This window comes from Facklamia sp. P12932 (assembly GCF_050409545.1).
Taxonomy (GTDB): domain Bacteria; phylum Bacillota; class Bacilli; order Lactobacillales; family Aerococcaceae; genus Facklamia.
This window is the reverse complement of sequence record NZ_JBNUPG010000004.1, coordinates 115,344-172,634: the sequence shown is the minus strand read 5'-3', so window position 1 is coordinate 172,634 and position 57,291 is coordinate 115,344. Positions and strand designations below refer to the sequence as shown.

Below are 57,291 nucleotides of genomic sequence, written 5' to 3'. Positions count from 1 at the left end.
ACAGAAGCTCCCTATTTTTATTTGTTTTATGTCACATATGTATTATCGTCTAACATTTATGACTAGTCTTAGTGATTTTTCTATATAATTTTCTTTTTTGCCCTTATTCTTTTAAAAAATAACTACAAACTTAATTTATTTATCTTTGGTAGTGGTTTTTCTACTAGTCGTTTTATCTTTTGTTGTTACTTTTTAGCGCTTTTTTCCTTTTCATAAATATTTGAGGGATTATCTAAATCAATATTTTGTTTATCTTGATTACCTTCTTGAGCAGCCTTAATAAGAGTATAAGTTGACATCTTATAAGCATCACTTGCAATATTTGTTTTATTGGTACTATCACAAGCAGCTAATACAAGAATGGTAATAAGAAATAAACTTACTCTTAAAAATGGGCTTTTTAATTTTCTAAGTTTTCCTTTCTAATTGCTTGTCTTATAACTAGTTAAATCTTAGTCAACCCTTGTGCGATTGTCTAGTCAATCCCCTTATTCTAGCTAGTCTAATTTAAAATAAAAAACAGCCAATCTGGCTGAACTCTCTAAAAAGTATTTTTTAAAAAAATATGAGATTTTTTGCTAAAAATCTTTAGCTTTATTACAAATACCGCCGGAGGGAATCGAACCCCCATCGAAAGAACCGGAATCTTCCGTGATATCCATTACACTACGGCGGCCTAACGATTACCTATTATACCAAACTCAAATTGCTAAAAGCAAGAAATAAGCCAATAAAAAAGGACTAACAATTAATGATGCTAGTCCTATTATAAAAATAAGATTGTAAAAATTATCCACTATTGGTCCATGATTGAACCTTGTCTAGACCTAAGGTAAATTATTGGTGTGGTTGTGCCATCTGGATGAAGACGCTCAATTAAAATCAAACCTGCGTCATTGGCATAATAGATACGGATTGTATCTCCGTTATTCTTTGCCATCTCTTCAACAAGCAAAACATCAGTATAAATTTCTTGACCAATTGTTAGCGAGTCCACCCTACCAATTACTTTTTTCTTAATTTCTTCTTGATAGCCTGATTTAAAAATTGTTCCTTCACTTATATCTACAGGTAGAATGAGTGAAACATTGTCATCTGAAGCATCAGCGGAATACCTCAGGTCTTCCACTACCGTATAATTATCAAAGTAAGCGAGTTCATATAGACCATCGGGCTTAATTTGATAAACGTAGGCTACGGCTTTTGTATCTGTAAACTCTGCGACTTGAAAAACTCCATTTGCATCAGGCATGAATTCCATGATGATATCTTTAGTAAAGTATTCACTTCCATCTCCCACGTATTGATAATTTAAATAATGCACATAAGGAATGAGTTGCTTAAATAGACCGACATCAGGTAGAGGGTCAAAAACAGCTTCATTACTTGTTTCAAAAATTTCTTGACTAGACGGCTCGTCAGTTTGCTCTATCCCTACTTGCTCTTCTGTCGTTTCCTCTTGGCCGTGAACTATTGCTAAAGGATTTAAATTAAAAACCAGGAAAATGCCTAAAAGAGTTAAGAGCAGGTACATTTTTTGAAATTTACTTTTATTCAAATTCATTCTACCTCCCATGTAATTGTTATTATATCTATAATATATCCTTCTTCAACATAACTATTATATCATAGCTAGTTTAAAGGAGGCTTGAGTTAAAATGGAATATTTAATGAAATTAAGCCTGTAACACGCTAATCTTATGAATTTTTTATGAAGACTCATTTTAAGATGTTATTAATAGCGTTTTCTAAAATCCTTATGATATGCTATAGAGACAAGACGTAAGTTAAAGGAGAGAGAAAAATGACAAATTGTATTTTTTGTAAGATTATCAACGGAGAGGTTCCTAGCGCTAAGGTCTATGAAGATGATGAGGTCTTTGCCTTTTTAGATATCACTCAAGTTACCAAAGGACATACTTTAGTCATACCAAAGAAACATGTTAAAGATATTTTTGAGTATGATCCAGAGTTAGCAAGTACCGTTTTTAGTCGAATTCCGAAAATTGCCGACGCCATTAAAAAAAGCATACCAGGTGTTAAGGGCATGAATATTCTCAATAACAATGGAGAAGTCGCCTATCAATCTGTTTTCCATTCACACATTCACCTGATTCCACGTTATCATAAAGAAGAAGGATTTAAATTACATTTTGAAGACCATTCAGATGGTTACACTCAGGATGAATTTCAGCAATTGGCAGCATCAATTAAACAAACAATAGAAAGTGGCGATTAGTATGAAAAATTTCCCACAAGGTTTTCTAACTGGCTTAGCTCTTGGAGTACTAGCGGGGTTAATGAATGCTAAACAATCTGGTGAGAAAACAAGACATCAACTAAAAAAGACTTATAAAGATTTTAAAGTTGATTTCCAACAAGTTGATCAAGACTATGCCCGTTTTCATTCAGCTATTCAGTCATTGACTGCAGAAGCTAAGCAAACTATGGACTTTATTTCTCATTTAACCAATCAAACTAAACAAAAAGTCATGGATGAAACAGAACCTAGAATAAGAAGAATTAAAGAAAATGTTAAGCAATTAAATGAAGATATTGAGGGAATGTCTTCAGCTAATTTAAACTCATATAAGAATTAAATTCAGGTTTTAATTTATAAAAATTATGATGTTTTTTAGAATTTCTAGCTTATATTATCTTTTCTAATCATTAAGTGTTAAGATATATTTATGCTTATGTTATAGCAAATTATAGTAGAACTATAGGAGTGAAAATTAATATGAAAAAATCAATCCGTACTTGGATTTTAACAGCAGCAAGTGTCGCACTTGTTGCATTGCCGAATTTAACAAGCGTTTCAGCTCAAGAGGGTGTAATTGCCACTATTGGAGAGACAACTATCACTGCTGAAGATTTTTATCAAGATATGAAAGAACAATTTGGCTCTACTGCTCTACGCTCAAAAATTATTGAAGCTGTTTTAATTGAAAATGTAGAAGACGCTGAAGGAGCTAAAACAAGAGCTGCTGAAGAAGTTCAGTCACAAATTCAAGAATTAGGTGGAGAAGAGGTATTCCAACAATTCTTATCTTACCAACAATTAGGTAGCGCTGAACAATATGAATACCAATTATATATCCGTAATCTTTTACAAGAAATTGTTGAAGGTCGCATCGATATGTCAGATGAAGCCATTCAAAATTTCTATGATAATGATTACCAACCAATGATGGAAGCACAGCATATTCTAGTTGATACGGAAGAAGAAGCTTTAAATGCTATTGAACGCATCAATAATGGCGAAGAATTCGATACCGTTGCTCAAGAATTATCTAAAGATGGTTCTGCAGAAAATGGTGGATTATTAGCCCCTTTCTCGCCAGGACAAATGGTTCCAGAATTTGAAGAAGCAGTTAAGTCTTTAGCTAATGGAGAAATGACGAGCGAACCTGTTCAATCTGAATTTGGCTACCACGTTATTAAAACAATCAACAATGGTGAAAAGAAACCATTAGAAGAGAGTAAAGAAGAAGTAGTTGAAGCATATAAACAAAGTAAGTATGCTGACTCTAACTTTACCTATGGAATTGTCGGAGAGCTTATTAAAAACTCTGACTTAAAGATTGAAGATCCTGAATTAAAAAATGCAGTAGATGATTTAATCAATTTAGCTGACCAACCAGAGGATGCTTCTGCTGAGGAAGTACCTGCTGCTGAAGAGGCTCCTGCTGAAGAAGCGCCAGCCGAATAGAAACTATTTTAAATATAAAAAGGTTGAGGAAAATCCTCAACCTTTTTTGTTTTACTGTATTAAAATATTAAAGCGTTTCACGTGATTTTTGCTCTTTAATTAAGTTATTAACTTCTGCCATCAATGCTTTCGGCAAGTCTTTAGTATCCATTAATTCATTATGAACAATAAAGTGTTCAAGTTCATAAAGATTTATAATCCATGGAGCTACATCCTCAGCATTGGCTTCTTCTCTATCAGCAAACCAATATTCAAAAGTAAAGAGCGTAGTATCTTTTTCTCCAGGATCAATTGTTAGAACCATATCGTCATTTTTCCATAAATAGGCCAATAAATGTCCTTCTTCAACATCTGTTAACATCAAATGATGCGCTTGTCCATTTCTTGTTACTTTAAATGACCCACCTGGTTTGCAGTCAATCATCCTCATATCTGACTTCCACTTAGATAAGTATTCATTATCAGTCAAATGGTTCCATACTGCTTCCGGAGTTGCATTAATTTCTCCTTCAAAGAATAGAGAAAAACCAAGATCAGTTTGAGGGTTTTCTACTTGTTCATGGTGACAACCACATCCATGATGGTAGTTATGTTCTGCATGATGATGGCATCCACATAAGTGCTCAGAGTTCGATTTAGAATGATTAACTTGGCATTGACTCTCATGATTAGACGCATGATTTTTGCAATTACATTTCTTTGGATTGCTATTATCTGTCATTTATTTGCCTACTTTCTGAAATTTGGTTTATAAAAACTACGACGATCCAATGGGAAAATTTGAGCACTTTCTTGACCTTCTTGTGTCTTATCTAAAACAGACAAAATCATATTAACAGTAGCATCTAAATTATCAATATGGTGAAGAATTTCTGCTTCAAGAATACGCGGTTGAACAGGACTACCATATTCCAATTTACCATGATGTGCTAGTACAACGTGCTTTAATAAAACAACGGCTTCTTTATTAGGATCAATACCAATTTGTTGACATACTTGTTCAATCATTTCTGACATAATGACGATATGACCTAACATTTTACCTTTAAAAGTATATTCGGTTGAGATAGCTCCAGATAGTTCAATTGTTTTGCCGATATCGTGAAGTATCAGTCCACCAATAAGTAGGCTAGAATTTATTTGCGGATAGATAGCCAAAAGTGCTCTAGCAATTTTCAACATAGAAACAGTATGATAACTTAAACCGCCTGCCATTGCATGATGGTTTCTTTTAGCAGCTGGATAGCTGTAAAAAGCTTCTTCATGTTCACTCAAAATTTTTCGCACAATTCGATTAATATTCGGTTCTTGAATGAGAAATAAAGCGTCATTAATCTGTTCTTTTATATCATCAATTTTCATAGAAATTCGTTCAACATAAAGTGTTGGATCGTTGGGTTCTCCTTCTTCAGCTAAACGAAGTGCTTTAATTTTTACTTGAGGACTTCCTTGATAAGTATCCCGATTAGCTCTCAGAAAAACAACCTTACCGACTTGGAATTTGTTAATTTCTTCTTCAGTAGCAGACCAATACATACCATCCATAGATCCAGAACGGTCTTGAAAACGGAAGGCAATAAATGGTTTGCCATTTCTAGCGGTTCTCACATCTGCTGCTTTAATAAGAACATAAATTCCAAATTCGTCTCCTTCATTAATCTCATATAATAAACTCATTTAGCTCTCCTCCTGGGTTGAATTCGTTTCTATTAGCTCGTCTAAGTTAATCATCGAATCAATCGCTAATGTATCCGCAGCCATTTGATCAAAAGTAAAGAATAAAACTTGATGATTTTGACTGATGGTCTCTAAAACTTTATACATGCTTGCTTTACGTATTTCGTCGAAGTTCACAAAAGCATCGTCGATTATGATAGGCATTGATACCATTGAAGAGGCATTCACTATAAAAGCTAAACGTAGAGCGACATATAATTGCTCCAAGGTTCCTTGCGAAAGTTCATGAGGTGAAAACAGCACATCTGAAAACTGTTTAACTTTGATTCCAGTTTTATTCAATTTAATTTGATCATAACGCCCATAGGTTAATTTAGAAAAAATTTCATTAGCCATTTTATTCATTTCAGGAATCGGATTATCCATTCCTTGTCTTAATGTTTGATAGATTAAATCGACAGCAATTTTTTTCTTACTCCACTCTTGAACATATTTAATGATTTCTGCTTTCTTATCTTCCAGTTTTTGTTGTAAGACTTGATAACTTCCATCTTGCTCAAGCTGATTTAAAGCCACTTCAATATTTGCACGCTGATATTGATGAGGTTGTACACGACTTTTATTAAGCGTTAATTCATTTTGAACCTTATTATATTGATTGATTAATGACTGTTTACTTTCGATAGCTGACATCTCATTTTCATAACCTCTAATCTGCTCACTATACAAGTGACGTTTTTCTTTGAGTTGCTGAATTTGATTATTGGCTTGAACTTTTTGTCTAAAGTCAACTTGGTCAAAGGAGTTTGTTGATTGATAAATTGATTCAATGATTTCTTGCTGCTCTTGTAGATGTTTTTTCTCTTGAGCAATGATATCTTGAGCATTTCTTATACGTTCCTCCATCGCTTTACCACGTTCCACTTGACGGGCGATTGAAACTTCAGTTTCTTCAACGTGGTGTATAAGAACCTTGATACTTTGATCTCCCAAAGGAAAACGCTCAAGTAGTGGAGCGATTTGTTTGCGCCATTTGGCAATCTCGACATTGAGGTCATTTCGCTCTTCTTCATATTGTTGACGAATTGTTTCAGCTTGAAAGTACTCTTTAACCGGATTCGATTTAAGAACAATTTCTGCATCTGCAGTTGGATAAAAGCCTAAGGCAACTAACCATCGTTGCTGCTCTTGTCTTTTTCTGACTAAGTTTTCTTCAACCGATCGAAGATTGGCTTCTCGTTGATTGATGTCTTGACCTAGTTCTTGACTTCTATCTTGATAATGGCGCTCTTTTCTTTGTAATTCAGCCATTTTCTCAATTGCTGGAGAGGAATGAAATTTCTTTTTATATTTTAGATGCTCAAAGAAGACATAAGCGGTTGAAAGTATACCTAATCCGATTAAAATCAAAGCAATCCAACGGAAATTCGCCCCTGTCTGATTAAGTAAATGATAAATACCCATTGCTAGTCCTAAAATGATTGAAAGAGCCCCTATAAGATAATGCCTAATATTTGTAGCTTGTTGTAATTGAGCTCTTTCATTCATACGCATACTTTCTAGTTTTGCGTGCTGCTGTCTAACTGTGACAGAGTAGGTTTGCAATTCTTTTCGCTGATCTAGGAAAACTTTTCTCTCTGCTTGAATAGAATCTTTTTGTCCTTCAAAATCATCTATGGCCGCTTGAATTTCGTAACCTTGCTCGATTTCACGGTCAAACTCTGAGGACTTCTTTACTTTTTCAGGATAAAACTGTCCTTCACGAGCCAGTCGAGCCATAGTATTGGTTTGTTCTTGAATTCTTTCTAAAACGTGTTCTAAACGTAAATCCACCTTTTTAATATGGGCGGTATCACTTGACCATTGTCTCCTTTGGTCTTCGTGGTTTTTTCCCCAATTTAGACGGGTTAGGGTACTCATTTCATTGTTTAAATTGTGAATACGCTCTTGCATTTGTTGTATAGTCTTTTGACTATCATTTTTGGTCCGAACAGCCTCTTCTAATTTTTCTGGCATATCCTTATCCATTTTAGTAAAAACTAATTGCTCTAACTCTCTTTGAGCGACGAGGTCTTTTTGATAAATATCAAACCTTGTCATCAACTGATCCAATTGTCTTTGCTTTTCTTCTAAATCATGAATAGACTGATTAAGACCTTCAATTTGATCTATTTCAGCTTGCTGTTGGTCGAACAGGTCATCATACTTCGCCATATTTTGCTTCATTTTCTCAATGGATTGACTAAGTTCTTCAAATTCCAATAACGCTTGATTAAGTTTAGGATTTTTCCCCTTTAATTTATAAAGTTGCCCCAGATCTTTTTCGAAATATTTAGCCACAGAAAGAAATTTATCTGATCCAACCGTTCCGATTGATAGGAAATAATCACCCAATTTTTCTGCATCAACATTTGACAGTTCCTGCAAATTTTGCAGTGAAAAGGCATAAAAGGAGTCAAAGAGGTTTTCATCTAATCCACTTAAGATTTGATCTAACACTAGTTGTTCAAGCTCATGCCCTTTTGTATCTGTTAAAGTTAGACCTCTATTAGTTCTTTCCACCCAAATATCTCCATGGCTAGTTTCTTTTAAAAGAATTCTGCCCCCATATACTTCACTAAGTTTGGGTTCATAGCGATTAATTTGATTGACCCGTCGATGTTTAGAAGGAAATCCGAAAAGAATACTTCGAATAAAAGATTGGAGTGTTGATTTCCCAGCTTCGTTCTGACCAAAAATCAACTGTAATTGATCATCTAAATCAAAGCGTTGATTAACCCATTTACCGTATCCATAGATATCAAGGGTGCTAATCTTCACTATCAATCGCCTCCTTAAATTCAAATCCGATTGCTTGAATCATTAACTCTTGTGCTGATCGAATAGATTCCTTCTTCAATTCTTCATCCAATGATAAATCTGACATCCTTTGCTTAATAATTGGGTGGTCAAATAATTCTGCTAGACTTTCATGATATGCTTTACCTTCTTGCATATCTTGACAAGCCGCTTGGAAGCTAGTTTTTAATGTTTTATCATATTCGAAGGCATCTAATACCATTTGACGCTCAAGCTTTACCCTAACAATAATCGCGAATTTTTCGATCGACTGGGGTTCAGTGAGTATCGATTCAACCTCACCTTTTTCAATTTGTTCTTGTATATCGATTGGCAAACGTTGTGCATTTTTTAAAGTTAAAGAAATAATCTTCGAAGGTAGGCCCTTATCAACCTCATCTTTAAAGTTATTGACTAAGGATTCTATCGCCCATAACAAATCATTAACTTGCCAGTTTTCCTGACACTCTATGATTTCATCTCTCCATTCAATTTCAGCTAAATGAATAAATTCAGATTTTACCTTTTGATCGACTTCTAAGGTGACTAAATAGGCTCCCTTGTCGCCAATCTCCAGGCGATTTCTACCTTGAGGACTACCAGCATATTGAATAAGCGGGAATGTGGATAAAGTATTTGCCTGATGGATATGTCCAAGAGCCCAGTAATCATAATTTTTTGAGATTAGTTGCTCCAATGTAAAAGGAGCATAATTTCCCTTTTGCGTCGTACTTAACAATTCCCCGTGATATAAACCTACGGTAAAGTCCGTTTCATTGTTTTTTGCAGGGAATTCTTGGGCCTTGGACTCATGAATCCAACGTTTATTATAAGAAAAACCATAGAAGCGACAAGTTTGATTATCATTTGTCTTTATATCGATATGGTCAATCGACTCATCTTTAAAGACGTAAACATTTTCAGGATATTGCATCAGTAAGCGTTGGTTATTAAGAAAGTCATGATTCCCATGACAAATAACCACTGGGATTTCTGCTGCTTTCAGTCGTTCTAATTCTTTTAAAAAAGCATGTTGAGCATAAATTGTTTGTTTTTGAGTATCATAAATATCTCCTACAATAACAACAGCGTCTACATCTTCTTTAATAGCGTATGAAACGCCTCGATGGAATGCCTTATATGGAGCTTGGATTAGAACTTCTTGTAAGCTAGGGTATTGTTTTTGCATTCCAGCAAAGGGGCTATCTAAATGTAGGTCAGCAAAATGCATGAAACGCATCTCGGTCTCCTCTCTCCAAAATAATTGGTTGATAAAAGCAACTGAAAGAACCTCGAAAGATAATTGTTCGATGGCTTCCAGTTGCCAAATTCAAATTTATTCAGTTGGCGCTTGATATAAGTCTTGTAGTGGCTTGGTAATAATTTGATTGATTTCTTCCATTAGAAATCCGAGTTGTTGTTCGTTTTCCATTAACTTCTTAATTGAAGGGTTTTCCATTACTTTTGCATACAAGTTTTGAACTTCTGTGATTTTCTCTTCACTCGGCTGTTCAGTCATTGTCTGAAGTGACTGTGAGACCTGACGAAACTCTTCAAACAACTGATTGCTTTCAGGATCTTTCTTTATTTCTTCGAGTGCCGATTTTACATTCAAATAAGCTGGCAACTGTCGTAATTCGCGTTCTAAAGTGTTAGCTGTATCATAAATATTAATGTTCATAATAACCTCATTTCTATATGATAATAGTATCAATTTTTAGTCTTTTTTTCAATCAAACTGAGGTGAAAGCACCCATTTTTATTGGGCGTTTTTTAAATAGGTAGGTCTAAGTTTTCGATCCAATTGATAACCTCTTGTGTTTTTTCACTACTAAAAGATTTAACCTTTTCCCAAAGATTACTTCCGTTCTCTTTAAGTGTTGAAAAAAGTTCTCCGTCAAAGTTGAAATCAACATTTTCCAACCAATCACCACCCATTTTACCATTGGTATCTGCTTCTATTTGCGAAGCGTAGCTGACATCAAATGGTGTTTGTGGCGAGTATGCCATCATGTAAGAAGTTTGACTATTAAATAATCTCCCCATGCCAGTTGGCATAATTTCATCCAAATTAGCACTTTCTACGTCATCCAGACCAATCCATGTCGCTATCGCAAAATCTGGGGTATAACCAACCATCCAACGGTCTCGCGTTTGGGTTGAACCGTCTGATACTTCAGTTGTTCCTGTTTTACCAGCAATCAAACCTGTATTAGGGCCTGCGCCATATCCAGTACCATTGCCACCATATGTATCTAACATCATGCTGGTCATATCTGCGGCAATCGTTTTGGTCATGATTAAGTGACGTTTAGGTTTTTCGTTATCATATACAACTTTCCCAGAAATATCTTCAATTCGTCGAATAAAGTAAGATTCATTTCTTATTCCCTTATTAGCAAAAGTCGCATAAGCTGAGGCTAATTGCACAGGGCTTACTCCTGTCGAAAAAGCCCCTAAGGCCAAGGTCAACTGCTGGTCTTGTTGGGGAACTTCAATACCAAATTGATGCAGTTTATCGACTGCGGTTTGAATTCCTAATTTATCTAGTAAATAAACAGCGGATGTATTTTTACTTTGTGATAAAGCATAGTATAAGGGGACTTCTCCTCTAGGATCCGTTTGACGATTAAAGTTTTCTGGAGCAAATTGATCCTTACCATAAGCCTTAACAACATCAGGAACCATCGAATGCATATTAAATCCATTCTCAAGAGCTGGTAAATAAACTGCTAAGGGCTTAATGGTCGATCCAGGAGCACGATACATATCGCTAGCACGGTTAAAGCCGCGATAGACATATTCTCCTCTTCCTCCATAAATTGCCATAATTCCCCCAGTACGAGTATCAACTATCGCACTTGCGCTTTGAACAATCGGCGCATCATATGCCCCATCATTAAATAAATAAGCATTCTCTTGATAAGCGTTATTAAGACCTTGTTGAGCATTGATATCTAAATTAGTATAAATTCGATAGCCCTTGGACATAAGGTCTTCTTCAGGGATGTTTACCTTACGAATAGCTTCATTGATCACCGCATCAAAGTAAAATGGATATTCATGTCCAGAACTGGCTGGAACATAATTGTCTAAAAGAGGTATAGACATTGCTTTGTAATCCTCTGCGTTAGAAAATGAGATAACCCCTTCATCAGCCAAAAGATCAGCAATGACATTTCGTCGGTCAATAGCTGCTTGATAATCATCAATTGGATTATATAAGGAAGGACCTTTTAAGATACCGGTTAGAACCATTGATTGATTCTGATCTAATTGGTAAGCATTAATGCCAAAGTATTTTTGAGCCGCATCTTGAATGCCCCAGACTCCATTACCAAAGTAGGCATTGTTTAAATACATTTCAAGAATTTGATCTTTTGAATAAGTTTTCTCAATTTCAAGTGCTAGAAACAATTCTTTTAATTTACGTTGAAAAGTTTGATCCAAGCTGAGAAAAGCATTTTTAGCTAATTGCTGTGTTAAGGTGGAGCCTCCCCCACCAGAAGTATTGCGATTAATAACTAAACGCAAAAACGCTCGACCAATTCCAATTGTATCGAATCCATTGTGATCATAAAAGCGCTTGTCTTCAGTTTTAACAACTGTTTCTTGCATTAAGGGAGATATCTCATCTAAGGTCACATAGCTTCCTTTTTGCGATAAGAGTGTACCTACATATTGATCTTGTTTGTCATAGATTTCTGTTTTTGTTTGCAGGGAATCTTGCAGTTGTTTAACATCAGTCGTTTTCGCAATAAAAACCAAATAAGAGGTTAAGAATAAGGTAAGTGATAAAGCAATAAACACTAACCACTTCCATCCTCGGTAATAGCGCCAAATATTTTTGATCCCTTGAAATATTTTATGTTTACTCGATTGCATTTTAAATTTCTCCATTTAATCATTCACCTACTTTGTTAATTCTATCCTAGACAGAATTATATCGACCGCCTTCCAACTAAAGGCCGAGGTCAATCTTTTTATTAAATTATACTAAATGATTAAGAAAATTTATGAAAGATTGTATGACTTTTGCCTAAGTATTCAAATAGCCATCTAACTGATGTCTCAATGAAACATTTTTAGAAGGCTAATAATTGAAAATTAATTAAATTCTATAAATTGACAGATGTATTTAAAAGTTCATCATAAACAGCTTTATATGCTTTAGCAGGTGCAGTCCAAGAGAAATCTTTACCCATGGCTTGCTTCACTAACTTCTGCCAAACTTCCTTTTGATTAATAAAAATATCTAAGGCCATATTAATGGTAAAAAGTAAATTGTCGCGGTTAAAACCTTTAAATGAAAAACCGGTTCCCTGGCCAGTATATTTATTATAAGCTTCGACAGTATCTTTTAAGCCTCCTGTCTCATGCACCAGAGGCAGTGTGCCATAGCGCATGGCAATCATTTGCGAGAGACCACAAGGTTCAAAAGCAGATGGCATCAAGAAAATATCGCTGGCAGCATATATTTGCTGAGCCAGTCCAAGATCAAATTGAATGCAAGCTCTCAGTTGATCAGGGTATTTCTGCTCGAAATAGCGAAATGAATCTTCAAAGTGTTGGTCTCCAGTACCTAAAATAACCATTTGAACATTTTGTTGCAGTAAATCATCCATAATTTGCTCAACTAATTGCAAACCTTTTTGGTCTGTCAGCCGGCTGACGATTCCAATTAAAGGGATCTGATTATCTTGTTTAAGAGTAAGTTGCCTTTGAAGGTAGCTTTTTACTTTAGCTTTGTTTGAAAGATCTGATTGATCATAATGATAAGGCAAATAGCTGTCTGTCTTGGGATTATTGATTTCTAGATCGATTCCATTAATAATTCCTTTAAGTTTCCATTCATTTCGCCTTAATACTGCATCTAAACCTTCACCAAATTCTGGAGTTAATATTTCTTGAGCGTAGGTCGGACTGACCGTTGTTACTCGATCGGCAAAGTTAATACCACCCTTAAGGTAATTCATATTGTTGTGGTACTTCAAACCATCGTCGGTAAAGGTATTAAAGCCAGTGCCAAAGACATTCGAAAGCATGGATGCATCATAAATCCCTTGAAAACGTAAATTGTGAATAGTGAGTACTTTTCGAATATTTTTTAAGGATTCCTTCCAGTGATAACGATCGATTAAAAGAGCGGGTATCATAGCCGTTTGCCAATCATTGCAATGAATAATTTCTGGTATCCAATTAATTACTTCCAGCATTTCAATGATAGCAGTTGAAAAATAGGCAAAGCGTTCGCCATCATCCCATTCTCCATATAAAGAAGCGCGATCAAAATAAGCCAAATTATCAATGAAGTAATAGGTTACTCCATGGTCCTTCAATTGCTTAATTCCACAGTAGACATTTCGTTGCCCCAGTTGGAAACGAAAATGTGCAATTTCTTCTAGCTGTTGCGCATATTCATTAGCCATTTGACTATAGAAAGGAAGCACCACACGAACATCAAGCTCGGGTTCCTTCGCTAACTCTTTTGGCAATGCAGAAGCGACATCTCCTAGACCTCCTGTTTTAAAGAAAGGAGCCGCTTCAGCTGAGGCATAAAGTATTTTCATTTAAATCCTCCTAATCTACCCTTGCATCCACAATTTCATTTTTAGCTTTTACAATTAATTTATCAGGGCGTCCACGAATCACTGTGCCGGGCTTAACCACGACATTTTTATCTAAAATGGCGTACTCTACTGTGGCTCCCTCTCCAATTTCAACCCCTTGTTGAATAATTGAATTTCTCACACTAGCATTCTCCCCAATTTGAACTCGCCGATTAATTAAAGAGTCGATTACTTCACCGTAAACGGTCGTTCCAGTTGCTAAAATTGCATTTCGCACATAGGAACGCTCATGGTAATAGGTTGGAATTCCATTTTTGGATTTGGTACGAACAGCCTGATCCGTATGGAATAAAGCTGCAAAGGATAAATGGTTTAACATGTCCATATTGGCTTGATAGTAGGCTTCTACCGTATTAATATTTGCGGTATAACCAGTATATTCATAAGGATGAATGCTATAATCCAATAAATAAAACTGAATAAGATCATCTATTTCAAGATACTGCTCTTCTCTATCAGCTCGGTCAATTAAAGCTAAAAGAATGTCTACAGATAGAAAATACATATCTAAGCTGGAACTAACGGATGCAAGAGCGGGTTTTTCTGAGTTAGGTAATAGATCGACGATATTTTTTTCTTCATCAAACGCAACGATGCGTTCGTTGGGATGGTCCATCCCTATAGTCGATGCAATCACATTTTTATAAACTAAAGTTACATCTTTCTTACTTCTAATGTGCGATTGACGTAAGTCATTAATATTTAAATTAGCGATAATCTTCGATCCAGATACAAAGACATACTTAGCTTTCGATCTTTCTAAGAAGATTCGATGATTATAATAGTAGTCTTCATGGTCGTTCTCTCGATGATAACGCGCCTTCCAGTCTTGTTGAGAGAAGGTGAAAATACCTCCTCTAATCCGTGAATCAAGATTCCATGAGGCTCCTGAGCGGATATGATCATACAGAGAGCGTCCGGACTCACCAATAAACATAGCCACCGATTGAACTTGAGCGTAAGAAAGAGAAGATAAAATAAAATCAATAATGCGATAACGACTCGCAAATGGCAAAGCTGCGATAGGACGATTATAAGTTAAAGGATATAGAGGTTGATTGTCTTCTGTTAAATTTAAAATTGCACAAGTCTTATGCTGAACCATTTAATTCTTCCTTTCTATCTGATCGCCAAAACCGACAACTGCAATGTCTCTTTCTGTTCCAATCACCATTGCTCCATCTGCTATTCGAGCATTCTCGCCAACAATTGCATACTCAATTCGACAAGATGCTCCAATCCTAGCATTAGCCATGATCACCGAATCGGTAATCTGAGAATCCAGCCCCACCTTTACGTTTTCGGAAAGAATAGACCGGTGAATTTCTCCTGATACATAACATCCATCAGTAACAAAGGAATCATAGATCGCCGCATGGTCCGTCACTACTTGCGGAGGTAGAACCGGATTATTCGAGTAGACACGCCAATCAGGATTGGAGTGATAGAGTGGGTGATCTTGATTCAAAATCTCCATATTTGCTTCCCATAAGGATGAAATAGTTCCCACATCTTTCCAGTAACCGTCAAAGGCATAAGCATAAGATGCTTCATCATTGGCTAAATAAAGTGGAATAACGTGTTTACCAAAATCTTCTAATTGATTATCTTGATCTTGATCTTCAATTAAATAGTTACGTAATTTCTGCCAATTGAAAATGTAGATCCCCATTGAAGCCAAATTTGATTGTGGCTGATCAGGTTTTTCCTCGAATTCAACGATACGATCATTTTTATCTGTGTTCATAATTCCAAAGCGTGTTGCCTCTTTGATAGGCACAGGTTTCACAGCAACTGTTAAAGAAGCGCCTTTTTCTTTATGAAAATCTAACATCTTTGAATAATCCATTTTATAAATATGATCTCCAGATAAAATTAAAACATATTCTGGATTAACAGAATCGATATAGGTTATGTTCTGATAAATAGCATTTGATGTCCCTTTAAACCACTTTTCTCCATCAGTGGATGAATAAGGTTGTAAAATAGTTGTGCCACCACCGCTAGCATTAAAGCCCCAAGCCTCCCCATTAGCGATATGACCATTTAATTCTAGAGGTTGGTACTGAGTAATGACCCCCACTTTATGAATGTTAGAATTTGCACAGTTACTTAAAGCAAAGTCAATAATACGATACCTTCCTCCAAATGGCACTGCGGGCTTAGCAATCTGCTTGGTCAAAACGCCCAACCTACTTCCTTGACCTCCGGCTAGTATCATCGCAATCATTTCATCTTTCATTTTAGCGTTTGGATACTAACTGCTTAGCATCCTTCTCCTTTCTATCTTGATGCAAATTTATATGTTCAATAAATTGAACGGATAAAGCTGGAACTTCAATCAAACAACAATAATCTTGCTTACAACAGCTTTTATTTTTTGCTTGGTAAAACTTTTGCCAATTTTGTTGATAACCTGCAAATTGATCTGCTTGACTATTAAGATAGACAAGAAAATCTCCACTTTCAGGGACACCTAATTCCACATCATAATAATGATTTTTTGAAAAATTAATCATTATCACAGAGTATGATTGTTTATTTTTAGACCAACGAATAAAACTTAGCAATCCTCTCTCTAAATCATCCGCATCCAAAACTGTTATTCCTTCTGGATGATGATCCAATTGATAAAATTCTGGCCTATTTAAGCCAATCTTATTGATGGTTCGCATAAACGTTTGATATTCACTATTATATTCTTGCTTTAGTCCTTGCCAATCTAATTCTTCATAATAGCGCCACTCTATAAATTGTCCCAATTCATTACCCATAAAATGAAGTTTTTTACCAGGTTGAGCTAACATATAGGCATGTAAAAGTCTCAAATCAGCAAATTGATCATAGCGACTACCTGGCATTTTAGCTAGCAAGGATTTTTTCCCATGAACAACCTCATCATGAGAGAAAGGAAGTAAGTAACGTTCTTTAAATTGATACATAAAAACAAAAGTAATGAGACGTAATTGAGCTGGCCTTTGATTGTAAGGAAGTTGGAAAAACCGTAAGACATCATTCATCCAACCCATATTCCATTTATAATCAAAACCCAATCCTCCATGAGCAATATCCAAAGTTATTCCGCTAGATGAAGTGGCTTCTTCAGCAATCATATAAACCTCAGGATAGTAATCTTGAACCCATTGATTCATTATGCGTAAGAAATGATAGCCTTCAAGGTTGTCATTTCCTCCATATTTATTAGGCGTCCAGGGACCTTGATCAAAGTCGAGATAAAGAATATTTGAAATAGCATCTGCTCGAATACCATCCAAATGAAATTCAGACAGCCAATAATTTAAATTTGAGATTAGAAAAGATTGTACCTGTAATTTTCCAAGGTCAAAATTTAAACTACCCCAGCTAATATTTTTAGCTCGTTGAGGATCTGCATACTCATAACAAGCCTGACCATCAAAATATGCCAAAGCATTCGCATTTTGATTGAAATGACCAGGTACCCAATCAAGAATGACACCAATGCCTTCTTGATGAGCATAATTAACGAAATATTTAAAATCTTCATTACTTCCATATTGACCAGCGACTGCATAATAGCCGGTTACCTGATAGCCCCAAGAAGGAGCATAAGGAAAGGCAGTTAGAGGCATAAACTCAATGTAGTTATAACCCATTTCTTTAACATAAGGAACTAAACTGTGAGCTAACTCTTTAAAAGAATAAGATCTTCCATCGGGATGCTGTCGCCATGAACTCTGATGAACTTCATAAATTTGTAAAGGACTGTCAAATTTATCTTTAGCCTTGCGTGCTTTTAGCCACTTTTGATCATTCCATGGGAATGGTGTGAGATCTTCGATAATCGATGCATCTTGAGGGGGTTTTTCAAATCGCATAGCGTAAGGATCAATTTTATATTCAATGTGATTATTTCCATGATCCATTCCATATTTATAACAATGTCCTGCTTGAGCGTTTTCAACATATAGACTCCATACACCGCCATCAAGTTTTTCCATCCATAGATTTTTCCAATTAGAAAAATCGCCTTGTAAATATACCTGCCAAGCATTGGGTGCCCATACACTAAACTGATAACCTTTTGAATTTGACTGAACCTGCTTGGCACCTAAAAAATGATAGGCTTGGTCATGCAATTGTGTTGAAAACTTTTCTATTTCTTTGTTTAAGCTACTTCGATCCAAGGAAAATGTCATTGGCAACCTTCCATTCTTATAATTGATAAGTTTGAGACGGACTATTAAGTGAATTAGGTAACTTGTTCAATTACCAATATTGTAACGGAACGCCCTCTATTTTAAAAGAATAATCCCATGACAACGCCCATTTTAAAGTCAAAATGATATGTTCATTAATATTGAAATTATTTAGCTATAAATATTAAAAATTTAAGCTCTAAAACTCTTGTTTTTTAAATTCATACAAAAAAGCCTCTAACTGACTGAATTTCAGAAAGTTAAAGGCTCTTTTATAAGGGACACTCCATAAGAGTGTCGGTGAGTAACTAGTACTCACGAATCGCAAAATATCCTAAGATACTGCAAGTTGCAGTTCACAGCTCCAACTTGCTCTGTCGCCTTCCTGGCTTGAGCTCTTAGCTCTAGACAGCTTGCTTCCAATCTACCAGATTGTATTCGACTCATCGCATGTATAAATCTTACCATAAGCAACGGGCATAGACAAGCTTATACTGCTAAGTTTTTATTATCCATCACTTCCAGTCGATAGCCATCAGGGTCAGATACAAAGAAGTAAGAAGCTTTTTGACCTGGAAGTCCTTTGAGCTCTGTTGTTTCGTAACCAGCTTCCTTACACTTTTGATGTTGCGCTTGAAGATTATCCACTCCAATAGCCATGTGAGAGAATCCATCTCCGATAGTATAGCCTTCCGAGTCATAGTTATAGGTTAACTCTAATTCAAAATCTGATCCAGGAACTTGTAAATAAAGCAAATCGAACTGATGTTCTGGAAAGCGACGATCACGCATCACTTTAAAATCAAAAACTTCCGTATAGAAAGTCAAGCTCGCTTTTCTATCTTTAATTCGATAGCAAGTATGTAACAATTTTTGTGTCATTATAATTCCTCCTGTATTTTTTACATATCTAGGCTTTGGAAAGCCATTGGTACAAGTTCACTGACTGTTGTTTGATAGATGGATTGGTCCTTACGTGTTAAATAGACAGGAGTGTCAGGCTCTGCCATTTCTACCAATACTTGACGGCAAATTGAGCAAGGCATTAAAAAGTCTTCCGTATCCCCTGCTACTGCAATTGCCTCAATAAAACCTGGACGGTATCCTTCGGATACAGCCGTAAAGATTGCTGAGCGCTCTGCACAATTAGTAGCACCAAAGGACACATTTTCAATATTAACACCTGTATAAACTTTACCGTCCTTAGTTAACAATGCTGCTCCAACGGGAAAATTTGAGTATGGGCAATAGGCTCTTTTTACTGCTTCACGAGCTTGTTCCATCAAAGAATTAATTGTTGTTTGATCCACTTTGATCCTTCTTCCTGTGTGTGATAATTAGTGATTTTATTCATCAATTTGAAGATTAATAATTTGATCTTGTTGTATACTTGCAATTAATTGGCGGATATTATCCGAAAAGCTCACCCATGAATAATAAGAAAAGCCAGTCATCATATAATATGCCGCACTATCAGCTGAACCGAGGTCTTCTTCAATTTCTGCTACTGTGATAGAACCATTGTTTTCATAATCTGTTAGCAGAGACTGGAAATCTTTACCTTCTTTAAAACAATTTTCATCGAAATAATGGAAATTAGCTTGCAACAATTGTTCTTCACTATAAATAAAGTTAAGATAGACTAAATTATTTTTAGAAAGAAAGTAATATTCGTCCGACTCTAAGTTATCTTGCTTTTTGCTCTTACTTGCTTGTCCTAATTGTTCGATAATAGATTCTCGAGAAAAATTATCAGCCGTAATCTCTGTCTGGATTCTGGATTGATAAAGCTTAATTTGATCTTCAAGACTTATAATATTATCTTGATAGTCATCAAATGCAACTATTTCAGACTCAGCTAAGGAAGCGGGTATCATGCCCTTTATTTTCTCTTCTAGAGGACGCTTATCGTCTTCTAAATCCTCTGACTTTTCATCTGTTGGATCAGGAATTTCTTTCTTTTCTGCTAATTCAAGGGTTAGTTGAGAATTGATGCCCTCAATCTTTTGGCTTTTTAAAAATTCATTGATCAGATAGTCTGATAAAACCGCTTGCTCTCTAAAATAAGCTAAACGATAGTCATCTTGCTTGTCTTTAGACGATACTTCTACTAACAGGCCGTCATCTTCCATAATATTCCCTTGCAGACTGGCCATTATTTGAAAATCTTTGGCAACAGCACGAGCTATTTCAATGGATTGATTTTGTTCTTCAATAAATTCGAGGGCCCCATAATATTGACTGGCTAGATAGACTAACTGATCGACTTGATAGATAGCAATTAATTCCATACCATATGGGGCATCTTCTCTTAAAAGGAAGGACTCCATACGGTAATTTTCTTCTAAATCGAGGGTCGTTCTTTTAGGTTCTAGATCATATTTCTTAGCCAATTGTTCTACTTTATACTCCACATCAAACTCTGTTAAGGAATCTTTTAAGGTTCGTAACTGTTGATCTTCTTGATCACTAACTTCAGTTGTTAAGTCATTTACTATCTCAATAGACATGTCATAAAAATCAGACTCCGTTTGGGCGTGGCTAGTCGGCAGTCTTAAAAAGAGGCTGAAAATAATGAAGGTAATACTTATAACTATTCTCTTGAAGACTTGTTTACTTTTTTTCATTAATTGTATCCAAATCATAGATTAACCGATCCTCAGAATATAAAACAGGAATACCCACATTGCCATTTTTTTTAACTTCATCGAATTCATTACGACTATCTCTTAATTTAAGAAACTCTTTTAAATTCTTCATTGAATCAGTTATATTGACTGCTTTGTAGCTCACTTCCATTTGATCTAAGCGGCTAATAAAAGCCTCCGTATTCGGACATTTATCAGAAAAATAAACTATGTTCATAACTTTTCCTCCTATATCATACTAATATTATTATACAATAGATTCCTCAAAAGACCTACTCAAGCATCATGCTAACTTTCATTGAAAATTTTACCAAGAAGGGCTAAACTGAAAAAGTATTGAACTATGGAGGGCAATTTATGAAAAAAACAATTGATTGGATTTGGCGCTTTGTCAAAGGCATGTTCATTGGATCAGGCTTTATTTTACCCGGAGTCTCTGGTGGTGCTTTAGCGGCAATTTTTGGTTTATATGAACGAATTATCCGTTTTCTAGCTAATATCACCAAAGACTTCGTTGAAAACATCATTTTCTTCATACCTGTCGGTTTAGGTGCCCTGTTTGGCATAGTCATCCTATCCTTCGGGGTTAGCCATGTTCTCGAAAATTATGAAACTTATGTCATGTGGTTTTTTGTAGGATGCATAGTGGGTATGATTCCTTCACTGTGGAAAGAAGCTAGTCAAGAAGGACGCAATCAGTCAGATTTGATTGTAATGGTTCTTTCTTTTATTGCGGCCTTATGTTTGCTTATATTTGGACAATCATGGTTTGGCGGACAGCTTTCAGCAAACTTCTTTACTTGGATGATCGCAGGTGCTTTGATTGCATTAGGAGTTCTGATTCCGGGATTGAGCCCTTCAAATTTTATTCTTTACATGGGCATGTACAAGCTAATGTCTGATGGGTTCAAAAGTTTAGACCTGACTGTAATTATTCCAATTGGAGTTGGTGGTCTATTAACAATACTGCTCTTGTCTAAACTAATTGAGAGAATTTTTGACCGCTACTATGCAAAGTTCTTCCACTTTATTTTCGGTGTTGTTCTGGCATCTACCTTTATGATCATTCCAACCGAATACACAAGTTTTCAACTTACTGACTATGCAATTTGCGGCCTCATGCTCTTATTAGGAAGTGCTTTAGGTTGGTGGATGGCACGCTTAGAAGAGAAGTATAAAAAAATTAATTAATTATAAATATTCACACTCCACCCTATTCATCAGCTTTAATCGATGGATAGGGACTTTTTTCGTCCCATTCAGTAGTAGATTAAATTGCAGGTCATTGCCCTTTCACTTATAATGAAGAAGACAAAAGGATATTTGAATTTTGTTATAAAACGATTCTTTTCAATAAATCGCTATAAAGGAGAAACTTATGACTTTACTAGAGCGTTATACTCAAGACCTCTTTCAAAAAAAAGTTTATGATTGTGATAATAAAGAACTATATACCGTATTAATGGAAGTGGTAAAAGATGAATCTCGCCGATTACCCTACCGAGATCAAGACCAAAAGCGAAAACTCTATTACTTTTCTGCAGAATTCTTAATTGGAAAAGTATTGAGTAACAATTTAATTAATTTAGGTATTTACAATCAAATTAATAACGAATTAATCGCTAACGGAAAGAACTTAATGGACATAGAACATGCTGAAAGAGAACCTTCCTTAGGAAACGGCGGCCTCGGTAGACTCGCTGCTTGTTTCGTCGATTCTATTACCAAGATGGGGATTAATGGTGATGGAATTGGCTTGAATTATCATTTTGGTTTATTCAAACAAGAGTTTTTTGATAATCAACAACACACCGTGCCAGATGCATGGTTAACTGGTCAAGACTGGATTAAAAAATCTCACCTGACTTTCGAAGTCCCCTATGCTTCTTTCACTCTAAAATCAACTCTGTATGACTTAGATGTTTTAGGTTATAAACAAACTCATCGTAATCGCTTGCGTCTATTTGATTTAGACACTGTCAATGAGTCTATTGTTTCTGAAGACTCAATTGATTTTGATAAGACAAATATTAAAGAAAACCTTACACTCTTCCTCTATCCTGATGATTCAGACCATGAAGGAAGATTGCTACGGATTTATCAACAATATTTTATGGTTTCAAATGGAGCGCAACTTGTTCTACATGAAGCTAAAGAAAAAGGTAGCAATTTACATGATTTAGCTGATTATGCCGTTATTCAAATCAATGATACCCATCCAAGCTTTATAATTCCTGAATTAGTGCGCCTTTTAATGAAGGAAGGCATTGACTTTGAAGAAGCCTATCAAATTGTGACTAAGATTACTGCTTTTACAAATCATACTATTTTAGCCGAAGCCTTAGAAACTTGGCCTTTCAATGATATTCAATTAATCATGCCAGAAATCGCCAATATTATTCAACGGCTCGACCAAGTGATTAGAAAACACTATCCCGATCAGGCTGAAGTTTGGATTATTGATAATTCAAATTATGTCCACATGGCTCATTTAGCCATTCACTTTGGTTTTTCTGTCAACGGTGTCGCAGAATTACATACTGAAATCTTAAAAACAACGGCTTTAAAACCTTTTTATGAGATCTATCCTGACAAGTTCCACAATATGACCAATGGCATCACCTTCCGCCGTTGGGTAATGGGCGCTAACAAGGAACTTTCAGAATATCTAGACCTTAAAATCGGAACGCTTTGGCATAGAAATGCTGATCTTTCACAATTTATAGATTTTAAAGACGATGAGCGCACATTAAGTAAACTAAGAGCCATCAAACACAATAACAAGATGCGGTTGAAGAAAAGATTGCAAGACCGAATGAAGATTACAATTAATGAACACTCAATTATTGATATTCAAATCAAACGATTCCACGAATATAAACGACAACAGATGAATGCTTTATGGGTGATTCATAAATATTTAGATATTAAAAAGGGGAATATTCCTGAAACACCTATTACCGTTATTTTTGGAGGAAAAGCTGCACCCGCCTATACAATTGCACAAGATATTATTCATCTTATCTTAACTTTGTCACAATTGATTAGTTTAGATAAGGTGGTTGCTCCACACTTACAAGTAATAATGGTTGAAAATTATAATGTTACCAATGCTTCCTATCTTATTCCGGCAGCCGATATTTCTGAACAAATTTCCTTGGCTTCAAAAGAAGCTTCGGGTACAGGAAATATGAAATTTATGGCAAACGGTGCCCTAACGATTGGTACCTTAGATGGTGCTAATGTTGAAATTTTTGAAAAAGTTGGCCAAGATAATATCTATATTTTTGGAAAAGAAAGTCAGGAAATTATTCAACTCTATAAAAGTAATGGTTATTCATCCAATGAATATTATCAAAGAGAAACGATCAAACCTCTAGTAGACTTCATTGTTTCCCATGGTATGTTGTATTTTGGTAACGAAGAGCGTTTAAACCGTCTGCATCAGGAGTTAATTCATAAGGATTATTTTATGACTTTGATTGATTTAGAAGACTATATTGCAACTAAGGAACAGATGCTAAGAGACTATGAGGATATTGACACTTGGTATCAAAAATCAGTTGTTAATATTGCAAATTCTGGCTTCTTCTCAAGTGATCGGACCATTGGAGACTATAATGATGCCATTTGGCATTTGCCGGTCTCTTATGGTGATGAATAAATGAAAAGAGAGGGTGTTTTATCTATTATTAAACGGTAGCTCTCCTATCTAATTAATTGAATAAGACTATTTAAATAAATCTTTCTTAGCGCTGATCTTTTGATAATTCAATTAGGTAAAGACACTCGATAATATCATTCTACTCAATGTAACACCTACTAAATCAGAAATAACTTTAGAGAATGGATATTTTTTACAATTAGTTTCAAAATATGCTATGAAGAAAGAATAGAAGAAAAGCTATTACCTTTATTTAAATCTTTTTCTTATAAAATTTTTTATTCATAACTTAGTTCTATTTGCATAATTATTAAAAAATGTTTTCGTGATTTATGGAATGTAAGGAGACATATAATGAGAATTGAAATGAATACAATCCAGTCTTTAGTAAGAGATAATAAGTGGTTTATTTCACTCTTTATCGTCCTAATGATGCTAAGACTTTTTATCTTCAGTGTTTATAAAGTTGAAGGAGCTTCTATGATGAATACCTTTGAACAAAACGATATCGTTATAGGAAGTCAAATTACTAAGATTGACCGTTTTGATATAGTAGTATTTAACGTTCCGGAAAAAAAGAAAAAATATATTAAGAGAGTTATTGGCCTTCCGGGAGATACCATTGAATATATTGATAATATACTTTATATCAATGGTGAAAAAATTGATGAGCCCTATTTAACAGACCAAGTAACACAGGATCTTAAAGTTGATTCGATCCCAGAAGGTTACTTATATTGCTTAGGCGATAATCGTAAAAGTTCGGTAGATTCAAGAAAAATCGGTTTAATACCTGAAAAAAATCTACTTTCAGAAATTAAAATAATCCTCTTTCCTTTTGACAAACTAACTACCTTCTAACCGAAATATAATAATCATAATAAAGAGGAGTTTAAACGATCGTTTAAACTCCTCTTTAAAAATATTTATTTTTGATCATACAAGGCACTGCCCACTCGAATGTAAGTCGCTCCTTCTTCTAAGGCGATGCGATAGTCCCGTGACATCCCCATACTTAGCTCTCCACAAGGAGCCCATGGATAATTCTTGCCAAGTATTAATACTTGTAATTCTTTTAATTCGGCAAAATAATGATGAAGTTCCGTTTCGCTGGCATCAATCGGCGCCATCGTCATTAAACCGACTATTTCAATTTTGTTATAGTCTTTAATGGCTTCTACCGCCTCTATGACACGATCCGGATCAAATCCGCCTTTCGTCTCTTCACCTGAAACATTGACTTGTAGAAAGCATTTTACTGTCCGATCTGCTCTTTTTTGAATTTCTTTGGCTAATGATAATCGATCCAGTGAATGTAAATAATCGATCTGATTAATAATCAATTTCACTTGACGAGATTGGAGGTGACCAACAAAGTGCCAAGTAATTTCTGATGCAATATCATTCAAAGCTTCTAGTTTTGCTAAGAATTTATCCGAGCGATTTTCGCCCATATCTCGAACGCCTAAATTATATAACTCTCTCGTCGTTTCAGCATCCACAAATTTAGTAATCGCCACCATATGAGTCGGATAGGTCGAAATGTCTTCGAGTACACTTGCTAAATTGGTTGCTAATAATTTTTTATCCACGTGATTCCTCCTAAGAAAATAGATAATAGTTTTCAAAAAGCCATGTAGCTAAATTGAGTATTAAAGGAATGGTAACAAGTGAACACATTGTTGTCAGTAAAACAATTTTTGCTCCACTTAAATAATCACCACCTACAATTTGACTTAAAAGAGCTGTCATCATAGCAGAAGGTCCAGCTAGTATCATTACTAAAATAAAAAAACTTTCAAAGGTTAAACCAGGGATGAACAATAGCATAATCAAATTAATTAAAGGCCAAATAATAAGCTTTATGCTAGCTATTTTCCACAATTTCCAATCAAGATAGTCAGATAAAGTAGCAATGTCTTCAAAATAAGCACCTAGAATAATCATAGCAATCGGGGAATAAACCTGATTTAATTGATGAATCCCTTCGGATACAACCGATGGAACAGAGATCTTAAAAACTTGAATGACTACTCCTATCAGAAAAGCAAACAGAATTGGACGAGCAGAGAATGTTATTTTTGGTTCTTTTTCTTTGGCTCTAATCATTTTTAAACCAAGTGTCCAAGAAAAGAAATTTGTAACTAGAAATAAGCCTGTGGTAATCATGACATAGGAAGGTTCGAAAACTGCTAAGGTCAGAGGAATACCAATAAAACCAACATTACCAAAGACTGTTGCAAACTTGGATACCCCATCCTCATTTTTCCCAAAATACCAATGCCCTACATAGATCCTCATTAACAGAAAAATAATATAAATAATCATTGCTAAGAAAAACTGAGTCATAAGGTCTTGCTGAATCGGCTTAAAAAAAGCTTCGATAATTATCAAAGGGGTCAAATATTTAACAATTACCGTATTCAATTGACTAATGGTCGTTTGCGTCAGAAGTTCTTTTTTAACTAAACTAAACCCAATCACCGCTATGGAAATCAGTATAATTAATTGCTTAAAAATGATGAGTGCTAAATCCATATCTCCCTCAATCTTTCATAACATTTTACTAGATATTATTATAACTCAACTTATCCCCTGAAGGAAGTACTACCAATCAAGTAGGAGGCTAGTCAACTAATGGCTAGCCTCCTACTCAATTTATATCTAACTTATTATTCTTCGTCCATAACATCATGTAAAGCATCTGCCACAAATTGAACATTCGTTCCAATAATTACGTGGGCTGCATTTTCTCCCATGATCTTAACACCCGCAGCGCCAGAAGATTTTATTTTTTCTTGGTCAATTACTGAGGTGTCTTTAACATTCAAGCGAAGTCGTGTCGCGCAATTGGTAAAGTTTTCAATATTGTCTTTACCACCTAAAGCTTCAAGAATGCGGCGAGCTTGTTGGTATTCTTTTTCGGCTTTTGAATCCTTTAATTCTTTAGAATCCTTTTCAGGTAATGAACCTTTTCGCCCACTTCCAGCATCAAAGTCTAAAGACAAAGGACCTTTTCTTCCTGGTGAAGCAATATCCAATTTTTCAATTAAGAAAGAGAAGACCAAATAATATAGACCGGCGAAAACTAAGCCTTGTAATATTAACATAAAGGGCTTGTTCGCTATTGGAATTTGTGAAGATAAAATAAAGTCGATTGCTCCGGCAGAAAAGCCAAAACCAGCTGTCCATTGCATAAAGGCAGCAAATCCTAAAGATAGCATTGATAAAATAGCATGAGCAAAATAAAGAACTGGGGCTATAAACATAAACGAAAATTCAATGGGTTCAGTAACACCTGTAACAAAAGCTGTGACTGCGCCTGCTAAGTATAAGGACCCTACTTCTTTACGGTAGCGAGGATCAGCCTTACGATAGATCGCTAAACCAGCAGCTGGTAAACCAAACATCATAACCGGGAAGAAGCCAGCTTGATACATTCCTGTAACACCCTTTTCACCTACAGATGCCCAGAAATTACCGATATCATTAATACCTATTAAGTCGAACCAGAAAACAGCATTTAAAGCATGGTGTAAACCGGTAGGAATTAGTAGGCGGTTGAAGAAACCATATAAGGCTGCTCCAAACCAGCCCATCCCTGAAATCCATTCTCCAAAGCCTACTAGTCCTTCATAAACAGGTGGCCAGATAAAATATAATAATCCTGAAACAAAAATCATAACAATTGAAGTCAAAATGGGAACCATTCGACGCCCAGAGAAGAAAGCAAGTGCATCAGGTAATCTAGTTTTTGAGAATTTATTATAAAGTGATGAAGCGGTAAGACCGGATATAATTCCGATAAAAGCATTATCTATTTTTTCAAAAGAATAGGATAATTCTTCTAAAGGAATATTGACAATATCTGTTAATTTATCCGGTTTCAGTAATGTAGTAACCATTAAAAATGCGACTAAACCTGATAAGGCACTTGACCCATCTCGATCGTTAGACATGCCTAAAGCAACACCCAAAGCAAATAGAATGCCTAAGTTACTGAGAATGGTATCTCCAGCAGTCACCAATAAAGCACTGAACTGGTTCCCGCCTTGAGAGTCAATTGCATAGCCGATCCCTAGCATTAAGGCAGCAACAGGTAATACCGCAACTGGTAACATTAATGAACGTCCCAGTCTTTGTAAATATGGATACATATTTTTCACTCCTTTTTATTTATCATATATAATATACCTCAATTTCGAAGCGTTTACAATCATAAATGTAAATTTACATTTTAGTGTTCACACTAAAAGGAGGTGTTGGGCTAATTTTTTTAACGATCTCTTCTAAAATCTAGCAAAAAAAGAAACGACAAACTTTTGGTTTGTCGTTTGAATGTTTATATTTAAGATTATGCTACAACTGACACATTACTAGCTTGTAAGCCACGTTCTCCTGATTCAACATCAAAAGTTACTTTTTGGCCCTCTTCTAAAGTCTTGAAGCCTTCGTTATTAATAGCTGAGAAATGCACGAATACATCTTCACCATTTTCTTGTTCAATAAAGCCAAAACCTTTTTCTGAGTTAAACCATTTTACTGTTCCATTATTCATAAATGAAATCCTCCTTGCGCTGAGCGCGATTTTTTTGCAGATGTTACATAAGATAAAGAAAAGGATTAATTATGATAATGAATTAAGCTTTTAAATATTTTATTACTCTCTACTCAATTAAGTATACTGTAATTAGTCATATTAGTCAATCACTACTATCCTTCATACTTTATAATTCGAAAAACGAACTTATTTTAATAAATTTAAGTGTGCATCTACAGCAGTTTGTAAGAAGTCTAAGGTATCTTGAGGAGCTTTACCATCGTTCAATAAATTAGCTGAACTTGGTAACATAACCTCAGGTTGTCCTACTGTTGGCATATTTAAAAATGAAAGAATCTTAACCAAATCTTTATTGGCTATTGAACCACCCATAGCAGAAATTGAATGGGACGCAATTAAAGCTGGTTTGCCATTCCATACAGATTGTCCCCATGGACGAGAAGCAACGTCTAATGCATTTTTTAATGCTGCTGAGATTGTACGGTTATGCTCTGGAGTTACGAATAAAATCAGATCTTGGCGTTTCACTGCTTCACGGAAATCAGTGTAGGCTTGTGGTGAATTTTCATCCAAATCTTGGTTATAAAGAGGTAAGTTTGCAATATCTAAAAACTCTACTTCTGTTCCCTCAGGGTATAAAGTCACAATATTATCTGCCCATTGTTTAGAAAAAGAATTTTTCCGAGTTGATCCTACAATTACACCTAGTTTAGTCATATTTAATCATCCTTTTTATATGTATTTGTTCTAGTAGTTAATTTACTGAACATATGTATTTTATCTCGAATTCGGAATAAAAGCAAGAGGAATAGTTAATTTTTTTATATTTTATTTCTCCCAATGTGAAAGATCTGGTAGCATTGGAACTACTTCTCTGCGGAAAAAAATACGTCCTGTTCTTCCAGAATATTGTCCAATTTGATAGTCTCTAAAGCTAGTAGTGGCTTTGAAGGCTGGCATTTGATAAAGTTGTTTCATATAGCGCCATAAATTAGGGTAATCGCGCAATGAATGATGGAATAAGCCATAGATTGGCATATAAAGTAAATCATGACGGATTAAAGGGGTATATAATATTAAATCGGCTTCAGTCAATTGATCACCTAATAAAAACTGATTCTCAGCGAAATGTTGATCTAACTCGGCTAATACTTTAAAGTAAGCCTCTGCATTTTGATCAAATTCTTCTTGAGAGCGAGTATATCCCGCACGATTTGCTCCTCCCAATACTTCATCAATTATTTTTTGGATCCAACTATCAATCTCTGATCTCAAATTTTCTGGATAAAGATCTGGAGCATTGTCAGCATGAAAAGGTTTAAAACGGGTTGTAAAGTCTCTTAAAATATCTAGTGACTCAGAGTTAACCACTGTCTTAGTTTTAATATCAATTAATGCAGGTACAGAAAAAGGACCCTCATATTCTGGATCAGTATTTTTATAAAGTTCCGAAACATATTCAACTTCTAAAACCGCATCTTTGCCTCCAGTTTCATTAGAAAAATCCCATACTTTACTAGTTTTTATTGGACTAGCGATAGCTAGACTAACTACTTTATCCAAACCTAGTAATCTTCTAGCAATATCAGCCCTTTGAGCATAAGGACATGGAAAACTAAACGCAAGACGATAACGATTTGCTTCTACTGGATAAGCAAAATCTTCTTTATATACTTTTGGCATAAAATCACTCCTTTGTCTCATTATAGCAGTCTCATACTCTTCTTTAGAATTTAATGCTCACTATTCGTAATTGAATTGGCAAGATTATAAATAAATTCTTTACAATCCATTGGATTATACTTGCTAGGCCCCTTGATTCTTTTACCAGCTTTCCACATTTTGTCCTAAATGTCTTTTGAAGAAAAGATGGTCTCTATTATATTCAATATATAATCTGTCAGAATGATAATTCACGCGATATTTTGAAAATAATAAAGAAGTTATGCCATAATCTTGAGTAATTATAATATTAGCTTTTTAGCATTGGGAAAAAATAATTAATTGTATCTGCAGCTGCTTCAATATAGATGGTCTCTGCCAAATCAGAATCATATATTCTATTTAAAAAATAATCTATTGTCGTTATAACAAAGACCTTAATCTTATAAGCTGAGCTATTTGAATGGCTTCAGCCTTCACAGGACAAGCATCTATTAAAATCCTCATAACTCCTATTGTTTCAAAATGGGTTGGGACAAAAACCTTAAAGAAAGTCCGGTCAACGATACAATCGTTAATCGGACTTTTTCGGTTCTATAATCTACGTAAATACGCAAAGCAGCGAGCCTAGATTGGAAAGTAACTTTCCAATCTAGGCTCGCTGTAAGTTTTGAGGCGACTGAGAAAACCTTTTATCCTAGCCCCTTTATAATGAAGATTAATTAGTCTTCAAAAACAGTTTGTTCTGTAACTTCGGTAGTTAAAGCTTTCAAAGCTTTGTCTACTAAGTGAGTGCGTAATTTGTATTCTTCTTCCATTGATAATGAAGGATTACCTAGTGGGTGAGGAATAGCAATTGCAGGAACGATACGGTTAGCACCTACTGTTAATGAGATAGGTGTTACAGTTGCCATATGTACTACAGGTAAACCTGTTTTTTCGATTTCTTTTACCATTGTTGCTCCGCAACGAGTACAAGTACCTCAAGTGGAGGTTAGAATAACTGCATCTACATTATGGTCTACTAAGTCCTTAGCAATTTCAGAAGCAAATGCTTTTGATGATGCAACTGAAGTACCATTACCTACAGTAGTATAGAAATAGTTATGTAATTCGCCAATTTCTCCATTACGTTCTTTTTCACGTAAAACATCCACTGGAATAACACGATCTGAATCTTGATTAGCATAAACCGGGTCATAACCACCGTGAGCTGTTTCATATTCGCCTTCTTTAAGGTCTTCAACACCAGAAATGTCATAACGACCATATTTAGAAGCTGAAGAGGATTCAATATGGTCAGGGTTACCAAATGGAACAATACCACCTGAAGTAACAATCGCAATTTTAGCTTTGGTTAAGTCTTTAATTGCTTTTCCTGGTTCTACATTATCAAAATCAGGCATTGGGAATTCAGTAGTGAATTCTTCACCAGCTAATTTCTTAACTAACATATCCACTGCACGTTTAGAACCGCGATCTTCTGTAAAGAAGTTTTTACGGTGACGCTCAAAGTATTCGTCAGTAATTGGGTCTAATTCTTGGTCTGTCAAGATTTTGTTAACAACATTTGCAATTGCAGGAATTGCTTTACGCATTGTTGCAGCAGAGTTACCAGTCTTAACAATGTAAGGAACTTTCTTATACATGTCAACACCAGGGTTCTCTTCATACATACCGGCAACAGCTGGTACATTCAATTCTTGCATAACTGCAGTTGCAACAGCTCCAGCAGCTACACCGTATCGTCCAGCGTTAAATGCAGGTCCAGTGATTACTAAATCTGGTTCAAATGACTTAATCATTTCGATTACTTCATTAATAGCATCTGTATTTTCATTAAAGTATGAGTCACCACATACCACAGTTCCAACGATTTCTCCATTTTCAGCAATTGCACCATTGATTCCAACACCTGGTCCTACAACACCATCTTGTTTGAATGGTTTTGTATCAGCTTTTTCTTCTCCACCGATACCAGCGTAGAATTGATTAATGTAATGAACTACACGTTTTTTTGTCATGGTTTTACCTCCTTATTTAATAATTATACGCCACGAGCTGTGCGTTTGTTGAAGCCTAATTCGTTTGTAGCACCAGTAATTGCTTGAATTTCAACTTCAATTTCGCCATTTTCACGTAAGCTTCCGTCAAATCCGCCGGCAATTGTATCAACATAATCTAATGTTCCGATAACTTTATCCATTGGAGGTAAAACAACTACTTCATTGGCATTTCCACCTGTTACAACTGCGTTTGCAGATTTATCAGCGTCTGCTAATCCTTGAGAAGCTCCATCGCGTCCAGCGTACTCATCAGTAACAATTACTGTTTTAACGCCTTCAGCTTCAATCTTCTTAGTATTCATGATCAAGTCAGTATCAGGGTTACCGAATCCTTCTTGAGAAACAATTACACCATCTAAACCTAGGAATGAACATAATTTAGATGTCCAATCAGATGAACGTTTCTTATCATTTAAATATACAGCTTCGTTTGTGATGATAACTCCCATAAAGTTGATATCTTTACCATGACGCTCATAAAGATCCTCAATGATCGGATTGTTTAAGTGGTGGTAAGTAGTATTCTTATCACATGCAGACACACAGTTACCAGAAATAACTGCTCCATCCATTACTTCTGTAGGATATAAAATTGAAGGAACAATATGCTTAGCATCAGTTCCATAAACATAAGTATCATGTAATAACCCTTGAGTTTGTAACATGTATACATAACCAACTTTTGGAAGATCAGGATATTCTGAAATTTGTTCCAATAGTGGTTTTGTTTCATAAGTTACCACTTCGTCTGCTTCTGTTGCTGCAGCTAATGTTCCTAAATGCTTAGCAACTTTCAATCCAGCTTCACGAACTGCTTGCTCATAAGCGTATGTTTTTACACCTTCAGCTGGCTCAACCACTAAACAGATGTTGATTAATTGGGAGAATGGTGTTAATTCAGCACCAGGCCCTTGCATATCAACAATACCTTCTTGAAATCCTACAATTTTACCAACTGTAGCGACCGCACAACCTTTTAATACATGAGTACGGCCTTCCCCAACGCGATCAACTTTGCTGACTACACCTGGGAAAACTTCTGATGTTGAATCTACTTTACCGCGTGGCTCAATAACATCTTTAATAGGTGTAATACGTACTGACTCACCAGGTTTTGCAATTTCGATTGAAACATTAGCAATATGATCGTCTTCTAAAACGATATTTTTAATTTCTTCTTCATTGATGTATAAAACATTGCTTTCTACTTTAGATGAATCTGCAAGTTTTACATCGTTAATTTGAATTTTACCTAATTCAAGTTTCATTCAATCACCTCTATTGTTATTTTCTAAATTCAGGAGTTAGTTAAAGCGTAATTCTGGTGAAAAATGAATACGCTGAAGGGTACTCTCCATTAAATCTAAATCGATCGTGGCAAAATCCTCCAAGACTGAATCTAGCCAATTTGGAGTTGCTCGGTCCTTGATGAATTTTTCATAAACTGCGATGGCTTGTTCAATTATCTCGAGACTTTCTAGATCGATTTGTGATTGTTTAGTAGTAGTGATAATTATTGATTTGTAGAAAGTTTCGTTCGGTTTGATTGAACCACTCAGTGGATGAGTCAACAACACATAATGTTCATTAATAACGAGCTTTTTAGTCTCATAAAGAACATCACCATAGTTCCCATCAATAAAAATGATTGGACATTGGTCGATAGTTTCATTCACTTTTGGATTATTCGATATGATTTTCATGGTTTCACCTCTAGACGCCAGTGCTTGCCATTTAACTAAGAACGATTACATCGGACTTTTCTAAATGTTAAGAACAAAGCCAAAACTTGGCCGCACTCTCCTTAGTTCTTGTGAACATTATAACAAAAACAAAAAAAATTTACAACAAAATTCCCCAATAAAGTATATTTTCCAAATGTGTTCTGTTTATAAAATCAATATAAAAATCACCTAAAACTCTAACAAGTTTAAAAAAGTTTTATTAGATTAGTGAACAATATATTGGAATAGATAACTGGTAAAATGTGAGTGATTTAGACTCTAATTTAACAATTGGAGTAAGTTATCTTCAAAAATTGCATAGCCTTCTTTCGTTAAGTGGATACCATCAATAGTATATCTATCCGAAATCTTACCGTTTGAGTCATAAACTCGTTCCCATGTTAATAATTTTATTTGAAATCTTTTTGATAGTTTTCTAAGTTCTTGATTTACCCAAGTGATTTTTTCTGGTTTTAGCCTTTCGGTTTCATCGGTTTGAATAATTTCAGAAAGGACTATTCTTATTTTAGGGTTCAATTCACTAATAAAAACTAATAATTGTGTCAAATAGGTAATAATAGACTCTTTTTTCATTTGATAATAAAGTTCATTAATTCCAAACATAATAAGAACTGCATCACTTTCAACTAATTCATTAGCAATTTTTTTAGCCATCTGCAGGCCCTCTTTAGCAATAATACCTTGTTTAGATACGTTAATAATCTTCCAGTCTCCCATACTTTCTTTCTTATAAAATGAGAGAATAGAATGTCCTAAAAATATAAGCTTTTTCATATTTCCTCCATTTTGAATTTCCTAAGTTACCGATTCATATAATCTTATTATAACATCATTATAATTTTGTGAACAAGATCACATGTTTATGGGTTTATTAGTATTATTTAACTTAAATTGTTAGAATTATAAATAATTATCCATTATAATTAATATCAGTTAGAAACATTAAGCTATCTTATTGTTTTAGAAAGAAGGTTTAATATGACTAAAAATAAATATTTGTATTTAACATTTGATTCTACAACTGATGCCATAGCTGCTGAAGCACAATTTAAAGCCGCTAATATTAAAGGTCGTCTGGTTATGATTCCTCGAGAACTTTCAGCAGGTTGTGGAATGTCTTGGAGATCTGAACCTCATTTAAAGGAAGTGTTACTAACGGTTGCTGAAAAAAATAATATAAATTTGAAACAAGTAGAAATCTTATAGCTTCAGATTTTTTACAAAGTATATCTATTTTCTAGTATCAGCTATTTATTCAGTTCTTATATCTGTTATAATTATGGGTGTAAATTGTTAATTAAGGAGAATGAACATGTTAAAAACGATTAAAATTAATTTTGAAACCATCGAATTAATGGACTTCTTTTGGCAAACAGCTGCTCGTCGTGAAAAATTAACCGATTCTTACTTTTTAGATATAGCCAATCGTCCAGAAATGGAAGTTATCTATACTGAGGGATTCGATTCAAACTCAGTAAGAAAAGTTTTATCGGCCGTTATTAACTATGAACCAGTCAATGAAGCAACTAAAAAAGAATTAGAATTCTATCAATCCAACAAATTCTTTGCTGATGATCCTGGAAATGTCGAACTCACCCTCCCTACTGTTAAAACTTTAAATGTCGATGAAATGAAAGAAACTTTTTCAGGAGACACAAAGTATGAAGAAATAAAAATTAATTTTGTTCCTGCATACGACATCGTGGATCAAATTGATGGTGATACACTGACAATTAATTTCTTCAAACTTGGTATTGATTTCACAGATTTCGAAACGGTACTCATAGAAGGTAAAAAGCTTAAGGACTATTTAGAAGAAAAACTTAAAGAATTACTCGAATAAAGCTTAAACCTCATTTGAGGATAACTTAATCGAGACCCTGGCTTCAGTCTGGGAGACTGGGCTAAAAGTCCTCAATACAACATAAAAATCAGCGAGCCAGAGTGCTTAGGCTCGCTGATTTTTGCTGTTTTGATTAAAATAATAATTCTTGCATACTATACATAATAGTAATTAACAGCTAGGATGCCAATAAAAAGGGGCTTTTATGGATAAAAATTAAACCGTAGCTAAATATATTATTCTACTTCATTTAAACTTTGATATTCCTATGGATCAGGAAGCGCCATTAATCAGTCGGTACTTTCGTCTTAAATGACCACCATCTCTTCCAAGATAAAGTTTATTTACTGATGGCACGAAGCTAGAAGCCGATGCTGATTAGCATTCCTAACATTTACGCTCAATCCTAGTTTGATGCTGAGATAGTATTTGGTCGCAATTTTATTGTGCGAAGAATAAAGCTCAGGGGAGAAAAGGGATAAAAAATAACCGGAGTCTCCTTACAATGACTATGAATCTCACACAATCACCCCACTATTTACAAACTTCCCGACATTTTGGGCTTGTTATTCACTATTCTTATTCATTAAACGACAAAAACAGTGGCGAATCTCATGTTTAATGATTCGCCACTGTTTTTAGGACTTTTTGCTCAGTCCCGTTTTAATTACTTATGTAAAGTGATTACATATAGCCTTTTTCTTTAACAATTTCATTGGCTTTCTTAGCATTTGCGCCACTAATCATTACGATAGGACCTGAACATCCCATCCCTGATTCAGCGTAAATACCTTCTTTCCATAATGCTTTAACAGCATCTTCAAGGTCTAATACATCAATTCCGTTAATTTGAGCTGTAACTACTTCTTTAGCTGGTGCTTTAATTTCTTCCTCAACTACAGTAGCCTTAGGTTGAAGTCCTTCACGAACATCCTTAAGACCTGCTTTTTTAGCAGATTCATATTCTTGCTTAGCTACAGTCGTTAATTTACCTTTAGCCATTTGGAAAGCATATTTTAATGCATTGGCAATAACAGGTGCTCCTGAAGCACGTGATACGATATTAATAATATGGTCGTATCCATCTCCAACACCTGGACCATATCCGAATCCAGTTGTTTCGTAAGTACCACCTGAAGTGTATGATCCGAATAGTTTCATTAAGATATTACCTGTTAAAGAATCACAAACCATTACGTCTGCAGAGCCCAATAACAAGTCATTACCACGTAAAACTACGCCACCATCTGAACGAGCAGACTCGCCAAATGTAATATCATAGCCTTTTTCTTGTAATTGTCTTAAAGCACGTTCAACAGTATTAGCTCCGTCAACGTTCACAATTCCAACTGTTGGGTTTTGAATTCCTTTGGCTTTAGCCACTGCGATACCATTAATAGCGTTTAAGACCATTGCTTCTGTACGGACAGTAGCTGTAGTACCAGTAGTTGTAGCAATGAACATTTCACGCCCTAAAGCAGGTGAAATTACACGGCCTACAGTTGATACACCAATCGGGAATGTATGGTGAAGTGTTACTGCCCCATGAATAGTTCCATCATTTAATAATTTTTCAAGCGTTTCTTCAACCGCTGATTCATCATTAGCTTCATAATGTTCGTATTCTTCAGTCCAGTCTAATTTTTCACCAATCAGAACGACTTCAAATAGACCTTCTGATTTTGCCAGAGCAGCTGCTTCACGCATAACATCAAACCCTAGTTCAGAGCCATTGATGGTTAGACCAATCTTAATAGATGGTCCAACTTGACCGCTCTCTAACGTATGAGCTAATTCGTTTATAACATCTTTAATTGCTTGATTCACTTGGTTAGACATGCGTATTGCTCACCTCTATTCTTCTTCTGATGAAAAGTTTTCAGCAAATTGGCGTAATGCCTTAGCAACTTCTGCTTTAACAACTTCTTTCAAGTCGCCGTCAACAGCTGTTTCAACTTCTCCTGAGTTACGTTCAATAATTATTGATACCCCGTCAAATAAGTTAGTCATACGTCCTAAGAATAATGAACCCTTACCAACGATCATTGCCCGATTAATACCTGAATCACTTGTCATATCGTCATAAGCGAATCCTAGGTAAGGAGCTCCTGAAGGAATATGACCTTGAGTTGGTGCCCAACCAGGAATTCCTTTTTCTGCAACAAAGTTAGCTAAATCAGCACGTTCTAATTCTTTACGTAATACTCCTACCGCACCAATCATCTTAAGGTTAGCAGTTGGCACATCTCCAGCACCAGCAGATTTAGTAATATCTGGGTTTTGCATTTCAACTGAGAAAATGTCAACATCTGGAATAGTTAAGCCTGCTTTATCTAAAGGATCTCCTACCAAAGCAGTCATAACCGCTTGAGGTGAAGAACCAGATGAAACAGTATGACGTCCAGTAACATCTGTACGGATCACTGGGCTCTTTCCATCGTTTTGAGAAATTAAGTAGGCCACACCAGCTACTGAATCCTCTAATAATGGCATATCTTTTTCATAATGAGATTTACCATTCATACCTAATTTAGCAGTAGAACCTCCGGCAACAACCGCTACTGCTTTATATGTTCCAGCTCTTACTAATGAAGCTGCACTGATCAAGGCATGTGTTGGTGCCCCACAGAAAGCACGTAAGTCAGATCCTGAAGCATTTTTTAGACCGCAAAGCTCTGCAATAGCTTTAGCCATGTTACCCCCACCACGCTGGTTCATGTCACCGATTGCTTCTTCTGATGCCTCAATCACATATTCAATGTCTTCAGCATTGATATCTTCAGTATCTCGTAATAAGTGGCGTAAAGATAAAACACCTGAAGCTTTGTTAACTAAGTTTTCTAGCATGATATGAGCATTTAAGTTAGGGTCAATATCGTGGGCACGTGAAACCACGCCGACTAATTCACCTTCATAATATAGTCCCTCAGCTTCATACTCATCGATATGTTTTTGTAACCATTCAGCCGATTCGGTGTTTTTAATCTTGTCCACATCATCTTTAAAGATTTCATTTTCTGCCATAACTTCTTTTACCTTAGCAGCAAATCCTTCTTCAAGATATACTAAGTCAAATACGTCTACGATTGAAAGTAGTCCGTAAAATTCAATCTCTGGCATAATTTCGCCACGTTTTGAGTAACGTCCACCTTCAGCTTTAGTTTTGAAACGTGGTTCTTCAATTTTTTTCAATTCAGAATAATGCATATTATTAATATACGTTTGGTTATTAGGGTCTGTTAGAACCTCTTCGTAACTACGTAAATGTTTATCTAGATTCTTAAGATATTCAGAATCTGGAGTGGTGATGCGCTCAGTGGTTTGAGTCGTACCATTATGAATTAACATATTAGGTGTATGTGCTAGAGTATAAGCTGCACCTTTCAATACTGGAAGAGTCATTTGCATTCTCCTTTTTTATGGTTAGTTTATATTGTATATTATTTCACATATCTGTTAAAAAAGCAAGTCTTTAGAACTCTCTGAATAAAAAAGCCAGCATAAGCAAACTGCTTTTACTGGCCCTCCTTTTAGATATAATTTTTAAAAATTATACTGAATATTTAGAAAATTGATCGCGAATTGATTTCATTTCTTCAGCGATTGAATCAACATCTAATACCATTTCCATCATACCGATTTGTTCATCGTAAATGTCTGGATCAGCGTATTCTTTGAACTCAGGTTCAGTTGCATGGTATACAGCTAAACCTAGAGGTGTGTTTGTTAAAGCACCCGCATAAGTTGGGTCTCCGTTGGTAACTGTTTCAGCTGCTAGACCAGCAGATTCTGCTTCAGCCCCACCTAAGATTACAACAAGATTTTCTGCACCGTGTTTTTCAGCAGCTTCTTTAATACGACGTTGGTTTTCCAAATCCATGGCTCCTGCAGCCGTTCAAACGAAGCACTCTGTTGATGACATTAAAATCTCAACTGGTTTACCTTCTAAACTAGCTTCGATTGCTTGTCCTGGAATACCGTCACGGTCTCCAATGATCAATAATTTTTTATTATCCATTGACATAATGTTACCTCCTAAGATATTCGAAATAAAATGTTCGCAACAACAATATATCACTACTATGACTGTAGTATAACCCTAGCTTTCATATTTGTCAAACCAATTTATAAACGATTACGTTTTATTCATTATTCACTAAATCCACCCTCCAAAAACACTTTAACAGCAAGCTTTAAGCATTTATTTAAATTTATAATAAATAATTTTTTAATAAGCATGTGTATCAATTTTAAGCTATAATAATGACAGATTTAGGAGGTTTTTCCATGAAGGTCTTACATGTTTTAGCCCAGCTACCTGCTCAAACAGGTTCTGGCATTTATTTTCAAAATTTAATCACGGGCTTAAAAGATAAAGGCATAGATAATGGCATTATCTACGCCACTCAACCCCCTTTTAAAGAATTATTGCAAACAGATAATTGTTACCCTGTTCATTTCCAATCCAATGAACTCCCCTTCTCAATTGTCGGTATGTCAGATGTGATGCCTTATCAAAATTCTATTTATTCTCAATTAACAGATCAGCAGACTGAACAATGGCAACAAGCTTTTATTAAAAGATTAATGCAAGCAAAAGAAGAATTTCAACCGGATATTATCTTAACCCATCATCTTTGGTACTTAACTTCTTTGGTGCTAGATACTTTTCCTGAAATTCCGGTGATTGGTATCAGTCATGGGACGGATATTCGGCAAGCTAGACGCCACCCTCATTTAAAAACACGCTATTTGGGTAATATGAACCGGCTGGCTTTGATTTTTTCTTTAACTCAAGATGATCGTGACAATTTAATCGAGGAGTTTCAAATTGATGCTGAAAAAATTATAGTTACCGGCAATGGTTTTAATTCTGCCATTTTTAATCTAGAAGGTTCACGAAAGTCTAAGCAGTCTTCAATAAATTTAATCTATGCTGGTAAAATCACTCGTTCTAAGGGTGTCTTTGAATTAGTTCTAGCTTTTGAAAAAGTCAAAAAATCTTTTCCTCAAAGCCAACTGTTACTAATTGGTAACGGCGATCCTAGTGAAATTAAAGAATTAAAAACAATTGTCTCTTCTTATGGAATAGAAGATATTCACTTTCTTTCAGCACTTCCTCAATTAGAATTAGCCAGTTGGATGAAAAAATCTGATATTTTTATTCTGCCATCATATTATGAAGGTTTAGCAACTATTTGTTTAGAAGCCATGGCTTGTGGTTTGCGTACAGTAGTTTCTGAATTAGCCCCTTTAAAGAATTTCTTAGCTGATGAGATTAACCAATCTCAATGGATTGAATATGTTCCGCTTCCACGCATTGTTGACCAAGATAAAGCACATCAAGAAGATATCCCAGAATTTATTGCAAACTTAAGTCAATCTATTATTTTACAAATAAATCGATTACAGTCGCAACAAGCCATCGATCCTCATATATATGATTTAATAATGCAATACTCATGGGAACGTTTAATAGATAAACAATATCATTGCATAAACTTCTTATTTAAAGAAAAAGATAAAGCATAAACTTTAAGACTGCAGGCAAAAACCCTTCAAATGTTTACTGTCTGCATTGACTGACGTCATGGAAATCACCCGTTTTCTTTTTATTATACATGACAAAAATCCGTCCCTAACACTGTTACCACAGCGGGGACGGATTTTTACTGGGTGTTGGCGTAATTTATGTTGTCGCCTCTTGGTCTTCAATCTTAAACCTTATTCTTTTATTTACAATTGTTTTAAATAACTAATGATTTGCTCCATGTCTGCTAAAGAAAGTGTGCGAACATCAAATTGTACATGATTTTGCTGAACACGTGCTATAACTGGCTTATCTTGACTCCTTAGGTAAGATTCAATTTGACTTGCCGACAACTTTTGGTGGTCGACTTGAACCAAGATGGTTGATAGTGTTGATCCAGGGTATGATCCTCCCCCTACTTGCGATTGTCCTTCTATCAAATCTACTTGCCAAGAACCGGCTAATTCCCCAATGGCTTGTTGGAATTTTTGAGCCTTTTTAAGTAATTGTTCACGATCTTGGCTAATCATTTGTAAGACTGGTATTTTGCTAAAGGCCAGTTCAGGATTTAAATATTGTCGCATGGTCACTTCCAAGGCTGCAAGCGTTAGCTTGTCAGTTCGTAAGGCACGAGTTAATGGGTGGGCACGCATCTTATCTAACAATTCTTTTTTACCAACTATAACCCCTGCTTGCGGCCCACCTAGTAACTTATCGCCAGAGAAAGTTACTACATCGTATCCCGCTTGAATGGCTTCTTGAACCGTTGGTTCATAAGGCAGACCAAATGTTTGCATATCCATAAATAGGCCTGAACCTAAATCGTTTAATGCAAGAAGACTGTGTTCATGAGCCAAGTCTACTAGTTCTTGATCATCCACTTTTTCAGTAAAGCCAACTAAATGATAATTGGATGTATGGACTCTTAACAAAGCTCCGGTCTCTTCATTGATAGCAGCCTTATAATCACTAAGGTGTGTTTTGTTAGTAGATCCTACTTCATGGAGCAGGGCTCCTCCACGGGTTATCACATCAGGTATCCTAAATGAGCCGCCAATTTCAACCAACTCACCACGAGATATAACCACTTCTTTAGCTTCTGTTAGGGCTGAAAGCATTAAAAGTACTGCTGCAGCATTATTATTAACTACTAACGCATCCTCTGCACCTGTTATTTGTTTCAATACATCTTTTAAGTGAGTGTATCTAGAGCCACGTCTGCCCTCTTCTAAATCATACTCTAAGTTGGAGTAATTGGGCCCTAAATCAACAAGAGCATCAATAACTGTTTGAGATAAAGGCGCCCGTCCTAAATTGGTATGTAAAACTGTTCCGGTGGCATTAATTACTGGTTTAAGAGAGGGATTCAGTCTTTTAGCTAAAGCTTCTTCAATATGTTTTATCACACTTTCAAACTCTAATGAACTAGCCTCAGTAATCTCCCCACTTAAGACACCTTGCCTGATAAAGTCAATTTGTTTTTGAATACTTTCTTTAACATAAGCTGGATCTAATTTTTCGGTCCATTTTCTAATACGTTCATCTTGTAGAACTCTATCAACTTTTGGTAGTGATGATAATAAATGTTTCATTAAATGAAAGCCTCCTCAATCTTTTGCAGATATTTAGGGTTCATTACACGTACATCCTCATTTCTTATGGTTATCCCACGCTTATCGAAATCCTCTAACAGTAAGAGAGTGTATTTACGACTAGTTCCTAAAAGGTTTCTAAAATCTGCCAAGGCAATTGTATCATGTTCTTTAAGGAAATCTCTCAACCTTTTGAGCGCTTCATTATAGTAAGAAACGTGAATCTCAGTTTGCTTATCCAAACGGTAAAATTCATTTTGTTTACGCATCAACCTATAAACTTCTCGCATGTTTTTATCTTTACCAACCACTTCTTCAAAAAGTGGCGGTGCGAAAGGGGTTTCAGCTAATTTTGCTTCAATAGCTTTTCTTGCTTTCGCTTGAGCTGGCGTAATAGCAATCGAGTGGTCAACTAAGCGAATTAAATCGCCCTCAATTACAAAGTGGCCCTGACCAACTATGGTTTGAATGATTGCATTCAGCTCCTTAGGTGCAATTTTATTAAAGCGTGAACGGAATTCTTCTAAGGACATACCAGCAATCATATTATTCACCTGGTGAAATTCTGATAATGTTTCTTCCATTTCTTTTTGAATGGCATCAAATGAAACTCGGGCCATATAGAACTGGCCAAATTTCATTAAGTCGCCGGCTTCGACCATCTCTTTCACATATCCTTCAATTGTACGCATTTCTTCATTCAGATAGTCAGCCATTTCTTTAATGGATGTAAAGCCGGCAGAACGATGGGATAAGAAATCCAATAACACATCTGACATAGTGCCTGATTCTAGTACTTCTAATGACTCAATGACATCTTGATTGTAACGTTTATGTTTCTTAGGGGTAGGATCGAGAACCTCGCCCCCTCCGATTGTAATTACAGGTGAATAATTTCTTAAAATAAAACGATCGCCTTTCTTTACAGCAATTTGTTCTTCTAAACGTATTTGCATAAAAGCTGTCTGTCCCGGTTGAACTTTTTCAACGCCTAAGGGTACAAGTCTACCAATAACTTCACGCGTTCCAATATGCACATGTACTCTATCCCAAAGTTCCATCGGTTGGCTGGCATCTTTAAGACATTGCACCTTGGTGTCCAACATATATGAAGACTCTAAAGGCGCTGCACTTAGGACATCGCCACGACCAATTTGATCAAGGTCGACCTTGGTTAAGTTGATAGCGGTCCGATTGCCAGCATGCGCCTCTTCTTGATCTTGTTCGTGAATTTGAATTGTACGGATCCGAGTTGGTATGCCAGATGGATAAATCGTTAAATCGTCACCTACTCGAATAGAACCATCAATTAGAGTGCCTGTTACGACAGTCCCAAATCCTTTAACAGAAAAAGCGCGATCAACATTTAAGCGTGCCGGTAAGGATTCGTTATCCCGTTGAATCTTCTCAACCTTTTCAGCCAGTAAGGCCTTTACTTTTTCAATACCAATACCTGAAATAGCGTCCGTTTCAACGATAGGTGCGTCTTCCAATGGCGTTCCTTCAAATTGTTCACGAATATCTTCGTAAACTAGTAGTTTAAGCTCTTCATCTGCATCCGCTACCTTTGTTAAGACAATGATGAAATCTTTAATACCTAACAAGTTAAGGACAGAAACATGTTCTTTAGTTTGCGGCATTATGCCTTCGTTCACATCAATCACTAGCATTACTAGATCAATACCGGCCGCACCTGCTAACATGTTTTTGATGAACTTTTCGTGTCCGGGAACATCTACTATACCAACTCGTTCCCCATTATTTAAATCAATATAAGCAAAGCCTAAATTGATAGAAAGGCCACGCTGCTTCTCTTCCTTAGAAGTATCTGTTTCGATACCTGTTAAGGCTTTGATGAGCGTGGTCTTTCCATGATCAATATGGCCTGCCGTTCCTAAAACGACATTTTTCATTAAGTAATTCCTTTCTTATCAACTAACTAGGGTCTTACAACTCGGTCATAAGATCTTAATTGTTCAAGAATATAGCGCATATTGGTTTCTTCACCGACCGCAAGCTTGTCTTTTAATTCGTAGAACGAAACACAAGTCCCACAAGCTTTAACTGCAACCCCTTTGTCAAGGAGCGTTTGTAAATCTTCGACGGTGTCAGCACCTTCTGCTGCTAAGGTTACTCCACCATTGTATAATAAAATTTCTTTTGGTAGTTCTTCTTCTTGAGCTAATACACTAATAAACGATTTAATTAGTGTACGACCTAGATCATTATTACCTTCTCCTAGTTTGTCACTTGCAATAACTACAATGTAATCAGTCAAATTATTTCCTCCTAAACTTCACTTATTTTACCACAATTGCCTTGTCTTTTTTTTCAACCATATAACCAATATGAGCGGCTTGAATGGATTTTTCTTTATAAGCCACTAAAATTGCTTCTAGCTGATCTTCAGGAACTGTTATTAATAAGCCTCCTGAGGTCTGTGGATCAAATAGCACTTCCTCCATGGTTGAATCCTCAATTTGAAAATCAATATTCTTAGCATAATGAGCGCGGTTACGTTTGGCACCACCAGTGGTTAAATGTTCTTTAGCTGCTTGGTAGGCACCTTCAATAATTGGTATTTTATCGGCAAATATTTCTGCCGTCAACTGCTCATCACACATCTCCATCAAATGACCTAAAATGCCAAAGCCAGTTATATCTGTACATGCGGTAGCTTGATAATCCAACATGACTTCAGCTGCATACTTATTCAAAGTTGTCATTAATTCTATTGCTTCATCAAAAGCCTTTTCATCAATTAATCCTTTGTTATGTGCAGTGGTTACAATGCCTACTCCCAATTTTTTAGTCGCAATGATAGCATCGCCAGCTTTTGCACCATTGTTGGTAATTATTTTATCAGGATGCACAACTCCTGCTACTGCTAAACCATATAGCGGTGTGGATTGACGAATCGTATGTCCTCCCGCTAGAACTCCTCCAGCTTCTAAGACTTTTTCAGCTCCCCCACGTAGAATTTCAGCTAAATTTTCGAGCGGTTGACTGTCATCAGGATAAGCTACTATGTTGAGTGCCGTAATCACTTTTCCTCCCATTGAATAAACATCCGATAAAGCATTGGTTGCTGATATTTGACCAAAAACATATGGATCTTTGACCATTGAAGGGAAGAAATCAGTTGTTTGAATAACTGCAACATCCGGTGAAACTTGGTAAACTGCTGCATCATCACTAGAATCATAACCTACTAGTAAATTACCATCAAATTGCTTGGGTAATCCTTCTAAAATTTCAGACAAACTGCCTGGTCCAATTTTAGCGTTTCATCCACCACATATTTCTAATTCATTCATTTTTTCTTTATCTATCATTTATATCTCCCCACTTCCTTTTATGATAGTCCTATTATAGCCTTTTTAATTATTGTTTTCAGTAATCAAAAACTTGGATTTATTAGTTTTCATAATAAAAGCAGCACAAGTCTGACTTGTGCTGCTAAGTTAAAATTTTGATTAGAACTCAACTTTTTCAGATTTAACACGACCTTTTTCATTAACATAGTATAAGTCTACACGGTCAGTGAAAGGTGTTGCGTCTGCTCCTACACCATCTTTACGAAGTGAAACTTGTAAAGCTTTATGATCAAAGCCTTCAGTTTCTTTGAGAACTGATTTCATAACCTTCATGATAGAGATTGGTGTTTCAGGTTCTTTTAATGTAACGATTGCTTTACCTTTTTTCAATGCTGCTGCAACTAAATCTTCAACTTGATCAGCTGGCGCTCCAAAGATTAAATAGTAGTCGCCTTCTTTTTCTAAGTCTTCAGCTTTACGAACTTGAACAGAATCATGCGTTTTCTTAGCTAATTGCATGATGTTAGCCATCAAAGGGCGAGATCCAGTTGAGCGGTGTCCAGCAATAATTACTGAAGATTTTTCTGCAAAAGCCTCTTCAATTGCGTTTGCTACTTTCTCGTTAAATAATCCATCTTCAACAAATTTACCTAAAATTGCGTTCATAATTAAACCTCCATATAGTTAGTTATGTGTATAGGTTCACAATATCACAAATTTTACATTTTGCAAAGGGGTTGGCCTCATCTTTTCACTTATAAACAAAAGATGTGATTTTTTATTTATTTAGATTTATAATGAAAAAGACTTTATTTAAAAGGAGCTAGTCCGATATCAAATAAGCACCTACTAAAAATGCTTGCTAATCGTATCAAAAAGTCAGTCGCTGACTTTTATCATGAGATTGTTATAGAAAAATAAAAACACAGCTAGATAATAATAAATTAAGACGGACTATTGGATAATCTGTTGAAAATATAGCTTTTGCACCGGAGGAATCAAATATAAGGTTAGGTTTCGCCAATCCTCATGAGAAAGCTAAACCTCAATTAGGTGAAACAATCGTCGATTTAGCTTGTAGTAAAGTTTTTGATGCTTTTTATTGCGGCTAAAACGGCTGGTAAAGAATGAACATCTGCACTTAATGGTATTAAAGTCCCACTACTTGACCCGATGGCTGTCTCACCAGTATTAGCCAGTGCGCCAATTACTGCACCTTCACCACCGATACACGTTAGAATAAATGGTCATCCTAAAGGTCATCTTATTGCATAAATTAATGGTTCACCCATTCCAAAAATACCTACTGGTAAGCCACCTTTTATCATTGAGATCAATTACTTGTTCTGACGATCTTTAACTCTTAAAAAGCTTCTGTTATGTATGAAAATGAGAAGCTGACTGAGTACAATCTTCTACTTAATTTAGACTTTGGTCTTCCTAAGGATCGTGAAGCGTCTTTAATCAGTTTGTTCTTTCGCTTTAAAAGACAATCATCTCTTCCAAGTTAAAGTTTTATTTCTTGACGGCACAAAGCTGTATGCGCCGGTGCTGATAAGTATTCCTTGCGCTTATGCTCAACCTAAGATTGTTGTTGAGAGAGTATTCGATCGCAAGAAGGGTGTAATTCTAGTATGCGAACAGCTTGGAGGAGAAAAAAGACAATAAATAACCTGGGTCTCTTCTTAATGGCTATAAAACTCACCCAATCAGTTCATTATTTACGAACTTCCCACCCCTTTAATGCTTGCTGGTCACTATTTTTATTCTTTAAACCACAAAAACAGTGGCGAATCTCATATTTGATGATTCGCCACTGTTTTTAAGGCTTTTGGTCCAGCCTCTTAATTGTTTAATAAATTATAATAACAGTTTTTAATGATAAGAACCTTGGTGCCATAAGGACACTTGCCCTTGCCGTAAAGATTGTTGAACATCAATAATCCTTTGATTACTACTTCCTCTAAATTGCAAACTGAGGTCTTTTTTGTCATTATCAAAGCGACCGTCGACAAGCACATCCACTAATGACAAGAGTTCTAGTTTATCAGAGGAATCTTTTAATAGCTCTTCCCAATAATAACCCGACCAAGACCAAATGTCTTTACGGTCTCCATAAATAGATCGCACTTTTTTGACTAAGGGAATTAGAATTGGTGTAGAAAGAAAGGGTTCGCCACCCAATAAGGTTAAACCTTGAACATAATCATGGGCTAAATCTTCAATAATCTGATTTTCAAGTTCTTTAGTATAAGGCACACCATAATTGAAGTTTTGGACCCGACGATTAAAACAACCCTTACAATTAAAGAGGCAGCCGCTGACATAAAGACTATTACGTACTCCTTCCCCATCCACAAAATTAAAAGGTTTATAGTCTGCTATCTTTCCTAAACAATAATCTTGGGCTAGCCATTCTTTTGGTTTAGGATTTTTGAAATTATCAATCACTGGTCACACATTCTTTCGGTTAAATGTTTTTGACGGGATTGAATCTCCTTATGACGTCCTTTGACCATCGGTCTTATATTCGGATTACCGAGGTAACCACAGGTTCTCTTCACTACATCACAAGTTTCAGGATTACGATTGTCACATTGCGGACAAGCAAAACCTTTTTCTGTAGGATTAAATTCTCCTTGGAAGCCACATTCATAGCAATGATCGATAGGGGTGTTGGTCCCTAAATACCCAATTTTGTCATAGGCATAATCCCAAACTGCTTCTAAGGCCTTAGGATTTTGACGTAAATTGGGATATTCACAATAATGAATAAAACCTCCTGAAGTATATGGAGCATAGTCCTTTTCGAAATCAATTTTTTCAAAAGGATTTGGACTTTTACGCACATCATAATGAAAAGAATTAGTGTAATAATCCTTGTCTGTCAAATCCTTAATAGCACCAAATTTAGCTCGATCTAAACGGCAGAAGCGATCCGTCAAGGACTCACTCGGAGTCGAATAAACAGAGAAATGATAATCGTATTGCTGAGCTAATTGATCGGCCTTCTTTTTAAGTTCTTGGATTACTTTCAATGAAAAAGTTTTAGCCGCGTCATTCTGCTCCCAATTAGAACCAAAGAAATAAGCCGTAATCTCATACAGACCGATATAACCTAAAGATATGGTGGCGCGCTTATTTTTAAATAATTGGTCAACATTCTCATCAGCTTTCAGATAATGACCAAAAGCTCCTTCACGGTATAGAATTGGAGCATTCTCCGTCTTAGCTTGTTTGACTCGCTCTGCTCGATACACAAGAGCTCGACCGACAACTTCCAGGCGATCATGCAACAATTCCCAAAAATTATCGAAGGAATGATCCGACTCCATAGCGATACGGGGAAGATTTAAGGTGACTACCCCTAAATTCATTCGTCCACTATTTACTTCTTTTCCTTTTTCATCTTGCCAACCTTGAAGAAATGATCGGCATCCCATTGGCACTTTAAAGCTTCCAGTTAGTTCCTTGATCTTATCATACATTAGAACATCTGGATACATCCGATTACAAGCGCACTTGAGGGCTAATTGTTTAATGTCATAATTGGGATCTTTCATTAAAAGATTAGTTCCCTTGCGTAAGCTGAAAACTAATTTAGGAAAAATAGCTGTACGGTGTTCTTTACCTAAACCATTCAAACGAATTTTCAATATAGCTTTTTGAATTTCGCGTGCATACCAAGATGTTCCTAAACCAAATCCAAGTGTAGTAAATGGTGTTTGACCATTTGATGAATAAAGTGTATTGATTTCATACTCCAAACTCTGCATGGCATCATATATATCTTTTTGCGTTTTATTCTTAGCAAAATTCTCAGCCTGTTGAGGATCATCCGTCAATTCTTTAGCTAAGCTAAGATTCTTCTTAAAATTTAAATCCGCATAAGGAGCCAGCACCTCATCAATTCGATCAATCGAGCAGCCCCCGTATTGACAAGAAGAAACATTGGCAATAATTTGAGCAATTTGTGCTGTAGCTGTATTGATAGATCGCGGACTTTCCACTTCTGCATTCCCTATATGAAAACCGTGCTTCAGCATAGTCTCAATATCAATCAAGCAGCAATTAGTCATTGGACTATAGGGCGAATAATCTAGATCATGAAAATGTATGTTCCCCTTCAAATGTCCATTAGCTACTTGCTCGGGCAGCATATTCAAGCCAATAGCTTTGGCCGTAACCCCACAGGTAAGGTCTCTCAAGGTGTTAAAAACACGACTATCCTTATTGGCATTTTCATTGACTAAAGTCGGATCGCGTTTAATCAGTTGATCCATACGGTCCTGTAACCGCATCTGCGATTGATAGTCTGCTAATTTAGTTTCAGCAAAAGCGACATATTTATTTGCAGCTGTTTCCAATCCTCGCTTGTTTAATTGCTCAATAACCGATTGCTTGATGTCAGAACTGTTCATCAAGTGAACAACTTGTCTTTCTATTTCATTACATATACCTTCAATTAAAACATGGTCTTTGGTATCTAACGCTTTTTTTAGTGAGGCTTTTAGTTTCCCCCTAATAAATTTTTCAATACTGCCGTCTCTTTTATTTATTTTAATTCTAACTTTACTCGATTGTTCTTGTTTTAATGTTGCAGTTTGAACCATTGTCTTATCGTCACTCCTTTATAAATACTGGTAATCTTCGTCCTCCATTGCTTCTACTCGGCCCATTAAATAACCGGAACCTACTTGAGAGAAAAAATCATGATTAGTTGTTTCTGTCGACAGACCGTTATAGACTATTGGATTAATATCTTGCGCACTCGCTCCATCAAATACTGCTTCAAAGCCTAGATTTTGTAATGCCTTATTGGCATTATATTTAACAAAGCAATCTACTTCTTCTACCCAACCAATCTCTGTATATACCTCCTGAGTATATTGGGTTTCATTCATATAGAGATCAAACACTAAATTATAGGCCCATTCTTTAAGTTGAGCTTGTTCTTGATCACTTAATTCTTGATAACCTAATTGAAATTTGTAGCCTAGATAGGTTCCATGAACCGACTCATCACGAATAATTAGCTTGATAATTTCAGCCACATTGGCTAGTTTATTATTTCCTAAATAGTACAAAGGGGTATAAAAACCACTATAAAAGAGAAAGGATTCTAGAAAAACACTGGCTATTTTTTTCTTGAGGCCGTTAATTATTTGTTCTTTACTCTCTTTTCCAGAAGGTAAAAGATAAACATCTTCAATTACTTTAGCCTTGTACTGCAAGGAGGGATGATTATTCCCCCACTCGAAGATTTCATCAATGGTAGCTGAATCGTTTAAAGAAATAAAAATAGTCGAATAAGATTTGGCATGGACTGATTCCATAAATAAAATATTATTCAGCACTGCCTCTTCGTGAGGGGAGCGAATATCATTTCGCATGACATTTGCGCCTTCTTCTGATTGCAAAGTATCTAAAAGAGTCAATCCCACAAAAGCTTTATTGACCACATCTTTTTCAACCTCAGTCAGTGAACGCCAATCTTTCAAATCGTTTGAAACTGGAATACGCGTATCTAGCCAGAACTGAGAAGTTAATTTTTCCCAAGTCATTTTATCTACTATGTCTTCAATACGATTCCAATCAATAGCTTGATAATGTAAATAATTGGTCATAATTTCCTCCTAAATCATACATGACTCACATTGATTAGCTCCAACAATCTCACCATCCAGACTATGTGTTCGGACATAGTAAAGTGACTTAATCCCTTTAGAGAAGGCATAGTGACGTAAAATATTCAAATCACGTGTAGTCATTTGATTAAGCCCTGCTTTTTTCCACTCATAAAGACCTGCTGGAATCTCTGATAGCATAAATAAAGTCAAAGACATTCCCTGGTCAATATGCTTTTGAGCGGCGGCATAAACATCTATAATTTTTCTTTGATCCATCTCGTAAGCTGTTTGATAATAGGGCAGCGTTTCATTTGAAAGTCCTGGAGCTGGATAATAAATGGCCCCATTTTTCTGTTCTTGCCTTAATTCCATTCGATGAGTAATCGGGTGTAAGGAAGCAGAAGTTTCATTAAGGTAAGAGATTGACCCATTCGGTGCAACGGCTAAACGATTACGATGATAAAGACCATCTACTTTAACCTTAGCTGCTAGATCTTGCCAATCTTTAGGAGTGGGTAATTTTACAGCTTTGAAAAGTTCAGCCGCTGCCATTTCTTCAAATTTAAAAGCTTCCTCAATATAAGGAGCAAAATAAGACCCGTCTGCATATTTTGATTGCTCAAACTTGTGGAATGTCTGCCCTTTTTCTTTTGCTAATTTATTAGATGCAAGCAAGCTATAGTAGTTGAGAGCCATAAAATACGCTTCAATAATTTCGATAGATGCTTTAGACCCATAAGTGATTTTATTTTTTGCTAAGAGAGTGTGAAAGCCCATCGCTCCTAAGCCAATAGTATGATAAAGATCATTACCATTTTGAACCGTTGGCACTTCAGCAATTTTAGTTTTATCAGAAACGGTGGTTAAAGCTCGCACAGCCACTTCTACTGACTTACCAAAATCAGGACTGGTCAACATTTTTTCCATGTTAGTGGAAGCTAAGTTACAGGAAATATCGCTACCTAATCTTTGATAAGATAAATCATCGTTTAAGAGTGAAGGTTCTTGAACTTGAAAAATCTCTGAACAGAGGTTGGACATAATGATTTTTCCATGGACTGGATTCGCTCGATTAACTGTATCGATATTAATGATGTAGGGATAGCCGGATTCTTGCTGTAATTTAGAAATTTCTGTTTCTAACTCACGCGCTTGAATTTTCTTTTTACGGATTCTTGGATTATCTACTAAAGCTTGATAATTCTCACTTATATCAAAGTATGAAAAAGGGAGACCGTACTCTTTTTCGATGTCATAAGGGCTAAAAAGATACATTGGTTGATTGTTTTTTACCAACTCATAAAATTTATCAGGCACTACAATTCCTAGAGAGAGAGTTTTGACACGGATTTTTTCATCGGCATTTTCTTTTTTACACGATAAGAAAGCTAAGATATCTGGATGGAAAACATTTAGGTAAACTACACCTGCCCCATTCCTCTGCCCTAACTGATTGGAATAAGAAAACGAGTCTTCTAACAATTTCATGACAGGAACGACACCTGAAGAAGCATTTTCAATCGCTTTAATAGGGTCGCCCGCTGCTCGAATATTAGACAAATTAACGCCAACTCCGCCTCCTTTTCTTGAAAGTTGCAAAGCTGAGTTAATGGCTCGACCAATCGACAGCATGGAATCATCAACATCTAACAAGAAGCATGACACCATTTCACCTCGACGCTTTTTACCTGCATTTAAGAAAGTAGGTGTAGCGGGTTGATAGCGTTGCGAAATTAATTCTTCAGCAATAGCCATAGCCAATTGTCGGTCTCCATCTGCTAAATACAAGGCATTCATAGCCACTCGATCTATGAACCCTTCCAGATATTGACGACCATCATTTGATTTTAAAGCATATTGATTGAAAAACTTGTAAGCAGCCATAAAAGATTTAAAGTTAAAATTCTTAGCTTGTAAGAAGTCATATAGTTTCTTGATAAAAGCATAAGGATCTTTATCATTTACATCAGCTTCTAAATATTTATTGATGAGGTCTTCTTCTAAGTAATCATTCTCCAATAAATAATTTAAGCGATCCTCTAAAGACGCAAACTTTGGACTATTGGCTTCAATTTCTTCTTGGTAATAAGCTTCCAATGCCTTTTGATCTTTATAAAGAGGAATAGCTCCATCTTCCGGTATATTCAATTGATTATTCCATTGGAAATAGCTTTTTTTCTTTAATGATTGTCTCTCAGTCATTCAGCATTACCTCCTTAATATATGAAACATCTGACTCGTTTCCTTGGAATTCAAACTTATGAATTAAAGGAATTTGATAGTCACGACTAATGTCTTTAGCAGTAAAACAAAATAATTGGGCGAAATTCAAATTACCACCACCTACTACTCCGCGACAATTTTGTCGATTAACTTCATTTTCAAAAAAATCATCCACTAAGTCTCTTACCACTTCTTGATAAGTGGGAACAATCAATAAATAGGGCTGATTGACTATCATGTCACATGTAAGATCGTCCAATTCTAATTGGTAATCAGCTGATAGTTTTTCAACAAAACGACGGGTTTGACCTGTTAAGCTAATAAAGACAATCGCTAACATTGACTGATTAGCCTCTCAATTACATCCGGTTGGAAACCAACAACAGGAGCTGATTGCCCGATGAGAACAACTGGCAAACTCTGACAATTGAGTTCTCTTACTTCTTCTAAGTAACTTTCGTCTTCGACATTTTTTTCTAAATAGTTAAGACCTTTGCTATCTAAATATCTTTTTAAGAAAACGCACTGTCCGCAACCCGTTTTACTATATAATGTGATTTTTTTCATAAAATGCTCCTCCTCGACAAAAAACGGCTTTCCCTTCCCAGGAAAGCCGATGGTAAAATCAAAAGAAAGCAAAGCATAGGTGTACCTATACTCACTACTAAAGAATATTTCCAAAGATCACTAAACCCTGAGAAGTGATAAGTGTAATAAATAACCTGGCGATCTGACTTATGAGCGAGCTCAAATACAGTAGCATAGGGACTGTGTAGGATTCTAACCTGCTTCCCCAGAATTATTTACATTTTGTCTATATATTGTGTCTTAAAGCTAGATTAACACAAGATGTTGGGTTAGACAAGAGCAATTATCGAAATAATACAAATCAATTAAAAGCAAAAATAATAGCCTAGTTAATCACAGTTAAACTGTGATTAACTAGGCTAGTTTAGTTTCCTGGCGGGAACGTGTGAGAATCGAACTCACCCAAGACGCTCTTAACGCCTCATACTGGTTTTGAAGACCAGAGGGCACACCAGAACCCATCCGCTCCCAATTAAAATCTTTAAAGAAGACTCTTATAATATTAACAATATTTAAAGGAAAACGCAAGTGCTTTTATGAGTCTATTAAGCAACATTCTTTAAGCAAAAGGCCTGTATCTTTTAGATACAGACCTCCAATGAATTATTATTCTGCTTCAGCTTTTTCGTTTGATTCAACTTTCTTATCTTTACTATCCTCTTTGTGGATTGAATAAGTAATGATTACCGGAGTCCCTTCTTCTGGTAAAATCTCACCATTTCCTGAAAACGCTACTTCCCCTCTTTTTTCAACGGCCCCGTAGGTATAAGTAGCATTTGAAATAAGTCCGACTGGGCATGAATCTAAACAAGTGATACAACCTGTATGTTTATCATGGGCACGCCCTTTATTTCCACCAAAGCGGAATTCAAAGTCATTGCCATTAGAATCAATAATTGTTTCACTTAGGTTGTATTCTTTTTCAGCACCTTCCCAAGTTACTTTAATATCCATTAAATCCCCTGCAACATGCGTTTCTTCCGCATTTTCAGCCGTCATATTATCGCCTGGTTCTGCCCCGATTTCTATTAAAGCTTCATAGAATTTATTTTGATTAGCAGTTGTTCCGAATACCGATTTTCCACCAAAATTACCATCATCGAAGACCACGGCATGACGGGTAGATGTTTCTAAGTATTTTCCATTTACGTAAGCATATATCGAAATGGTGCCTGCTTCCTTATCGACCACCATCGGGTTTTCCTCTGTCGGTAAATTTGCAGGAGCATCTTCCTCTGCAAGTGTTGGGACAGATAAAGATAAAACGGTAACGAAGGCAAAGACAAGTGTCATTAATTTTTTAATCATTTTGTTCATATTATTCATCCTTTCAAAATTAAACTTGCTGACTTTTTAGCTTTCGATCTTTCAACCAAAAGTAAATCATTAAAAGAGTCATGACTATCATCAAAATTAAAGTAATCATTTTAATTTGACCTATCTTCATATCTAAAAAAAACATATCGCGAACATTATAATAAAAAATATTAGGTGATTTAACAAGCATTAAAGTAACGACACTAATAAGTCCTAGGAAGTAAGTTATTGGTTTTATCTTGAACAAAAAACTTACCATGATAAATAGAACAAAAACTATCCAACACAAAACCCAAGTATGCACTCGCATTTCTAACCATACCCAATATGACATTAAAGCGCTTGCTAGAAGAGCAAAAATAAACCCTGAGCAAATTGCTATTAGTAAATTATGCCATTTGAACATCCAAAAACCTCCTTTGCTATTTAATCTTCCAATTTAACATTTAGCCAGCGCTGAAATAAATTCTTTCGTATTTGATCTGCCTTTTTAACAACAGGGGTATTAATTAAAGCTTTTTTTAAAGGTCTAGAGCTTGAGTAAGGACTGAAATCAAAATCTTCCGCTATTAAAGAACCCATTGAGAGACTATTAACAGAAACATTAAAAGAAGTCCATTGATCCTCAAATAATTCAGGATTTACTAAATAGACCGCTGCTAATGAATCCCAATTATAAAAGCCTTTAATACCATACTCATCTTCATTATCGACAAACCAAGGTTCTGCATAGTTTTGAATTAAATGAGCAATGGCCGATTGTTGGTTAGAAAAAGCTTCTTCATATTCTGATCGAGTAAATAAAAGATCTAAACAGTGATTAGCTGTTAAAATAGAAACATTTCTTCCCTTAGTTAAAACGGTAAAAGC

Annotated in this window: 51 protein-coding genes, 2 tRNA genes and 1 riboswitch (1 of these 54 cut by a window edge); of the genes, 9 read left to right on the top strand and 44 right to left on the bottom strand. The window is 35.7% G+C overall.

Going from position 1 to position 57,291, the window contains the following annotated elements; translation table 11 throughout:
• Positions 1-604: 604 nt before the first annotated feature.
• Positions 605-676, bottom strand: a tRNA-Arg gene (locus ACQV2P_RS03325).
• Positions 677-796: 120 nt separating this feature from the next.
• Positions 797-1,564 (bottom strand): hypothetical protein, encoded by a 768-nt coding sequence (locus tag ACQV2P_RS03320; protein ID WP_428881699.1) that lies wholly within the window; start codon positions 1,562-1,564, stop codon positions 797-799.
• 240 nt (positions 1,565-1,804) lie between these two features.
• On the opposite strand from ACQV2P_RS03320, the gene ACQV2P_RS03315 reads away from it, so the two are divergent.
• The 3 genes from ACQV2P_RS03315 (at position 1,805) to ACQV2P_RS03305 (ending at position 3,712) form a co-directional block, all read left to right on the top strand.
• The gene (locus ACQV2P_RS03315; RefSeq protein WP_428874644.1) at positions 1,805-2,239 is read left to right on the top strand and encodes an HIT family protein; all 435 of its coding nucleotides are present in this window, start codon (positions 1,805-1,807) and stop codon (positions 2,237-2,239) included.
• Between the two features lies 1 nt (position 2,240).
• On the top strand, positions 2,241-2,600 hold the full coding sequence (locus ACQV2P_RS03310; protein WP_428872935.1) for a YtxH domain-containing protein: 360 nt from the start codon (positions 2,241-2,243) through the stop codon (positions 2,598-2,600).
• Between the two features lie 140 nt (positions 2,601-2,740).
• Entirely contained in the window at positions 2,741-3,712 is a 972-nt protein-coding gene (locus ACQV2P_RS03305) for a peptidylprolyl isomerase (protein WP_428885091.1), read from the top strand.
• A gap of 67 nt (positions 3,713-3,779) precedes the next feature.
• Here ACQV2P_RS03305 and ACQV2P_RS03300 read toward each other — a convergent pair whose 3' ends face one another.
• The 14 genes from ACQV2P_RS03300 to ACQV2P_RS03235 all read right to left on the bottom strand — a co-directional run bounded on the left by ACQV2P_RS03300 (position 3,780) and on the right by ACQV2P_RS03235 (position 20,900).
• Positions 3,780-4,433, bottom strand: a complete 654-nt coding sequence (locus ACQV2P_RS03300; protein WP_428885092.1) for an SRPBCC domain-containing protein — start codon at positions 4,431-4,433, stop codon at positions 3,780-3,782.
• A gap of 8 nt (positions 4,434-4,441) precedes the next feature.
• Positions 4,442-5,389, bottom strand: a complete 948-nt coding sequence (locus ACQV2P_RS03295) for a 3'-5' exoribonuclease YhaM family protein (RefSeq protein WP_428872931.1) — start codon at positions 5,387-5,389, stop codon at positions 4,442-4,444.
• The gene (locus ACQV2P_RS03290) at positions 5,390-8,209 is read right to left on the bottom strand and encodes an AAA family ATPase (protein WP_428872930.1); all 2,820 of its coding nucleotides are present in this window, start codon (positions 8,207-8,209) and stop codon (positions 5,390-5,392) included. It abuts the gene before it with no gap.
• Positions 8,199-9,467: a metallophosphoesterase family protein gene (locus ACQV2P_RS03285; protein ID WP_428885093.1), complete on the bottom strand. Its 1,269-nt coding sequence runs from the start codon at positions 9,465-9,467 to the stop codon at positions 8,199-8,201. Before ACQV2P_RS03285 ends, ACQV2P_RS03290 begins: the two co-directional genes overlap by 11 nt.
• Before the next feature lie 96 nt (positions 9,468-9,563).
• Positions 9,564-9,908, bottom strand: a complete 345-nt coding sequence (locus ACQV2P_RS03280; protein WP_428872927.1) for a YlbF family regulator — start codon at positions 9,906-9,908, stop codon at positions 9,564-9,566.
• 92 nt (positions 9,909-10,000) lie between these two features.
• Positions 10,001-12,127 carry a transglycosylase domain-containing protein gene (locus ACQV2P_RS03275; RefSeq protein ID WP_428894629.1) on the bottom strand — a complete coding sequence of 709 codons (2,127 nt, stop codon included), beginning with the start codon at positions 12,125-12,127 and terminating at the stop codon, positions 10,001-10,003.
• Between the two features lie 218 nt (positions 12,128-12,345).
• Positions 12,346-13,797 (bottom strand): glycogen synthase GlgA, encoded by a 1,452-nt coding sequence (glgA, locus tag ACQV2P_RS03270; RefSeq protein WP_428874638.1) that lies wholly within the window; start codon positions 13,795-13,797, stop codon positions 12,346-12,348.
• A gap of 10 nt (positions 13,798-13,807) precedes the next feature.
• A complete protein-coding gene (gene glgD, locus ACQV2P_RS03265; protein WP_428872924.1) occupies positions 13,808-14,962 on the bottom strand; it encodes a glucose-1-phosphate adenylyltransferase subunit GlgD in 1,155 nt (384 codons plus the stop codon).
• Complete coding sequence (locus ACQV2P_RS03260; protein ID WP_428872923.1) at positions 14,963-16,099, bottom strand: glucose-1-phosphate adenylyltransferase; 1,137 nt, start codon at positions 16,097-16,099, stop codon at positions 14,963-14,965. It lies immediately after the preceding gene.
• A gap of 1 nt (position 16,100) precedes the next feature.
• The gene (gene glgB / locus ACQV2P_RS03255; RefSeq protein ID WP_428894628.1) at positions 16,101-18,035 is read right to left on the bottom strand and encodes a 1,4-alpha-glucan branching protein GlgB; all 1,935 of its coding nucleotides are present in this window, start codon (positions 18,033-18,035) and stop codon (positions 16,101-16,103) included.
• 489 nt (positions 18,036-18,524) lie between these two features.
• Positions 18,525-18,917: a lactoylglutathione lyase gene (gloA, locus tag ACQV2P_RS03250; protein ID WP_428874635.1), complete on the bottom strand. Its 393-nt coding sequence runs from the start codon at positions 18,915-18,917 to the stop codon at positions 18,525-18,527.
• Positions 18,918-18,937: 20 nt separating this feature from the next.
• Complete coding sequence (cdd, locus tag ACQV2P_RS03245) at positions 18,938-19,345, bottom strand: cytidine deaminase (protein WP_428872834.1); 408 nt, start codon at positions 19,343-19,345, stop codon at positions 18,938-18,940.
• Between the two features lie 36 nt (positions 19,346-19,381).
• On the bottom strand, positions 19,382-20,662 hold the full coding sequence (locus ACQV2P_RS03240; RefSeq protein ID WP_428881690.1) for a hypothetical protein: 1,281 nt from the start codon (positions 20,660-20,662) through the stop codon (positions 19,382-19,384).
• The gene (locus tag ACQV2P_RS03235; protein ID WP_428881688.1) at positions 20,649-20,900 is read right to left on the bottom strand and encodes a hypothetical protein; all 252 of its coding nucleotides are present in this window, start codon (positions 20,898-20,900) and stop codon (positions 20,649-20,651) included. The genes ACQV2P_RS03240 and ACQV2P_RS03235 overlap by 14 nt, the downstream gene beginning before the upstream one ends.
• A gap of 140 nt (positions 20,901-21,040) precedes the next feature.
• Here ACQV2P_RS03235 and ACQV2P_RS03230 point away from each other — a divergent pair, with 140 nt between their 5' ends.
• The 3 genes from ACQV2P_RS03230 to lepB all read left to right on the top strand — a co-directional run bounded on the left by ACQV2P_RS03230 (position 21,041) and on the right by lepB (position 25,208).
• A complete protein-coding gene (locus ACQV2P_RS03230) occupies positions 21,041-21,874 on the top strand; it encodes a DUF368 domain-containing protein (RefSeq protein WP_428894627.1) in 834 nt (277 codons plus the stop codon).
• Between the two features lie 187 nt (positions 21,875-22,061).
• A complete protein-coding gene (locus tag ACQV2P_RS03225; RefSeq protein WP_428894626.1) occupies positions 22,062-24,347 on the top strand; it encodes a glycogen/starch/alpha-glucan phosphorylase in 2,286 nt (761 codons plus the stop codon).
• 354 nt (positions 24,348-24,701) lie between these two features.
• The gene (lepB, locus tag ACQV2P_RS03220; protein ID WP_428872828.1) at positions 24,702-25,208 is read left to right on the top strand and encodes a signal peptidase I; all 507 of its coding nucleotides are present in this window, start codon (positions 24,702-24,704) and stop codon (positions 25,206-25,208) included.
• Between the two features lie 65 nt (positions 25,209-25,273).
• Here the strand turns inward: lepB and ACQV2P_RS03215 are convergent, their stop codons facing one another.
• From ACQV2P_RS03215 to ACQV2P_RS03170, 10 genes are all read right to left on the bottom strand, one after another.
• Complete coding sequence (locus ACQV2P_RS03215; protein WP_428875756.1) at positions 25,274-25,939, bottom strand: YggS family pyridoxal phosphate-dependent enzyme; 666 nt, start codon at positions 25,937-25,939, stop codon at positions 25,274-25,276.
• Between the two features lie 10 nt (positions 25,940-25,949).
• Entirely contained in the window at positions 25,950-26,885 is a 936-nt protein-coding gene (locus ACQV2P_RS03210; protein WP_428872826.1) for an AEC family transporter, read from the bottom strand.
• A gap of 134 nt (positions 26,886-27,019) precedes the next feature.
• Positions 27,020-28,504, bottom strand: coding sequence for an N-acetylglucosamine-specific PTS transporter subunit IIBC (nagE, locus tag ACQV2P_RS03205; protein WP_428894625.1), 1,485 nt, complete (start codon positions 28,502-28,504; stop codon positions 27,020-27,022).
• A gap of 197 nt (positions 28,505-28,701) precedes the next feature.
• The gene (locus tag ACQV2P_RS03200) at positions 28,702-28,905 is read right to left on the bottom strand and encodes a cold-shock protein (protein ID WP_258435605.1); all 204 of its coding nucleotides are present in this window, start codon (positions 28,903-28,905) and stop codon (positions 28,702-28,704) included.
• 189 nt (positions 28,906-29,094) lie between these two features.
• Positions 29,095-29,625 (bottom strand): NADPH-dependent FMN reductase, encoded by a 531-nt coding sequence (locus ACQV2P_RS03195; protein WP_428872823.1) that lies wholly within the window; start codon positions 29,623-29,625, stop codon positions 29,095-29,097.
• A 111-nt stretch (positions 29,626-29,736) separates the two neighbouring features.
• A complete protein-coding gene (locus tag ACQV2P_RS03190) occupies positions 29,737-30,591 on the bottom strand; it encodes a glutathione S-transferase C-terminal domain-containing protein (protein WP_428894624.1) in 855 nt (284 codons plus the stop codon).
• Between the two features lie 701 nt (positions 30,592-31,292).
• Positions 31,293-32,594, bottom strand: a complete 1,302-nt coding sequence (gene grdB, locus ACQV2P_RS03185) for a glycine reductase complex selenoprotein B (RefSeq protein WP_428874630.1) — start codon at positions 32,592-32,594, stop codon at positions 31,293-31,295.
• Between the two features lie 23 nt (positions 32,595-32,617).
• A complete protein-coding gene (locus tag ACQV2P_RS03180; RefSeq protein WP_428894623.1) occupies positions 32,618-33,904 on the bottom strand; it encodes a glycine/sarcosine/betaine reductase component B subunit in 1,287 nt (428 codons plus the stop codon).
• Positions 33,905-33,940: 36 nt separating this feature from the next.
• On the bottom strand, positions 33,941-34,339 hold the full coding sequence (locus ACQV2P_RS03175) for a GrdX family protein (protein WP_428894622.1): 399 nt from the start codon (positions 34,337-34,339) through the stop codon (positions 33,941-33,943).
• A 300-nt stretch (positions 34,340-34,639) separates the two neighbouring features.
• A complete protein-coding gene (locus ACQV2P_RS03170) occupies positions 34,640-35,155 on the bottom strand; it encodes an SGNH/GDSL hydrolase family protein (RefSeq protein ID WP_428872816.1) in 516 nt (171 codons plus the stop codon).
• 204 nt (positions 35,156-35,359) lie between these two features.
• On the opposite strand from ACQV2P_RS03170, the gene ACQV2P_RS03165 reads away from it, so the two are divergent.
• Both ACQV2P_RS03165 and ACQV2P_RS03160 read left to right on the top strand, forming a co-directional pair.
• Entirely contained in the window at positions 35,360-35,587 is a 228-nt protein-coding gene (locus ACQV2P_RS03165) for a DUF3343 domain-containing protein (RefSeq protein WP_428872815.1), read from the top strand.
• Positions 35,588-35,693: 106 nt separating this feature from the next.
• The gene (locus tag ACQV2P_RS03160) at positions 35,694-36,224 is read left to right on the top strand and encodes a hypothetical protein (protein ID WP_428881684.1); all 531 of its coding nucleotides are present in this window, start codon (positions 35,694-35,696) and stop codon (positions 36,222-36,224) included.
• A 684-nt stretch (positions 36,225-36,908) separates the two neighbouring features.
• Here ACQV2P_RS03160 and grdD read toward each other — a convergent pair.
• The 3 genes from grdD to grdA all read right to left on the bottom strand — a co-directional run bounded on the left by grdD (position 36,909) and on the right by grdA (position 40,248).
• Positions 36,909-38,063: a glycine/sarcosine/betaine reductase complex component C subunit alpha gene (gene grdD / locus ACQV2P_RS03155; RefSeq protein ID WP_428894621.1), complete on the bottom strand. Its 1,155-nt coding sequence runs from the start codon at positions 38,061-38,063 to the stop codon at positions 36,909-36,911.
• 15 nt (positions 38,064-38,078) lie between these two features.
• Positions 38,079-39,626: a glycine/sarcosine/betaine reductase complex component C subunit beta gene (grdC, locus tag ACQV2P_RS03150; protein ID WP_428875758.1), complete on the bottom strand. Its 1,548-nt coding sequence runs from the start codon at positions 39,624-39,626 to the stop codon at positions 38,079-38,081.
• Between the two features lie 148 nt (positions 39,627-39,774).
• Positions 39,775-40,248, bottom strand: a complete 474-nt coding sequence (grdA, locus tag ACQV2P_RS03145; RefSeq protein ID WP_258435592.1) for a glycine/sarcosine/betaine reductase complex selenoprotein A — start codon at positions 40,246-40,248, stop codon at positions 39,775-39,777.
• Between the two features lie 263 nt (positions 40,249-40,511).
• On the opposite strand from grdA, the gene ACQV2P_RS03140 reads away from it, so the two are divergent.
• Complete coding sequence (locus tag ACQV2P_RS03140) at positions 40,512-41,756, top strand: glycosyltransferase family 4 protein (RefSeq protein ID WP_428872811.1); 1,245 nt, start codon at positions 40,512-40,514, stop codon at positions 41,754-41,756.
• 204 nt (positions 41,757-41,960) lie between these two features.
• Here ACQV2P_RS03140 and selA read toward each other — a convergent pair whose 3' ends face one another.
• The 15 genes from selA to ACQV2P_RS03065 form a co-directional block, all read right to left on the bottom strand.
• A complete protein-coding gene (gene selA, locus ACQV2P_RS03135) occupies positions 41,961-43,346 on the bottom strand; it encodes an L-seryl-tRNA(Sec) selenium transferase (protein ID WP_428894620.1) in 1,386 nt (461 codons plus the stop codon).
• Complete coding sequence (gene selB, locus ACQV2P_RS03130) at positions 43,346-45,259, bottom strand: selenocysteine-specific translation elongation factor (protein ID WP_428872809.1); 1,914 nt, start codon at positions 45,257-45,259, stop codon at positions 43,346-43,348. Before selB ends, selA begins: the two co-directional genes overlap by 1 nt.
• Positions 45,260-45,285: 26 nt before the next feature.
• A complete protein-coding gene (gene yedF / locus ACQV2P_RS03125; RefSeq protein ID WP_428872808.1) occupies positions 45,286-45,624 on the bottom strand; it encodes a sulfurtransferase-like selenium metabolism protein YedF in 339 nt (112 codons plus the stop codon).
• A 22-nt stretch (positions 45,625-45,646) separates the two neighbouring features.
• Positions 45,647-46,624, bottom strand: a complete 978-nt coding sequence (gene selD, locus ACQV2P_RS03120) for a selenide, water dikinase SelD (RefSeq protein WP_428873009.1) — start codon at positions 46,622-46,624, stop codon at positions 45,647-45,649.
• 198 nt (positions 46,625-46,822) lie between these two features.
• Positions 46,823-47,329 (bottom strand): hypothetical protein, encoded by a 507-nt coding sequence (locus ACQV2P_RS03115; RefSeq protein ID WP_428872807.1) that lies wholly within the window; start codon positions 47,327-47,329, stop codon positions 46,823-46,825.
• A 1,209-nt stretch (positions 47,330-48,538) separates the two neighbouring features.
• Complete coding sequence (gene nrdG / locus ACQV2P_RS03110) at positions 48,539-49,111, bottom strand: anaerobic ribonucleoside-triphosphate reductase activating protein (RefSeq protein WP_428894630.1); 573 nt, start codon at positions 49,109-49,111, stop codon at positions 48,539-48,541.
• Positions 49,111-51,276, bottom strand: a complete 2,166-nt coding sequence (gene nrdD, locus ACQV2P_RS03105; protein WP_428874627.1) for an anaerobic ribonucleoside-triphosphate reductase — start codon at positions 51,274-51,276, stop codon at positions 49,111-49,113. Before nrdD ends, nrdG begins: the two co-directional genes overlap by 1 nt.
• 18 nt (positions 51,277-51,294) lie before the next feature.
• Positions 51,295-52,290, bottom strand: a complete 996-nt coding sequence (nrdF, locus tag ACQV2P_RS03100) for a class 1b ribonucleoside-diphosphate reductase subunit beta (RefSeq protein WP_428872803.1) — start codon at positions 52,288-52,290, stop codon at positions 51,295-51,297.
• 9 nt (positions 52,291-52,299) lie between these two features.
• Positions 52,300-54,495: a class 1b ribonucleoside-diphosphate reductase subunit alpha gene (gene nrdE, locus ACQV2P_RS03095; RefSeq protein WP_428872802.1), complete on the bottom strand. Its 2,196-nt coding sequence runs from the start codon at positions 54,493-54,495 to the stop codon at positions 52,300-52,302.
• Entirely contained in the window at positions 54,488-54,856 is a 369-nt protein-coding gene (gene nrdI, locus ACQV2P_RS03090; protein ID WP_428872801.1) for a class Ib ribonucleoside-diphosphate reductase assembly flavoprotein NrdI, read from the bottom strand. Before nrdI ends, nrdE begins: the two co-directional genes overlap by 8 nt.
• Positions 54,850-55,083 carry a glutaredoxin family protein gene (locus tag ACQV2P_RS03085; protein WP_428892583.1) on the bottom strand — a complete coding sequence of 78 codons (234 nt, stop codon included), beginning with the start codon at positions 55,081-55,083 and terminating at the stop codon, positions 54,850-54,852. The genes nrdI and ACQV2P_RS03085 overlap by 7 nt, the downstream gene beginning before the upstream one ends.
• Positions 55,084-55,231: 148 nt before the next feature.
• Positions 55,232-55,327, bottom strand: a riboswitch (adenosylcobalamin-variant (AdoCbl-variant) riboswitch).
• A gap of 150 nt (positions 55,328-55,477) precedes the next feature.
• Positions 55,478-55,574: transfer RNA gene (locus ACQV2P_RS03080), tRNA-Sec, on the bottom strand.
• Positions 55,575-55,710: 136 nt separating this feature from the next.
• Positions 55,711-56,421 (bottom strand): YdjY domain-containing protein, encoded by a 711-nt coding sequence (locus tag ACQV2P_RS03075; protein WP_428872799.1) that lies wholly within the window; start codon positions 56,419-56,421, stop codon positions 55,711-55,713.
• A 19-nt stretch (positions 56,422-56,440) separates the two neighbouring features.
• Complete coding sequence (locus tag ACQV2P_RS03070; RefSeq protein WP_428872798.1) at positions 56,441-56,827, bottom strand: hypothetical protein; 387 nt, start codon at positions 56,825-56,827, stop codon at positions 56,441-56,443.
• Between the two features lie 20 nt (positions 56,828-56,847).
• Positions 56,848-57,291: the 3' portion of a nucleoside hydrolase gene (locus ACQV2P_RS03065; RefSeq protein WP_428874879.1), read on the bottom strand. The gene runs 459 nt beyond the window's last position; 444 of the gene's 903 nt are visible here — the last part of the coding sequence; its start codon lies beyond the right edge, outside the window; its stop codon occupies positions 56,848-56,850.

Coding starts and splice junctions, on each gene's coding strand:
- ACQV2P_RS03320 (WP_428881699.1), bottom strand. CDS start 1,564: ATGAATTTGAATAAAAGTAAATTTCAAAAAATGTACCTGCTCTTAACT.
- ACQV2P_RS03315 (WP_428874644.1), top strand. CDS start 1,805: ATGACAAATTGTATTTTTTGTAAGATTATCAACGGAGAGGTTCCTAGC.
- ACQV2P_RS03310 (WP_428872935.1), top strand. CDS start 2,241: ATGAAAAATTTCCCACAAGGTTTTCTAACTGGCTTAGCTCTTGGAGTA.
- ACQV2P_RS03305 (WP_428885091.1), top strand. CDS start 2,741: ATGAAAAAATCAATCCGTACTTGGATTTTAACAGCAGCAAGTGTCGCA.
- ACQV2P_RS03300 (WP_428885092.1), bottom strand. CDS start 4,433: ATGACAGATAATAGCAATCCAAAGAAATGTAATTGCAAAAATCATGCG.
- ACQV2P_RS03295 (WP_428872931.1), bottom strand. CDS start 5,389: ATGAGTTTATTATATGAGATTAATGAAGGAGACGAATTTGGAATTTAT.
- ACQV2P_RS03285 (WP_428885093.1), bottom strand. CDS start 9,467: ATGCGTTTCATGCATTTTGCTGACCTACATTTAGATAGCCCCTTTGCT.
- ACQV2P_RS03280 (WP_428872927.1), bottom strand. CDS start 9,908: ATGAACATTAATATTTATGATACAGCTAACACTTTAGAACGCGAATTA.
- ACQV2P_RS03275 (WP_428894629.1), bottom strand. CDS start 12,127: ATGGAGAAATTTAAAATGCAATCGAGTAAACATAAAATATTTCAAGGG.
- glgA (WP_428874638.1), bottom strand. CDS start 13,797: ATGAAAATACTTTATGCCTCAGCTGAAGCGGCTCCTTTCTTTAAAACA.
- glgD (WP_428872924.1), bottom strand. CDS start 14,962: ATGGTTCAGCATAAGACTTGTGCAATTTTAAATTTAACAGAAGACAAT.
- ACQV2P_RS03260 (WP_428872923.1), bottom strand. CDS start 16,099: ATGAAAGATGAAATGATTGCGATGATACTAGCCGGAGGTCAAGGAAGT.
- glgB (WP_428894628.1), bottom strand. CDS start 18,035: ATGACATTTTCCTTGGATCGAAGTAGCTTAAACAAAGAAATAGAAAAG.
- gloA (WP_428874635.1), bottom strand. CDS start 18,917: ATGACACAAAAATTGTTACATACTTGCTATCGAATTAAAGATAGAAAA.
- ACQV2P_RS03240 (WP_428881690.1), bottom strand. CDS start 20,662: ATGAAAAAAAGTAAACAAGTCTTCAAGAGAATAGTTATAAGTATTACC.
- ACQV2P_RS03235 (WP_428881688.1), bottom strand. CDS start 20,900: ATGAACATAGTTTATTTTTCTGATAAATGTCCGAATACGGAGGCTTTT.
- ACQV2P_RS03230 (WP_428894627.1), top strand. CDS start 21,041: ATGAAAAAAACAATTGATTGGATTTGGCGCTTTGTCAAAGGCATGTTC.
- ACQV2P_RS03225 (WP_428894626.1), top strand. CDS start 22,062: ATGACTTTACTAGAGCGTTATACTCAAGACCTCTTTCAAAAAAAAGTT.
- lepB (WP_428872828.1), top strand. CDS start 24,702: ATGAGAATTGAAATGAATACAATCCAGTCTTTAGTAAGAGATAATAAG.
- ACQV2P_RS03210 (WP_428872826.1), bottom strand. CDS start 26,885: ATGGATTTAGCACTCATCATTTTTAAGCAATTAATTATACTGATTTCC.
- nagE (WP_428894625.1), bottom strand. CDS start 28,504: ATGTATCCATATTTACAAAGACTGGGACGTTCATTAATGTTACCAGTT.
- ACQV2P_RS03200 (WP_258435605.1), bottom strand. CDS start 28,905: ATGAATAATGGAACAGTAAAATGGTTTAACTCAGAAAAAGGTTTTGGC.
- ACQV2P_RS03195 (WP_428872823.1), bottom strand. CDS start 29,625: ATGACTAAACTAGGTGTAATTGTAGGATCAACTCGGAAAAATTCTTTT.
- ACQV2P_RS03190 (WP_428894624.1), bottom strand. CDS start 30,591: ATGCCAAAAGTATATAAAGAAGATTTTGCTTATCCAGTAGAAGCAAAT.
- ACQV2P_RS03180 (WP_428894623.1), bottom strand. CDS start 33,904: ATGAAACTTGAATTAGGTAAAATTCAAATTAACGATGTAAAACTTGCA.
- ACQV2P_RS03175 (WP_428894622.1), bottom strand. CDS start 34,339: ATGAAAATCATATCGAATAATCCAAAAGTGAATGAAACTATCGACCAA.
- ACQV2P_RS03170 (WP_428872816.1), bottom strand. CDS start 35,155: ATGAAAAAGCTTATATTTTTAGGACATTCTATTCTCTCATTTTATAAG.
- ACQV2P_RS03165 (WP_428872815.1), top strand. CDS start 35,360: ATGACTAAAAATAAATATTTGTATTTAACATTTGATTCTACAACTGAT.
- ACQV2P_RS03160 (WP_428881684.1), top strand. CDS start 35,694: ATGTTAAAAACGATTAAAATTAATTTTGAAACCATCGAATTAATGGAC.
- grdD (WP_428894621.1), bottom strand. CDS start 38,063: ATGTCTAACCAAGTGAATCAAGCAATTAAAGATGTTATAAACGAATTA.
- grdC (WP_428875758.1), bottom strand. CDS start 39,626: ATGACTCTTCCAGTATTGAAAGGTGCAGCTTATACTCTAGCACATACA.
- ACQV2P_RS03140 (WP_428872811.1), top strand. CDS start 40,512: ATGAAGGTCTTACATGTTTTAGCCCAGCTACCTGCTCAAACAGGTTCT.
- selA (WP_428894620.1), bottom strand. CDS start 43,346: ATGAAACATTTATTATCATCACTACCAAAAGTTGATAGAGTTCTACAA.
- selB (WP_428872809.1), bottom strand. CDS start 45,259: ATGAAAAATGTCGTTTTAGGAACGGCAGGCCATATTGATCATGGAAAG.
- ACQV2P_RS03115 (WP_428872807.1), bottom strand. CDS start 47,329: ATGAACGCAATTTTAGGTAAATTTGTTGAAGATGGATTATTTAACGAG.
- nrdD (WP_428874627.1), bottom strand. CDS start 51,276: ATGGTTCAAACTGCAACATTAAAACAAGAACAATCGAGTAAAGTTAGA.
- nrdF (WP_428872803.1), bottom strand. CDS start 52,290: ATGACCAATTATTTACATTATCAAGCTATTGATTGGAATCGTATTGAA.
- nrdE (WP_428872802.1), bottom strand. CDS start 54,495: ATGACTGAGAGACAATCATTAAAGAAAAAAAGCTATTTCCAATGGAAT.
- nrdI (WP_428872801.1), bottom strand. CDS start 54,856: ATGTTAGCGATTGTCTTTATTAGCTTAACAGGTCAAACCCGTCGTTTT.
- ACQV2P_RS03085 (WP_428892583.1), bottom strand. CDS start 55,083: ATGAAAAAAATCACATTATATAGTAAAACGGGTTGCGGACAGTGCGTT.
- ACQV2P_RS03075 (WP_428872799.1), bottom strand. CDS start 56,421: ATGAACAAAATGATTAAAAAATTAATGACACTTGTCTTTGCCTTCGTT.
- ACQV2P_RS03070 (WP_428872798.1), bottom strand. CDS start 56,827: ATGTTCAAATGGCATAATTTACTAATAGCAATTTGCTCAGGGTTTATT.